The sequence below is a fragment of the Zunongwangia mangrovi genome (assembly GCF_900112105.1).
Classification (GTDB): domain Bacteria; phylum Bacteroidota; class Bacteroidia; order Flavobacteriales; family Flavobacteriaceae; genus Zunongwangia; species Zunongwangia mangrovi.
Genome location: NZ_FOKV01000006.1, coordinates 1 through 57,671 on the forward strand (window position 1 = coordinate 1; position 57,671 = coordinate 57,671).

The window sequence follows — 57,671 nt, forward strand, 5'->3', positions numbered from 1 at the left end:
GAAGATCTTTCCGCAGGAAATTACACACTCACCGTTCGTGATGCAAATAATTGTGCAATTTCAACAAGTATTGAGATTACGCAGCCAGATCAATTAACAATGGCTCCGGCAACTACCGAAAACGTATCTTGTTTTGGTGGGAATGATGGATCGATTTCAGCAGGAACTATTTCTGGAGGAACAGCTCCGTATCAATATTCGATAAATGGAACTGATTTTTTTACCGCTTCAACTTTCGAAGATCTTTCAGCAGGAAATTATACACTGACTGTGCAAGACGCAAATAATTGTTCGATTTCAACCAATATTGAAATTACCCAGCCAGACCAGTTATCAATGACGTCGGCGATTACCGAAAATGTTTCTTGTTTTGGTGGCAATGATGGGTCAATTTCCGCAGGAACGATTTCAGGTGGAACTCCACCCTATCAATATTCGATAAATGGGATTGATTTTGTTTCAAATTCAACTTTTGAAGATCTAAATGCTGGAAGTTACACGATGACGGTGCGTGATCAAAATAACTGCTCGATTTCTACCAATATCGAAATTACCCAGCCAGAGCAATTAGAAATGACGGCGGCAACAACCACCAACGTTTCTTGTTTTGATGGCAATGATGGGTCGATTTCAGCAGGAACTATTTCGGGTGGAACTCCACCATATCAATATTCAATAAACGGAACTGACTTTTTTACTAACTCAACTTTCGAAGATCTTTCCGCAAGAAATTACACACTCACTGTTCGTGATGCTAATAACTGCTCCATTTCAGAAGAAATTGAAATTACGCAGCCAGATCAGTTAACCATGGCTCCGGCAACTACCGAAAATGTTTCTTGTTTTGGTGGCAATGATGGGTCAATTTCCGCAGGAACGATTTCGGGAGGAACCACTCCGTATCAATATTCAATAAACGGAACTGATTTTTTTACAACTTCCACTTTCGAAAGTCTTTCTGCAGGAAATTATACACTAATAGTGCGTGATGCAAATAACTGCTCGATTTCAACAAATATCGAAATTACGCAGCCAGATCAATTAACCATGGCTCCGGCGACTACCGAAAATGTTTCTTGTTTTGGTGGCAATGATGGGACAATTTCAGCAGGAACAATTTCTGGCGGAACGGCTCCTTACAGCTATAGCATTGATGGAACAAACTTTCAATCTGATGGAGATTTCACAAATTTATCTTCAGGAAACTATACGCTAACAGTTTTGGACGCGAATAACTGCCCTACCACAGAAAATATCACAATTATAGAGCCTAATTCGATTTCAGCAACGGCACCTACAATTACCAATGTTTCCTGTTATGGCACTTCTACCGGAGAAATCATAGTTGGAAATATTACCGGCGGAACTGCTCCTTACGAATACTCAATAGACAATATCAATTTCCAATCTGGCAAAACATTCGCAAATTTATCATCTGAAAACTACACGGTCTTTATAAGAGATGCAAATAATTGCTCTTTTCAACAAATTGCCAATGTATCACAGCCAGACAGGCTTAATTCTAGCTACAACACCACCAATGTTGCCTGTTTTGGCGGAACATCTGGAAGCATAGATTTCACTGGTGTTTCTGGCGGCAGTGATGCTTATGAGTATAGCATCGATAATGGAAATACCTGGAAAAGTTCTCCTTACTTCAGCAACCTTTCTACTGGAATCTATATCTTAAAACTTAGAGATCAAAATAATCTAGAGTGTGAAAGAATCATTGCTGAAAATGTAACAATTACGCAACCCACAGCAGCACTTTCAGTTACAGCTTCAACAACCAGGACAACAGTTTTTAATTCTAATACTGGTAGTGCTACGGCCAATGTTACTGGTGGTACAGCAGGTTACACATATCAGTGGCGACTTGCAGGAAACTCGACTATTATTGCCACAACACGAAGAGCTTCAGATCTGGCATCTGGAGACTACACCTTAACTGTTGTGGATAGAAATGGCTGTAGTGAGACTATTGATGTTCGGGTAAATGAAATCTTAAGAGCGCAAGTTTTACCAACTTCGATATGTGAAGGAGAAGACAGTATTAGAACCTCATATTTTGAGGTATTAGACGGAAGTGCCGAAGGTGGAGTTGCTCCTTATACCTACACCTGGGATTTTGATAGCGATGGCACATACTCATCTAATTCAGGGATAGGACCGCATAGAGTGACTTATCCAAATGAAGGAAATAGAACTATCACCCTTACAGTAACTGATGCAGAAGGTGTAAGTAAAGACTTTATTTACTACCAATATGTTGGTGAATGCTATGTAGACAATTGTGGGTCAAACGATTTTAGCCTTGTAGGCTACTATATTGGGGATGCAAATGGGAATAGGGTAAATTCTTCTAACTGTAATGATGGTGGACAAAAATATATTTACGTTCGCCTAGATCAAAACCCTACCAGATATTCTCTTTATGCTGAATTTACCTATAGCGTAACAAGTCTGGAAACAGGAATTACAACGGTTACAAAAGAAAATGGATGTTTTTACGAAGAACAGGCCATACCTTCTGAAGCAAGAGCTATACCTATAAATTACAATTGTGGGGATGAAGTATCGATTGACAATATTTACCTTACTTATTCCAATCAGAAAAAAAGATCCTGTGGGCAAAGTCAAAACCCAAAATGTTTTTCTACAAATAACCAGGAAATAATTTTCACACCATTGTATGCTCAGGCAACACCAAATCAGCTAAATTGTTTTGATTCTGAACTTGGTACTATTACAGTACAGGCTTCTGGTGGTAGAGCTCCATATCAGTACAGCAAATCGAATGCAAATGGAGGTTATCAATCTGATAACGTTTTTAGAATTCTGAAAGCTGGAGATTATGATGTTTGGGTAAAAGACGCTGAAGGAACCGTTTTCCAAATTCCAACAGTAACTATAGCACAACCAGACACGCCGATATCAATGGAATTCGATATTCAGCAACCAGTGTGTTACGGTGATGAAGCAAGTGTCACTGTAAATCCGTCTGGAGGAACTCCATATACTGCAGAAGGAGTTGAACCTTATGAATATTTATGGAATGATGCTGCAGGCTCTACAAGTAAGACTTTAGGTGGTCTTGATCCTGGAGAATATACCGTGACTGTTATAGATAGCAATCAATGCCAGGCGATAGAAACCATTACGATTATCGAACCAGAGCAACTGACACAGGCAATTACCGGAAGTGATCAGGAATTGGGTTGTGGTTATTATGAAACTACTCTAGAAGCAAATACTGTTGAAGTCGGCTCAGGAATCTGGACTGTAGAAAGCGGTCCGGCAAATTACACCTTTAGCGATGCTACAAATCCAAACTCAGATTTTAGCGGTGATGAAGGTGAGTATATATTAAGATGGACCATTTTTAATGAAAATTGTTCTAATTACGACGAACTTAATTTAAAAATGTCTGCTGATTGCAGCACTTTGGATTTTGATGGTGTAGACGATCATATCTTAATGGGCGATTCATTCGACATGAATAATAAAGAATCATTCACAGTAGAAGCCTGGATCAAAGCCGAGAATAGTACTGGCACCAAGACAATATTAGCTAAAAAAGACATTCAAAATTTTAATACTGGTGGATATGATTTTGTGATCAATGGAGGTTCACCAGCATTTCGATGGAATGGCAATTCGATTTCTACTTCCTATCGTATTACCCAGGGAATTTGGCATCATGTTGCCGTTATTTACGAAGATGGAACCATACGCCTTTATGTAGATGGTGTACGACTCTCCAGCCGAAGCGCAAACTTACCTGAAGATAACGCTGCTCCATTTATCATTGGTGCTATTTACAATAGTGCAGATCCAGATGTACCATCTAATTATTTTGACGGATGGATCGAAGAACTAAGAATTTGGAACAAAAGCCTTACTGAAGAGCAGCTTCGATTTTTAATGAACCAAAGAATACAGGTAAATAGTAATCCACTTAGAGGAACCGTGATCCCTTTAGATGTACCTGGTGATCTAAGCTGGAACAACCTTGATGCCTATTATCAGCTTATAGGAAATTCTGAAGCACTTGCTGATGGTGTAACTCCAGATTTTACAGGTAACAATACCAGTGGCCTGATGAGAAATATAAATTCTTCTCAGGAAAATACAGCGCCACTTCCATATGTGTTAAATGAAGAAGGTTTAGATTGGACCAATGACGCCACCTGGAGATTAGCTGCTGTAATCAACCAAAAAGAAGTATCAGAAAGGCAGGTTTGGAAAGCTCCTGGAGCATATGGAATCGACGGAAACACAACGATCGACTGGAATATTGTCGAGATTTCTAAAAATGTTTTCTATCCTTATACCAACAGTACTCAAGCATTACAATTACTTGGCTTGATATCAATTTCAGACACCTTAGATATCAACGGAACCAATCCCCCGGGAGGTAGCGCAGGTAATCCATTGATCGTTACAGATTACTTGAGTTTAGATGGAGTGATTGACCTAAATGGCGAATCTCAACTTATTCAAACCGAAGGTAGTGTGCTCGATCCAAATAGTACGGGAAATATTCTTCGAGATCAACAAGGAACAGCAAATTCCTATAACTACAACTATTGGTCATCACCAGTTAGTACAACTACCGCAAATTCGGGCTATACGATTGCTGAAGTTCTTAAGGACGGTACAGATCCAAATAAAACTCAGAACATCTCTTTTAAGAGACAATATACCTGGGCAGATTCTAGAAGTTATTCCGGAGAAAAAAGAATTAGTACTTACTGGCTGAATACTTTTCATCAAACTGCAACCTACGCTGGATGGAAACAAATAGACCAAAACACTACATTAAGCGCTGGTGAAGGTTATACTATGAAAGGAACCTCTGGTTCAGTAGATATTTCGTCACTCCAAAATTATACATTCACAGGTCTACCTAACAATGGCGATATAACCTTAGCAATTCAACCAGATGAAAATTTCCTTATAGGGAATCCTTATCCTTCAGCAATAGATGCTGAGCAATTTATCTTAGATAATTTGGATAGTGGCTCTGTTAATGGTGCTACAGGAGATAAGAACTTGTTTAACGGCGCTATCTATTTTTGGGATCATTTTGGACAAAGCAATTCTCACTACTTACAGGATTATGTGGGTGGGTATGCTACTCTAAATTTAATAGGAAGTGTACCAGCAGTTGCAACAGACGAAAGAATTAACGCAACAAATGCTCAAAGTGAAAGGATGCCAGGAAGATATATACCGGTTGGGCAGGGCTTCTTTATTAGTAGCTATTTAAATAATTCGAATAGCAATGTTACTATAACTGCAGGAGATATTCTTTTTAGAAACGAACAAAGAGTCTTTAGAAAAGAAGGCGCAGAAGAAGAATCTCAGTTTTTGAGACCGGAGAGTGTTTTTATGAAAAATGCTAGTGTAGAACTGAAGGCTGATGAGCGTCAAAAAATTAGATTGAATTTTAGATCTCCAGGAGGAATTAATCGTCAGATCGTTGTGGGAGCCGATGAGAATACAACTTCTGGCTTCGATCTTGGCTACGATGCCCCGCTTTACGACCGCCAGCGCGAAGACATGTTTTGGCTGTTAGACAACCAGCCCTTGGTAATTCAGGGAGTACCAGATTTTAATAAACATCGTACGCTGGATCTGGGAGTTTTAGTTACTTCTGCAAATGAATTTTATATTGAAATCGACTCCTTGGAGAACATTTCCTCAGAAAAAGAAATCTATCTTCTGGATCGCAGTGATAGCACTTATTTTGACCTAAGGGCCGAAAAATATATTGCTACGATAGATAGTGGATATCACAATAATAGATTTGCCATTACTTTTCAGAAATTAGAAAATCAGGAAGAAGAAGATGATTCCGAAGAAGAGCAAGGTAATGAAGAAGAGGAAGAAAATGACGAGGATAATGGTGATTCCGAAGAAGAGCAAGGTAATGAAGAAGAGGAAGAAAATGACGAGGATAATGGTGATTCCGAAGAAGAGGAAGAAGAAGATGTTGACACAGAAAACCCTGATGATTCTGAGGATGAAGATGACGATAGTGAGGACCCAGATGATAATACGGAAGATCCTCAAAAACCAGAGATACCTGATGAAGATGAAGCTGAAGACGAAGAAGATGAGCTTACCGGGCATTTCAACATAGCTTATCTTTCTGATGAAGAAAGCGTATACCTTGAAAACCCGGAATTCATAAAAATAGACCGAATTCTTATTTACAATATTAATGGAAGTCTGATCAAAGAATTCAATGAAGTACCAGTGATCGAAGAGATTTATATTCCGATGGAAAACAAGATGAGTTCTGCCGTTTATATCCTTAAACTCTTTACAGAAAAAGGAGTCACCAACTTAAAATTTGTAAGGAACTAATTTTTTCTAAGAAGCGAAAAGTAAAAATCACTTCCAAAAATTATCGAAAAACTTCCTATCGATATTAGATAAATTTAGACTATTTTTTGTAGTTCTTGAAGTTATAAAAACAAAAAAGCGGAGTAATTTCTCCGCTTTTTATTAGCCTTTATACTTTAGTGGCAAATGCACCACTTTTTTGGTTTCGAAAAAATCTTCTTCAAAATAATCGGTTAGTTCATAGATCTTGGCGGTTTGATAATCTGCCAGTTCTTCTGAAAGATCTCCTCCTTTTAAATAGAGAATTCCGTTTTTCAATTCATGATTACTTTTTTTAGCAATTTTACCTTTTGTCCATCGCACAAAAGTTGGCATTGCGGCTACTGCTCTACTAATGATAAAATCGTAATGTCCATCGACATTTTCAACACGATCGTTCGTGGTTTTTACGTTCTTTAAACCTAAACCTGCAACGGCTTCTTCTACTACCTTCATTTTTTTACCAATAGAATCTACTAAATGAAAATTTACTTCAGGAAAAAGAATAGCCATAGGTATTCCTGGAAAACCACCTCCAGTCCCAACATCAAGAATGTGCGAATCTGGATTAAATTTTTGCACCTTTGCAATCCCTAAGGAGTGCAAAACGTGACGCAGATACAATTCGTCTATATCCTTTCTACTTACCACATTAATTTTAAGATTCCAATCTTTATAAAGATCTTCTAAGTTTTCGAAGTGAGTTATTTGCTGCGGACTTAGTCCGTCAAAATATTTCCTGATTAATTCCAACTGATCAAATTTTGAACAAAATTAGAAATTTAGTATTAAAGTGGCTATTTAATTCGTTTCGAAAGTATAATATTTTACCTTTGACTATAGTTTAAGTTTAAAAATGGATTTATCACAACCACATATAAGATTCTCTCGCAAGGATTCTGCAAAATTTTTTAGAACCCTAAACAAGCGAGTAAACAGTTATTTTAAAGAAAATAACATCAAAAAAACAGGAAACTGGCAATTACATTTAAAAGCTGCGATCATGTTTTCGCTATTTTTAACGCCATATTTCCTTATTCTCACTCTCAACATTTCCCAATGGTGGATGCTTTTACTTACCATCGTTATGGGGATAGGAATGGCAGGAGTAGGAATGAACATTATGCATGACGGAAATCATGGCTCTTATTCTTCCAAAAAATGGGTAAATAAATTTATGGGAGGCACCATTTACATCCTTGCAGGGAATGTTTATAACTGGCAGGTGCAACACAATGTGCTTCATCATACTTATACCAACATCCATGGACATGATGAGGATTTAGATGCGGGTAGGATCATTCGTTTTTCAAAACATGCCAAATGGCACAGAATTCATAAATTTCAGCATTATTATTCTATCTTTTTATATGGACTTTTAACTTTCAACTGGGCGATTACCACAGATTTCAAGCAAACAAAAAGATACTTAAAAAGAAAACTTTCTTACGGAAAAATGCCTAACCCAATAAAGCAATGGAGCACTGTTGCGATTACTAAATTGATATATGTTTCGGTTTGGATCGTACTACCAATGCTTATTTTATCAATTGCCTGGTGGAAGATTTTGATCGGCTTTTTTATAATGCATTATACAGCAGGTTTAATTTTAAGTGTGGTATTTCAATTAGCCCACGTTGTTGAAGAAACCGATATGCCTTTACCAGATGATACAGGTTCGATGAAAAATACATGGGCGATACATCAATTATTTACCACGGTTAACTTTTCAACCAAAAATAAAATAGTAAACTGGTTTACCGGTGGCCTAAACCATCAGGTAGAACATCATATTTTCCCAAATATTAGCCATATCCATTATTCGAAGATCGCAGAGATCGTAAAAGAAACGGCAAGGGAATGTAATTTACCATACAACGAATACAAAACCACACGCGCAGCGATTATCGCCCATTTTAAATATTTAAAAGAAATGGGAACAAAGCCTGCAATATCGTCTTAATACTTATTTATTAATCATTTTAAAATGCAAGAAAAACTCTCTAACAGGATTAACAATTTAGCAACCTCGCAAACGCTAGCAATGGCAGCGAAAGCGCGTGAATTAAGAGCTGAAGGTAAGGATGTGATCGGGCTTTCACTTGGAGAGCCAGATTTTAATACACCAGATTTCATTAAAGATGCCGCTATTCAAGCTATCAATGACGACTACAACTCGTACACGCCAGTCGATGGATATGTAGAGCTTAAGGATGCTATTATTACTAAATTCAAAAGAGATAATAACTTAACGTACACCTATCCTCAGATCGTGGTTTCTACAGGTGCAAAGCAATCTTTAGCTAACGTAGCTTTAGCTATGCTTAATCCTGGTGACGAAGTTATTTTACCATGCCCTTACTGGGTAAGTTATGCTGAAATCGTAAAACTTGCAGAAGGTATTCCTGTTGAAGTATCTACAACGCTAGAGTCTAATTTTAAAATGACTCCAGAACAACTTGAAGCTGCAATTACTCCTAAAACTAAAATGCTTTGGTATAGCTCTCCATGTAATCCAAGTGGAATGGTATATACTAAAGAAGAGCTTAGAGCTTTAGCCGATGTATTAGCGAAGCACCCTGATATTATCATTGTAAGTGACGAAATTTACGAGCACATTAACTACATTGGTGGTCATGCTTCTATGGCAGAATTTGAAGACATGTACGATCGTACTGTGACCGTAAATGGTGTAGCAAAAGCTTTTGCGATGACGGGTTGGAGAATTGGTTATATTGGAGCTCCTGCATGGATCGCACGTGCTTGTAATAAATTACAGGGACAGGTAACCAGTGGCGCAAACTGTATCGCTCAAAGAGCAGTAATTACTGCTTTAGAAGCTCCAGTTAGCAAGATTAGCTACATGGTAGATACTTTTAAAACCAGAAGAAAGCTAATTATCGATCTATTAAACGAAATCGAAGGTTTTGAAACTACAGAGCCAGAAGGTGCTTTTTATGTATTCCCAAATATTTCTTCTTACTTCGGAAAAACAATTAAAGGGCATACCATAAATAATGCAACAGATTTCTCTATGTTCTTATTAGAAGAAGCCCTTGTAGCAACTGTTACCGGTGATGCTTTTGGTAATCCAGAATGTATTCGAATTTCTTATGCGGCAAGCGAAGCACAGATCGAAGAGGCATTAAAAAGAATAAAATCTGCTTTATCTGAATAGTTTTACTTTCTGAAAAGCAACAATAAAAAAACCGGCTAATGCCGGTTTTTTTATTTCTGTTTTATACTGAATATTAGTATTTTAGACTACTAATTTTTTAATATTCTAAGCATGAAATCGATTTCAAAAAGCATTTCAAAAGCATCGATTCTAAAATATATTTTTGAAATTTTAGTAGTTGCTTTTGGGATTTTCTTAGGAATCATCGTAAGCGAAAATATTTCAAAAAATAAACGGAAAAAGGAACTAAGAACATCGATCGATCTAATGCTTGAAGAACTCAACTTTAACCGACAAAACTTAAAAAATTCAGTTGCATATCATCAAATATTAGAAAAAAACTACCATAAACTTTTCAGCAATGTTACTGAAAACGAATTAAACACTCCTTATCTTAAATCTAAATATGCGCCCATCAATAAAATTGAAAACTGGAAAGGCCCAATGATTCCAAGTATAGAAACAAGCATGTTCCAAAGCATTAGAACGGCTAATATTCTGCAGGATTTAGATATATCTTCTATTCAGAATATTTCAAAAACCTATTCAGCTTTAGAAAATTTCAATCAGTTTAAAAATAAATGGTGGGATCGTTTTATGAGCTTAAACTCTGAAACAAAAACAAGAGATTTTATGCTAAATTTCGATATTTTATTTAGTGACATCGTAGCAAGTGAAACACGAATGATACAACGTATTGATCACGAGGTTGAACTTTTAAAACAGATCGATTTTTAACGATTTCTCCAGAAGAATGGGGTGAGGATAATTAGAACGGTAAATAATTCTAATCTTCCTATAAGCATTAAAAAAGAACACCACCATTTACCAAAATCTGGTAACAGATCAAAGTTATTTACAGGGCTCAAAGCTCCAAATGCAGGACCAATATTTCCTAAAGAAGAAGCCGCGCCACCAATAGCAGTTTCAAAATCTAAACCTAAAGCTGCCAAAACCACCGCACCAATAATAAAAGATAACATATAAAGGATAAAAAATCCCTGAATATTAAATACAATATCACTGTTAATCGACTTTTTATTGAAGCGCACCGGCAAGATCGCATTGGGATGAAGCGTACGTTTAAATTCAATAAATCCGTTACGAATCATAATAATATGCCGCATCACTTTTACGCCACCTGCTGTACTCCCGGCACAACCACCAAGAAAGAACATTCCAAAATAAAAGATCGTTAAGAATGGCGTCCACATCGTAAAATCTGCCGACACGAATCCAGTAGTCGTAATAACCGTTAACACCTGGAATAAAGAATGCCGAAAAGCACTTTCGCCTTCTCCCAAAACCATTGGATGATCGATAGAAGACAATGAAACATCTGCCTGAAAATATACAATTAGCGATGAAATTATAGTAAAAGCTCCTACAAAATAGAAATACCATTTAAACTCATCGTCCTGCAAAACACGTTGCACACGACCTTTAAACGCAAAATAACTCATCACAAAGTTACTACCCGCCAGGAACATAAATAGAATGATAATGTACTGGATCATTGGATTATCGTTCCAATAGGCCATACTGGCATTTTTGGTAGAAAATCCTCCAGTCGACAAGGTACTAAATGCGTGGTTTATAGCATCAAAAAAGTCCATTCCTGCAAGCATTAACAAAAGTGTTTCAGCAGCAGTATAACTTACATAAATTAACCATAAACGCTTTGCCGTATCGGTAATTCTTGGCTTCAGTTTATCTGCACTTGGCCCGGGAGATTCCGCAGCAAATAACTGCATTCCACCTATTCCCAATAATGGTAAAATAGCAATCGCCAAAACGATGATTCCCATCCCTCCTATCCAGTGCGTTAAGCTCCGCCAGAATAAAACTCCCTTGGGAATCGATTCAATATCATTTAAAATAGAGGCTCCTGTAGTGGTGTAACCAGACATAGTTTCGAAAAAAGCATTGGTAAAATCTGGTATCGCTTTGGTCATCACATAAGGTAACGAACCACTTAGCGCCATAAAGATCCAGCCAAAACTTACAATGATATAACCTTCACGTACTTTTAATTCTTTTCTATGGCCACGAGTGGTAAACATGAGTAGCGTACCAATAAGCAAGGTCACCAAAGCTGCGGCAGACATCCCGAGAGTTACGCCATCTTTATAAATAAAACTAATAAGTACCGATAGCAACATAAAACCACCGTTACAAATTAACAGCAGCCCCATGACATGCAAAATGACCTTAAAGTTTAATTTTGGCATTACAGGAATAATTTTTCAACCTTCTTAATAGATCTTGGAAGACAGCAAACCACAATTCGGTCGCCGGGTTTTATTAAAAATTCACCTAAAGCGATAATCCCTTCACCATGACGAATAATCCCACCAATAATTGCTGAACGAGGAAAATCAAGGTTTTTAATTTTTTTATCAGCTACCTGAGATCCCGGCTTCACAATAAATTCCAAAAGCTCGGCATTCATATTGTTCAGCTTGGTCATGGCAACTACTTCTCCTTTTCGTATATATCTAAAGATATTATTTGCTGCAAGAAGTTTTTTATTGATCAGTGTATCGATTCCTATAGAATGACTTAACTGAAAATAATCCATATTTTCAACTAAACTTATCGTTTTCTTTACACTTTTAGATTTTGCTACCAGGCAGGACATGATGTTGGTTTCAGAATTACCGGTAACAGCGATAAAAGCATCCATATCGTGAATGTTTTCTTCTTCCAGCAATTCTACATTACGACCATCGCCATGAATAATCAAAGTATTAGGCAACTCGTCTGCAAGATCGTAGGCTTTATCTTTATTGGTTTCAACAAGTTTTACGTTGAAGTTATTTCGGCCAAGATCTCGGGCTGTTTTTCGCCCAATTTTACTACCGCCCAGAATCATTACACTTTTAATTTCCTGTTTGGTTTTTCCGGTAAGTTTATATAATTCTTCTACCCCACTTTTAAGCGTAATAAAATATACCTGATCTCCTTCTTTAAATTGCGTATCTCCACGCGGAATTAAGGTATACTGCGTACCAAAACGCTGAATCGCAATAGGAACAAAATTAAGCTGCGGAAATATCCTGGCTGCTTCCTTCACTGTTTTCCCTACAAATCGCGCCGTTCTTGATAAACTTAAACCAATCATAGTTAGCGCTCCTTCTTCAAATTCGTAAGAATCGTTAAAGGCCGACTGGTTCAGCAATAATCCAATCTCTCGCGCCGCCAGGGCTTCCGGAGAAATTAACTCGTCTATCCCAAATTGGGTAAAACCAATCTCTTCTTTTTTCTCTAAAAATTCGGTATTCGAAATTCGGGCGATCGTTCGCATTGCACCAAGCTGTTTCGCTAAAACACAAACCGTAATATTAGTCGCTTCGCTAGAAGTTACACTAATTAGCATATCGGTATATTTTACCTGTGCTTCCTTTAAAATCGCGATCGAACTGGCATCTCCTTTTATAGTACGAATATCCAGATGCGTATCTGCATACTGCAACCTATCCCGATTAGGATCGATTAGGGTAATGTCCTGTGATTCAAAAGAAAGTAATTTAGCTAAATGAAAGCCCACTTCACCCGCGCCGGCGATAATTATCTTCATATAACAGCTTAAAATTGTAAAGAAGTAGCAAATGTAAGTTATTTTTGAATAAACCTAAAACTGAGGAGATAAGAACAATTCAGAAATGTTTATCTACAAATTATTCTATAAAACTTATCTTTGACCCAAAATTGCAAAAATGGGCAAAAAAGTTACTCCGTATCAAGGTTCTTCGCAAAGCAAAAAGCAACAGGTAGAGAAAATGTTTGATAACATCTCTGGGAATTACGATGGCTTAAACCGCGTAATTTCGATGGGAACAGATGTTAGCTGGAGAAAAAAGGTGGTACAAATGGTTAAAGACCACCGGCCAGAAACTGTTTTGGATATTGCAACCGGAACCGGAGATCTTGCCATCCAGATCGCTGAAGCTGCCGATGCTAAAAAGATCGTTGGTTTAGATCTTTCTGAAGGAATGCTTAAGGTTGGTCGTAAAAAAATTATGTCCAAAAACCTGCAAACTCAGATTGAAATGATCCAGGGAGACTCTGAAGCTTTACCTTTCGAGGATAATTCTTTTGATGTGATCACTGTTGCTTTTGGAGTTAGAAACTTTGAGACCTTAGAACTTGGCCTATCAGAAATTTACCGTGTGCTTAAAAAAGGTGGATTGTTTATTGTTTTAGAAACCTCGGTTCCTACTAAATTTCCGTTTAAACAGGGCTACAAGTTTTACAGCAGTTTGATCTTGCCTACTATTGGAAAATTGTTTTCTAAAGACAAGGAAGCCTATACGTATTTAAGTAAAAGTGCGGCAGAATTCCCATACGGAGAAAAATTCAACAATATTTTAAAGAAAATTGGGTTTACAAATGTAGCAAGTGATCCACAAACTTTAGGAGTTGCTACCATTTATAACGCATCCAAGTAATTATCAAGGTAATTGTATGAAACGATATTTCTTACTATTCATCATTTTATTTTCATTTACACAAGCGCAGGCACAGCTTTTCTCGAAAGAAAAAGTGCAGCAAAGTGTAGATATCGATAATAAACGATGGTCGTGGGGTTATTTTTTGGGTTTCAATTCGTACGATTTCAATTTTAAATATAACGAGTACGATAGCAGTCCGCGTACCGGTCGCGAAGTAGCCGTACAAAGAAATATTGGTTTTAATGTTGGTCTTTTAGGAAACTTAAAACTTCATAAAAATCTTGATCTACGATTGCAACCGGGTGTTAATTTTGCTTCCCGAGGATTTTATTTTCCTTTAGGTAACGGTGTAAACGAAGAAAACAGGTATCGCGAAATCAATTCTACCTATATTCATGTTCCGCTATTGCTAAAAATAAACACCAATCGCTTAAATAACTTTAGGCCATTTTTGATTGGCGGCGTTTCATATTCAGCCAACCTTTCCAGTAATGAAGATAAAACCGACGATAATTATGCTGGGCAATTTAGAATGACCACCAATAATTACAATTGGGAAATTGGCTTTGGTATCGATTTTTACCTGTATTACTTCAAATTTACGCCTTCTATTCGTGGGGTATTTGGATTTAATGACGAGTTAATTCGCGATGATGCTCCTAATGATGGAAGATTCACTGGAAATATCGATAAAATGGAGACCAGGGCGATATTTTTAAACTTTACTTTTCAGTAAATTATCGCTGAAGATTTTTTTAACTTTTCACATCAGTAATTCTAGACTACCAGGCAAGATTCGATAAAATTCAAGCCTTTTTCTGAAAACCTAAAGTTTATTTTCTTCGGAATTCACTAAGGAAAATTGCTGTTGCCGTCGCCACATTTAAACTTTCGGTTTCCTGAGATTGGCCAAATTGAGGAATACTTATTTTTTCTGAAATCAATTGTTCTATTTCTGAAGTAATTCCGTTCGCTTCATTTCCCATCACCAACACAGCTTTTTGCTGAAGTGTTTTTTGATATACATTTTCACCTTCCATAAAGGTTCCGTAGCTCACCAGATCCTGAGATTGCAAGAATTCAGACAGATTTTTATAAACCACATTTACCCTGGTGATCGATCCCATGGTAGATTGGATCACTTTGGGATTAAAACAATCTACCGTGTCCTGGCTACACACCAGGTTTTTCACGCCAAACCAATCACAAAGCCTAATAATAGTTCCCAAATTTCCGGGATCACGAACGCCATCTAAAGCGAGTGTTAGATCGTCTAAAACTTCTAATTTTTGCTGCGGAATTTTAAAAAGTGCCAAAGCAGTTTGCGGCGTTTTAAGAAAACTGATCTTCTTAAGCTCGCGTTCTTCAGCCAAGATAAATTGATCCTCAGAAACATCGAAAATCGCCTCTGAAGCAAATAATTTTTCCAGCTGAAAATCAGAATTTAAAAGCTCCCGAATCACTTTGATCCCTTCAGCAACAAAAAGTCCGTTTTTTTGTCGGTACTTTTTTTGAGCAAGGCTCGTTATTAATTTAATTTGGCTTTTACTAACCATCCAAAAAATGTATTTTTGATCACTTTAAAAACTACTGTTTGAAAAGGCTTTTCGCAAAAATATCATTATTTTTTTTAGTATCTCTTATTCTGTTTTCGTGCGACGCAGTAAAACGCCTTGACGATAACCAGCAACTATTAGAGAGGAACGAAATTTATGTAAATGGTGATAAAATTAGCCAGGCGAGCATCTATAATCAATTAGATAAAGAGCCCAATACGCGGTTGCTAGGTATTCCATTACGATTGCATTTTTATAATCTAGCCCGCCCAAATATCGATTCTATTTTAGATCGAAAATATATTCAGGACTCGGTTAAATTCAGAAGATTAGTAAACCGTCTTTCCAGAAAACAGTTTGATCAGTTAATTCAGAATAAAAAAGATTTTAACGCCTGGATTAAGCGCACCGGTGAAGCTCCGGTAACAGTGCGCAATGAAGATATAGAAGATTCTGAAGAAGAATTACAAGCCTATTATTGGAATAATGGTTGGTTTAATGTAGAAACTTCTTCTGAGGTTATTCCGCTTAGGAAAGAAAAAAGAGCGCGAGTAGAATATTTTGTAGAGACCGGGACACCTTACGATATCGATTCTATTAAAACCAGAATCAGCTCACCGGTATTGGATTCAATTTATAATGAACATGACCAGAATTCGATCATAAAATCTGGCGTGCAGTATAAAACATTAGATTTTAATGCAGAAAGGGATCGTCTAACCTCACTTTTCAGAAACAACGGAGTTTATAATTTTGAACAGGAATATATAAGTTTCGACGCCGATACGATCAATACTAATAACAATGTAAACACGAGTGTGATTATTAGTGATTTACCAACTAACGAAGAAGATACGGTAAAAAACACCTTTAAAATTCACAAAATTAGCCGTGTAAATATTATTACCGACTATAAATTCCTTAATAAGAATAAACCGCTTTTAGATAGCGCTCAGGTTAAAGGAGACTTTTATCTCTACTCTTATGATGAGTTAGATTTTAAACCAGAAGCAATTACAGATGCTGTATTTATTAGACCGGGGCGAATTTACCGTGATATCGATCGTACCCGAACCTATAGCCGATTAAATTCTTATCGCGTTTTTAAATATCCAAACATCCAGTACATGCCAGATCCGGCAGATAGTACCGGAACAGATTTGATCACGAATATATTTTTAACGCCGCAGCAAAAATATTCTCTTGGATTCGATTTTGATGTTTCCCAATCTAATATTCAACAATTTGGGATAGGATTTGGTGGTTCTCTTTTAATTAGAAATGTTTTTGGTGGAGCTGAAAATTTTGAAATCTCTGCACGCGGAAGCATAGGTTCTTCTAAAGATGCAGTAACGACCAGCGACCAGGATCGCTTTTTTGATATTACCGAAATTGGAGCTGATGTAAGCCTTAGTTTCCCAAGAATATTCCTGCCTTTTAATACTGAAAAATTTATCCCTAAATATATGTCTCCATTTACTTCATTAAGTCTTGGGGTAAGTACACAAACTAATATTGGGCTAGATAAACAAAATATTACAGGAGCATTAAATTATAAATGGACGCCGTCGAGAAGATTGTCGAACAGTTTCGATCTGTTAGATATTCAATATGTAAGAAACCTGAATGCAGCAAATTATTTTAATGTATATCGTAGCTCTTATCAGGATCTAAATGAAGTGGTAAATTCGGTTAATGTGGTTACAGATCCGGCCTATCTAAACGGAAGCGGAAATCTTACCATCCCAAACGGTGCCGATGCATTTATTGATGATGTTCAGAATAACAGAAGTGTCACGACGGGATTAACAGATAATCAATCCCAGATTGTTAGAAATATTGGCGAAAGAAAACAGCGACTGACAGAAAACAACCTGATTTTTGCCTCTAATTTCACCTATCTGTGGAATACAAAAGACAATCTTTACGATCGTGAATTTACCAGATTCAGATTCAAAATTGAGACCGCCGGAAACTTTTTATCTGCTGTTGCCAGTGTTGCAGATCTCGATAAAAATGAAAATGGAAATTATGATGTTCTAGGAGTAAACTTCTCACAATACATCAAACCAGAGATCGATTTTATAAAACATTGGGATCTGGGTCACGATAATATTTTTGCCGTTAGAGCATTTGGTGGTGTAGCAATTCCCTACGGAAATGCCAATAGTATCCCATTTACGAGAAGTTTCTTTGCAGGTGGACCCAACGATAATCGTGCATGGCAAGCTTATGATCTTGGCCCTGGAAGCAGCGGTGGACGTAACGAGTTTAATGAAGCAAACATGAAACTTGCTTTTAACATTGAACATCGCTACAATCTATTTGGATCTTTGAACAGTGCATTTTTTGTAGATATTGGTAATATTTGGAACGTTTTGGATATTGTAGAAGATGAAGCTTCTACTTTTACATCCTTCTCAGATCTGCAAGACCTCGCTGTAGGTTCTGGTTTTGGCTTACGATACGACTTTAATTTCTTTATCCTTCGTTTTGATATAGGATTTAAAACCTACAATCCTGCCAGATCATTAGGCGACAGATGGTTTAAAGAGTATAATTTTGGTAGTGCCGTGTACAATGTTGGTATCAATTATCCTTTCTAAGCCAGTTTATTTTATTATTTTTGTAAACCTAATTCAACTTAAATTATGAGTCACAACATTAAACCTGGTGTAGCAACCGGAAAGGAAGTACAAGAAATATTCAATTACGCTAAAGAGAAAGGCTTTGCCCTTCCTGCTGTAAACGTAATTAGTTCAAGCAGTATTAATGCTGTATTAGAAACTGCTGCTGAATTAAATTCTCCTGTTATTATTCAATTTTCTAACGGAGGTGCACAATTTAACGCTGGTAAAGGTCTTTCTAACGAAGATCAAAAAGCTGCCATCGCTGGTGGTGTTGCTGGTGCTAAGCATGTACAAACATTAGCTGAAGCTTATGGAGCTACAGTTATTATGCACACAGACCACTGTGCCAAGAAACTTTTACCTTGGATAGACGGATTATTAGATGCCAGTGAAGCGCATTTCGAAAAAACCGGAAAACCTCTTTACAGTTCTCACATGATCGATTTAAGTGAGGAGCCAATTGAAGAAAACCTTGAGATTTGTAAAAAATATCTTGAGCGTATGAGCAAAATGGGAATGACTCTTGAAATTGAATTGGGTATTACCGGTGGTGAAGAAGACGGAGTTGACAATAGCGATGTTGATGCTTCTAAACTTTACACTCAGCCAGAAGAAGTAGCTTATGCTTACGAAGAATTAAGCAAAGTTAGTGACCAGTTTACTATTGCTGCTGCTTTTGGTAACGTTCACGGTGTTTATAAGCCAGGAAACGTAAAACTTACTCCAACGATCCTTAAAGACTCTCAGGAATATATCACTAAAAAATACAATGTTGAAGAAAACCACATCGACTTTGTATTCCACGGTGGTAGTGGATCTACTGTAGAAGAAATTCGTGAGGCTATTGGATACGGAGTTATTAAAATGAACATCGATACAGATCTTCAATACGCATACCTAGAAGGAATTAGAGACTACATGAGCGAAAACAAAGATTATCTTGCTGCGCAAATTGGTAATCCTGAAGGTGAAGATTCTCCAAACAAAAAGTACTACGATCCTAGAAAATGGGTTCGTGAAGGAGAACTTACTTTTAAAGCTCGTTTAAAGAAAGCTTTCGAAGATCTTAACAACGTAAATACTTTATAAGAATAAGCTTAATAAACAGCTGAGATTATTAAATTTCAGCTGTTTTTATTTTTTGATATTAATTGCTCTTTTGTAAATGACGTTGACTGAACAAAAGAGATAAAAACTTGAAATACTATGGCTGCTGCTTGGTTTAAAAGAACACAAAAAGGTATCCAAACCCCTACTGAGGAGAAAAAAGATGTTCCAAAAGGCTTATGGTATAAGTCCCCAACAGGAAAAATCGTTGATGCAGAACAACTAGAAAGCAATTTCTATGTAAGTCCAGAGGATGGTTATCACGTAAGAATAGGAAGTAATGAATATTTCCAGATCCTTTTTGATGATAATAAATATAAAGAACTGGATAAAGGACTTTCTGCCAAAGACCCTCTTAGCTTTAAGGACACCAAAAAATATACTGATCGCTTAAAAACCGCCCAGGATAAAACTGGACTTAAAGACGCTGTAAGAACAGCAGTAGGAAAATCTAAAGGTAAAGAACTGGTTATTGCCTGTATGGACTTTAAATTTATTGGAGGTTCTATGGGATCTGTAGTTGGTGAGAAAATCGCTCGCGCAGCAGATTATGCAATTCAGAATAACCTGCCTTTTATGATCATTTCTAAATCTGGTGGAGCCAGAATGCAGGAAGCAGCACTTTCTTTAATGCAGTTAGCTAAAACTTCAGTAAAATTAGCGCAATTGGCTGAAGCTAAACTTCCTTATATTTCTTTATGTACAGATCCTACTACAGGAGGAACAACCGCTTCCTTTGCAATGTTAGGAGACATTAATATTTCTGAACCTGGAGCACTTATTGGATTTGCCGGCCCTCGTGTGGTTAAAGACACTACTGGTAAAGATCTTCCTAAAGACTTCCAGACTTCAGAATTTTTAAAGGAACACGGCTTTTTAGATTTTATCACCAAAAGATCTGAACTTAAGAACAAGGTAAATCTTTACCTGGATCTTATTCAAAATCAACCGGTAAGAGCTTAATTATCGGTAAAATAATATTTAAAAAATAAATAGTATTTGTACAAAAAAGTAGTACATTTGCGGCCTGACAGAAAAGCTGTCAATACATAAAAATCATTTAAATAATATTGGAATGTATTTAACTAAAGAAAAGAAGGAAGAAATCTTCGAAAAGTACGGAAACGGTAAAAACGATTCTGGTTCAGCTGAAGGACAAATTGCATTATTCACTTACAGAATTTCTCATTTGTCTGAGCATTTAAAAAGCAATCGTAAAGACTTCAACACAGAGCGTTCTCTTGTTGGTCTTGTAGGAAAAAGAAGAAGACTTCTTGATTACTTAATGAAAAAGGATATCATGAGATATCGTGCGATCATTAAGGAATTAGGATTAAGAAAATAATTTTCAGGGGGCTTTTTGCCCCCTTTTTTTATACAGCCCGGGTAGCTGTAAATACCCAAAAATAAGTTCTTTACAATATAGGATCACTCCTATTTTAGAAATTGTCACCCAAGTAAGGGTAGTTTTTCATTGGTCTGCCTGCAACGACAACAACACAACTCCTGGCCGTCCAGATAAAGACGGAAAGACCATATGTTTAACTAATATAGATCTGGTGAAGTTATTCAGATCAAGAATTCGAAATTATTATGATTCCAAAAACATTTAAGGAGGTTATCGATTTAGGAGATGGTAGAACCATTTCTCTCGAGACCGGTAAATTGGCAAAACAGGCTCATGGTTCTGTTGTTGTACAAATGGGTAACGCAATGTTACTTTGTACTGTAGTGTCTTCGTACACGCCAACTACAATGGATTTCTTTCCATTAACATTAGATTACCGTGAAAAATTTGCTGCTGCAGGACTTTTCCCTGGAGGGTACTTTAAAAGAGAAGCAAGACCAAGTAGCGAAGAAATTTTAGTAATGCGTTTAGTAGACCGTGTACTGCGTCCACTTTTCCCTAAAGACTATAAATTTGAAACTCAGGTAATGATCCAGTTAATGTCTCATGACGACGAAGTTATGCCAGACGCATTAGCAGGACTTGCCGCATCTGCCGCTATTCAATTATCAGACATTCCTTTTGAAACTCCAATTTCAGAAGCAAGAGTTGCAAGAATTAATGGCGAATTTGTTCTTAACCCAAGTAGAGAGAAACTGGATGAAGCAGACATGGATATCATGGTTGGTGCTTCTGCAGACTCTGTAATGATGGTTGAAGGACAAATGGACGAATGTTCAGAAGAAGAAATGGCAGAGGCTATTAAATTCGCACATGAAGCTATTAAAGTTCAGTGTGAAGCTCAAACCAAACTTGCTGAAGCATTTGGCAAAAAAGAAACTCGTGAGTATGAAGTAGCCGAAACAGATGAAGATCTTGAAAAGAAAATTCATGAAGCTACTTACCAGAAAGCATACGATATCGCTAAAGGCGGAACTAGCAAAAAAGAAAGAAGTCAGGCTTTTTCAGATCTAAAAGACGAAGTATTGGCTATGTTCTCTGAAGAAGAATTAGAAGAGAAAGGTAAAATGATCTCTGGTTATTTTGCTGCTGCTCATAAAAATGCTGTTCGTGATCTTACACTAAAAGAAGGAATTAGACTTGACGGTAGAAAAACCGACGAAATTCGTCCAATTTGGTGTGAAGTTGATTATTTACCTTCTCCACATGGTTCTTCTGTATTTACCAGAGGAGAAACTCAGGCGCTTGCTACTGTAACTTTAGGTACGTCTCGTGAGGCTAACCAGGTAGATCTTCCAACTTATCAGGGTGAAGAGAATTTCTACTTACATTATAACTTCCCTCCTTTCTCTACCGGTGAAGCATATCCTATTAGAGGAACTTCAAGAAGAGAGATTGGTCACGGTAACTTAGCGCAAAGAGCATTAAAAGGAATGATTCCTGCAGATTGCCCTTATACCGTGCGTGTTGTTTCTGAAGTTTTAGAATCTAACGGTTCTTCTTCTATGGCAACTGTTTGTGCTGGCACAATGGCTTTAATGGATGCAGGGGTTCAGCTTAAAAAACCAGTTTCTGGTATCGCTATGGGATTAATTTCTGATGGTGAAGATTATGCTGTACTTTCTGATATTCTTGGTGATGAAGATCACTTAGGAGATATGGACTTTAAAGTGACTGGTACTGCAGATGGTATTACTGCCTGCCAGATGGATATTAAAATTAAAGGACTTTCTTACGAAATCTTAGTTAAAGCACTTAAGCAAGCACGTGACGGTAGATTACATATTCTTGGTAAACTAACCGATACGATTGCAGAGCCTAATACGAACGTAAAAGGTCATGCTCCAAAGATCATCACCAGAAGAATTCCTGGAGATTATATTGGTGCATTAATTGGACCTGGTGGAAAAGTGATCCAGGAACTACAAAAAGAAACAAAAACAGAGATCGTTATTAACGAAGATCCTGTTACTGAAGAAGGTATAGTTGAAATTCTTGGTACAAACCAGGATGGTATCGATAAGGTTCTTGCTAAAATCGATTCTATTACCTTCAAACCAGAAAAAGGAAGCGTTTACGAAGTAAAAGTGATTAAACTTCTTGATTTTGGTGCTGTAGTAGAATACGTTGAGGCTCCAGGAAACGAAGTATTACTTCATATTTCTGAACTTGCCTGGGAACGTACTAATAATGTTACCGATGTTGTAAATCTTGGTGATGTTATCGACGTTAAATACTTTGGTGTAGATCCAAAGACCAGAAAAGAGAAAGTTTCGAGAAAAGCTTTACTTCCTAGACCAGAGCGTCCGGAACGCAAAGAAGGTGGAGATCGTAATCACAACAAACGTGATGATCGCAAACCAAGAGGAGATAAAAAATAATCCTTTAGATTATATATTCTTAGAAAAAGGCATCGAAATTCGATGCCTTTTTTATTGTTAATTGCATATCTGCAATAGATCATAATGAGGTGTAGTCATTCTGAACCTGCCTTGCCGGCAGGCAGATCTGATTCAGGGTCTCATCATAATAGTTCATTGTTCAATACAGTAAGAGATTCCGGATCAAGCCCGCCTGCCGAACGGGCAAGTCCGGAATGACGAAAACAATGAATTATTACAAATTAAGGATATTCAGATTATTTTTTATTTTCTTTTTTCTGAATAAAATCGCAATCTTCTTTTCGCGTTAGGGATTGGAGCGAAAAGCCCGTAGTTGCTGCAAGCAACGCGGACTTGCAGCAGAAAGCCCGACCCAAAATAAGTATTTTGGGTAACGCCCAAATAAAAATTAAATAAACATTTTGTAACATTTTTTGATCTTCTTACGTATAAACATATACAAGAGCTATTCACAATTAAAACCCAAGGAGAAGATAGATGAGACAACTTAAAATTACGAAGCAGGTAACTAACCGTGAAACTGCTTCGCTAGATAAGTATTTGCAAGAAATTGGTAAAGTAGATTTAATTACCGCAGACGAAGAGGTAGAATTAGCACAAAGAATTAAAGCGGGTGATAACCGTGCTTTAGAGAAATTAACCAAAGCGAACTTACGTTTTGTGGTTTCTGTAGCAAAACAATATCAAAACCAGGGATTAACACTTCCCGATCTTATAAACGAAGGTAACTTAGGGCTTATAAAAGCTGCGAAACGTTTTGATGAAACTCGTGGTTTTAAATTTATATCTTATGCCGTTTGGTGGATTAGACAATCTATCTTACAGGCATTGGCAGAGCAATCTCGTATTGTACGTTTGCCACTTAACAAAATTGGATCTATTAACAAGATCAATAAAACTTTTGCTTTCTTAGAGCAATCTCACGAGCGCCCACCAAGCGCCGAGGAAATTGCAAAAGAGCTTGATATGACGATTAATGACGTTAAGGAGTCTATGAAAAACTCTGGTCGTCACGTATCGATGGATGCTCCTTTGGTAGAAGGTGAAGATTCTAACCTATATGATGTATTACGATCTGGTGAATCTCCAAACCCAGATAAAGATCTTTTACATGAATCGCTAAGAACAGAGATTGAGCGTGCTTTAGAAACGCTTACTCCTCGTGAAGCTGATGTTATTCGCTTATATTTTGGATTAGGAGATCAACACCCTATGACGCTTGAAGAAATTGGCGAAACTTTTGATCTTACTCGTGAGCGTGTAAGACAGATCAAAGAAAAAGCGATTAGAAGATTAAAACATACATCTCGCAGTAAGATTTTAAAAACCTATTTAGGTTAAAAATATTTAAGATGACAACAGTTTAGTGGTGGGAGTGATGACCCAACCATGAAAATAACTGTTCGTTTTTTGATTGATGAATGACCCCGGAGTGATGACCCGGGGTCGCTTCATTTATAAGCTTTTGTAATTTTAAATAAACTCAAGATTTAGCCTCAAAAATTGAGCTGTTCACAAGTCTGATTTACTTTCTACATTCAAAATCATCAAAATCGAAATTTAGATTTTAATATTTTTTTATACTTGCTAAATTCTATTTTTATTAAAATTGTATAGAGACGAAACGTTTCTAAATATTTAAAAAGATTAAAGTTAAATTAAAATTTATTGTTTCTAAATGAAACTTATTAAATTTGAAACTGATTTACGCTGAAGTCTTTTAAGCCAAAAAAATGGCCAGACTTTTGCTTAAATTAAATTATTGAGATTGAAAATTTAGAATTAAAGATATTTAAGATGACAACAGTTTAGTGGCGGGAGTGATGACCCGACCATGAAAATAACTGTTCGTTTTTTGATTGATGAATGACCCCGGAGTGATGACCCGGGGTCGCTTCATTTATAAGCTTTTGTTAATCCTGGGTTTCTAAGGCTTAAAGTGAAGCCTTTTGAATACATTTATAATTAACCAATAAATCCAATAATATGAAACGATGGGCGATTTGCTATGTGAGCTCAGCTTCTCCTGCTATTGAAGAAACAGATATTAATGAAGTACTATCATGGACACAATCCTGGAATACAGATCACAACATAACAGGATTTCTGTTATATTCAGAAGGTAATTTTTTCCAGGTTTTAGAAGGTGATGAGCTAAAGGTAAAAGATGTGTTTCAAAAGATAGAGAAAGACCGCAGGCATCGTAACTTATTCAAAATCTTTAATCGCGAGATCAAACAAGATCAATACGATGAGTATTCCTGCGAATTTTTATCTAAATACAACGAATCTGAAGAGCTTAACGAAAACTATTATCTACAGTATCTAAAAAATCTGGATCACTCTTCGCAAACTGCTGTAAAGAATATTTTAAAAGCTTTTGTAGATTAATATTAAAGTTCACACTTTTCTGAGGATTTATTCCTCATCTTCTCCATAAATTAGATCGATAAAATCTTCTTTTGGTAAATCTCCAAAATAAAATTTGGTATCAATATCGGCCAAAAGCGATTCTATTTCTGGTTTATCGTAACGTGCGCCAATCAATCTATTTTCAATGTTAGTAACAGGTTCTTTACCAAAGAAATCACCAAAGATCTTAAACTCTTCAATTCGGCCTTTATCTACAAAAATTCGCAGATCGATCTCGCCAATTTTGAATCGTTTGGTTCGCTGAATATTAAATTTTGGTGATCGCCCATAATTCCAATCCCAGGAATCGTACTTTTCAGCCTTCAATTTATGCACTCCTTCCCATTCTTCTTGAGTTAAATGGTAGGTTTCAAATTCCTCTCGTTCTTCGTAAAGTCCTTTCAGAATAATGCTTCTGAAGCTTTCAATGTCTAAAGATTCCTCCAAAAACTCACTAATATTAGCGACACGGCTACGAACAGATTTATGTCCTTTAGACTGAATTTTACTCATTTTTACCTGTAACGCCCTGGTGACTTCATCTAAATTTGAATCTAGCAGGAGCGTACCATGACTAAACATTCTTTTTACGCTACTAAACTGTGCATTTCCCGAGATCTTTCGATCGTTAACTACGATATCATTACGTCCTTTTAATTCGGCCGGCACACCCATTTTATTCAGCACTTTAATTACAGGTTCTGTAAATTTTCTAAAATTATTCAGGCTCTTCACATCATAATCTGTAATAAAACTGAAATTCAAATTACCAAAATCGTGATAAACGGCACCACCTCCGGAAATTCGGCGGACTACCTTGATATTGTTTTCTTCAACATAAGAATGGTTGATCTCTTCTAGCGTGTTTTGATTTCTACCTATAATAATCGAAGGTTCATTGATATAAAACAACAAATAATCCTGACCTTGTTTAAAATTCCGAAGTATATATTCTTCTAAGGCTAGGTTTAAAAAAGGATCGTTATTTCCTTCATTTTCGATAAAAATCATGGTCTTTTTTCTTTAGGTTATTCAAAGATATTCAATTAAAAATCGATAAAGAAGCCGCTTAAGCTTTTCCTCATAATCTTTACACGTCAAACATATTCTTAGTATTTTTGTTAGAGAAACATTCTGTAACAATGAAAGAAAAGATAATTGCCCCTTCCCTACTCGCTGCAGATTTTGCTAACCTGCAACGCGATATCGAAACAGTTAATAATAGCGAAGCACAATGGTTTCACATCGATATAATGGATGGTGTTTTTGTTCCCAATATTTCATTTGGAATGCCAGTCTTAAAAGCGATTCAAAAACATGCCAAAAAGCCTTTGGATGTACACCTTATGATCGTAGATCCAGATCGATACATCAAAGATTTTGCAGCGCTTGGCGCAGATCATCTTACCGTACACTTTGAAGCCTGTACACATCTACACCGAACATTACAGGCAATAAAAGCCGAAGGAATGAAAGCCGGCGTTGCTATAAATCCGCATACTAATGTAGATTTATTGAAAGATGTGATAAAAGATATCGACATAGTACTTATAATGAGCGTTAATCCCGGTTTTGGCGGACAATCTTTTATTGAGCATACCTACAATAAAGTACGCCGATTAAAAGAAATGATCCTTAATCAAAATGCTGAAACTTTGATTGAGATCGATGGTGGGGTAACCAATAAAAATGCTTTAGAATTAACAAAAGCTGGTGCAGATGTTCTGGTTGCCGGTAGTTTTGTTTTTAAGGCTGAAAATCAATTAGAAACTATTAAAGATCTTAAGAATCTTGCAAACTCATAACGATACTTACGACATTGTAATTATAGGTGGTGGCCCCATAGGAATTGCATGCGGTCTAGAAGCTGAAAAACATGGCTTATCCTACGTAATCCTGGAAAAAGGTTGTTTGGTGAATAGCCTTTACTATTACCCCACGAATATGACTTTCTTTTCTACTTCTGAAAAATTGGAGTTAGACGGAATTCCTTTTATAAGCACCAATCCTAAGCCAAGAAAAGCTGAAGCATTAGAATATTATCGCAGAATTGCTACTTCTAACGAAATGAACATTCGCCTGTTCGAAAAGGTTACTGAAGTAAAATCAGACTCGGCAGTAAAAGAAGTAATCACCACAAAAGGTTCGTATAAAGCTAAAAATGTTGTAGTAGCTACTGGTTTTTACGATATCCCAAATTATATTGGCGTGCAAGGAGAAGAACTCCCTAAAGTAGCACATTATTACAATGACCCTCATTATTACGCTACGCAAAAAACCATTGTTGTAGGTGCTAGCAACTCGGCTGTAGATGCTGCTTTAGAAATTTATCGAAAAGGCGGAAATGTTACCATGATTGTTAGAGCTGAAGATATTGGGCCACGAGTAAAATATTGGGTTAGGCCAGATATCGTAAACAGGATTGAAGAAGGAAGCATTAAAGCATATTTTAATTCGAGCATCACAGAGATTAAAGAGAACGAAGTTATCGTACAAACCCAAGACGGCGAAGTGCATATCGAAAATGATTTTGTGCTGCTTCTAACCGGATATCGACCTAATTTCGAGTTTTTAAATAAAATAGGGATCTCTCTAAAAGATGAAAGTAAGCGCATCCCGATGTACGACGAAAATACGATGGAAACCAATATTCCCGGGATCTATCTTGCCGGTGTTATTTGCGGCGGAATGGAAACTCACAAATGGTTTATAGAAAATTCACGTATTCACGCGAAACTTATCGTAGCCAACATTGTTGGGTAAAATCAAGAACCTTGGGACAAGCGAAGTGAAATCACCCCCTTAGTGAGGGGTAAAAAATAGAATCTCAAATTTTGCAATTTCAAGACTGATTTTTGCTGAATTTGGGATTTCTTTTTTTGCGTTAAAATGAACTATCTTTAGGTATTCGATTTCTTATTATGCCAGCTGAATATCACATTTTAAACGGCGATGCCTTGAAACATCAATTTCCCGCCGCAATTAAAGGCGATTTAATCATTGCACGTGAATGTTTGATTGAAGGCCCAACCCAGGAAACAGATTTTGACCGATTTTTCAAGAAAAGAGCTGAATTTATTGCTAAAACTTATGCTGAAACTGAAGAAAATCACCTTAAAAAGGTAAAATTTGAGTTTCAGAAGATCTTAGATATTAAAGAAAACTGCGAAATTAATCTATGGTTTGAGCATGATCTTTTTTGCCAGGTTAATTTTTGGTTTGTAAGCACCTTAATTGCTGAAAATCCACATTTGAACAAGGTTTTTTTAGTGATGCCAAATAAACTTAGCCAATTTGGTTTTGGTGGATTAAGTAAAACCGAATTAATCGAAGCCTACAAACATCGAAAATCGATAAATAACATTCAGTATTTTGCAGCACTCTGGCGATATTATCAAAATAATGATCTGGAAGAATTAAAACTAGCGGCTAGAAATCTTCAAAAAGAATTTCCTTTTTTGCTTCCAGCTGTTGAAGCTCATATTGCAAGAATTCCGCATAAAAATGATCCTGCCCGCCCGGTAAAAGTAATTTTAGAGATCATGAATGAGCTGAAAACTGAAGAATTTATTCCTGTTTTTAAAGAATTCGGTAAAAGAGAAAGCATCTACGGTTTTGGTGATCTTCAGGTGAAAACACTTGTTGAAAAAGCACGAAAACTTCGATAAGTAAAACACCTAGGGCAAGTATAGAAGGCATTCGTTGGGAATAAATATTTAATTTCGAGGCAAACCTCGAGGTATCATACCCTTTGGCGGTGCCGACAAAACAAAACCCCGAAAGAAACTTCCGGGGCATGTATCACAACATTTAAGTATTTATTAGATCAACACTAATTCTGATGAGCTAATAATTTCATTTCTATTTAATAGTTTTCCGTAGAATTCAAGGTCGTTCTTTTCACTTTTAAATGATTCGTCCAACCATTCTGTAGCTTTATGCACAGGGAAACTAAATACTTTAATATTTGGATATCCTTGTGGCGATGATCCCTGATTAATGCCAATTTCTATAGTCTTATCATTCTTGTTATAAAAAACAAACTTTGCTAAAAAATTATGACGTAGCAAATCGATAAAGTCCTGCGGAATTTTTTCACAATCCGTGCACTCCTCGATATACTGATTTACCAATACCCTCAATGATGTTTTAATCTCCTCCGTTCTTAAATAAGATGCCATAGTTTTTAGTTTTTTTGTTGTTAATACTCAGCGAAAATAGTTTCAATCCATAGACTTAAAAAAGCATTTATGTAAGGTTTAACTCGAAGATATAAAATCTTCACAATATCGTTTTCGTAGGTGTCTCAATTTTACCCCGCCTAAAATCAGAATCAAATAATTGCGTATTTTCACTAATCTCCTGAAATACAAATTCCTGAAATTTTAAAGCTTAAATTATCATTTCAATAAAAATGGCTATATTCTAAAAAAATTTAAATTTTATTTTAACAAAATGAATAAAATCGTACTCTGGTCACTTTGCGCCGCATTTGCAGGATTTCTATTTGGTTTCGATACTGTAGTGATATCGGGAGCTGAGAAGCAATTACAACAAATCTGGCAAAGTTCAGATGCCTTTCATGGCACCTTTGTAATTGGTATGGCATTATGGGGTACGGTTGCCGGAGCACTCTTTGGAAGTTTCCCAACAAATTTCCTCGGAAGAAAAAAGAGTTTATTTTTTATAGGAATTTTATACGTGATTTCAGCTTTGGGATCTGCCCTGGTAGACGATCCTTATACCTTTGGGATATTTCGTTTTACTGGTGGATTAGGAGTTGGAGCTTCAACGATTGCTGCGCCCGCTTATATTTCTGAAATTGCTCCTGAAAAAGATCGGGGAAGATTAGTAGCCTTTTATCAATTCAATATTGTTTTAGGAATGCTAGCGGCTTATGCTTCAAATTATCTTTTACGAGAAACCGGAAGCGAACCCTGGCGCTGGATGATTGGTATGGAAGCTTTACCTGCTTTAATTTATACATTTTTGGTACTCGTTATTCCGCAGAGTCCGCGTTGGTTAATTTCGCAGGACAAAATAGAAAAAGCACGTTCTATTTTAGCGAAAATCGACACCTCTAAAGATTTAGACAGCAAGATCGCAGAAATTAAAAGGCAATCAGATCACGGTAAATCTTCCAAAGAAAATATCTTGATGAAGAAATATCGAAAACCTTTGATCTTAGCTTTTCTTATTGCTTTTTTCAATCAGTTTTCGGGAATTAACGCCCTACTCTATTACGCACCAAGAATTTTTGAAGAAGCCGGTTTAGAAGAAAGTGCTTCGTTATTAAGTAGTATTGGCGTTGGCGTGACCAACATTATTTTCACCTTCCTTGCCTTATTTTTAATCGACCGGTTAGGACGAAGAACTTTGATGTTTATAGGATCTATTGGTTATATTGTTTCTTTAGCAATGGTTTCAGCTGCCTTCTTTTTAGATTGGGGTGGGATGAGTGTCCCTATCTTTATCTTTATTTTTATCGCAGCTCATGCAATTGGGCAGGGTTCTGTAATTTGGGTTTTTATTTCTGAAATTTTCCCCAATCATTTACGCGCCGGCGGGCAGGCATTTGGATCTTCAACACACTGGGTACTTGCAGCGATTATTCCGTCACTAGTACCAGTTTTATTTGGAAGTATTGGTGCAGGCTGGGTATTTGCCTGTTTTGCATTTATGATGGTTTTACAACTATTGTTTGTGAAATTTATGATGCCCGAAACCAAAGGAAAATCTCTAGAAGACCTCGGCCTCGGACTATCAGATAGAGAATAATTTATTGGCAGAGCCAAAGAGTATAACCCCCGAGGCTTGCCTCGAAATTCAAAATTTATTTCCAACGAATGCCATGTAGGCTTTGCCCTAAGGTAATTTACTCTTCTTCATAAATTCCTTTAGTCGTCATAACGATAGGCTTGATAGTACCATCTTCGTTGTATTCCATTTTTTCGATACAAACAGATCTACTATAGCTGGAACCATCGGTTTGGATTCCTCCATTGTGGTAAATAAAATACCACTCGTTATTAAAATCTACGATCGCCTGGTGGTTGGTATTACTGTTTCCGGCAATCTCGTTTAAGATGCCTTTGTATTCATAAGGACCTTCGATATTATCTGCCATAGCATAAGCGATCTTCTCTGGGAAACCTGTAGCATAGGTTAGGTAATATTTCCCGTCTTTTTTGTGAACCCATGGAGCTTCAGTAAATTCTAAACCTTCAAAGTCTATTTTCTTGATCTCCCCATCGATCTCTATCATATTATCTTTAAGCTTGGCGTAATAGCAAACTCCATTTCCCCAAAATATCCAGGGCTGGTCGTCGTTATCAATAAAAATTGCAGGATCTATACACGTCCAGGAATGTGTAGATGCAAAACAATCTTCATTAGTCAATAATGGTTTTCCCAGTGCATCTTTGTAAGGACCTTCTGGTTTATCTGCAACAGCAACGCCTATACCATTCCAGTTTGTGCTGATGTACCAATAATATTTATCATTTCTTTTCATTACGTGGCCCGCATAAGCATCTCCACTTGTTGCCCATTTAAAATCTGTAATCTTTAAAGGAATAGGATGTTCTTCCCAGGTTTTCATGTCTTTCGTAGAAAACACCAGCCAATCCTTCATTTTATATCCTTTTTGGCCACCTTCGTAATCGTGCCCGGTAAACAACCACAGTACATCATCGTCTACAAAAGCAGCAGGGTCTGCAGTGTATTTATGCGTAAAGATTGGGTTTTGTGTAGGTTTAAAAACCATAGATGAATCTTTTTGCGCATAAATGCCCACTCCAAACAGTGAACATATCATCACTAAAATAACTTTTCTCATTTTCATTAATCTTAATTTATTCTTTTGCGGGTGCACCACCCCATTTATCATTAAGCCGTTTTATTTCTTCTTTGGTTATACCAATTACACTTCCATGCCGCGGAAAAAAATCTTTGGTAAAACTTTCTCTAAGTTCGCCTTTTCCTGTGCCTTCAAAATAGGCAAAAAGATACGCGTCCATTTTTTTTTTGGGCAATCGATAACTGCGAAAGAAATAGCAAGACTAACAATCCAAATTTCACTTTTATACCTCAGGTTTTAAAAGTCAAAATTCCAATGATCGGCTAATTTTTCAGCTTCTTTTTGACTAAGATGAATAACCGCACCATGCTTTGGTGAAGAAAAATTTGTGGCCTTCATCACTCCTTCATTAAAATGTCCCAGATTTTTAAAATTCTCAAAATCTGTGGTTTCCAAAAATCCAAAGTTATGCGGCTGAATTCCGTAGATATCATACATCAAGATCCATTTATCTTCACCGATGATCTTCCATACATTTGGCGCTTCACTAGCTTGTGGTTCTTCATCGATCCATTTTTCCTGATATTGGTATCCTTTATTTATTTCTGAAGAAACTGCCTGCTTAATTCCAGGCGTACCATCATGCGGTGTGTAAAACATATGAAACTTATCTCCAATTTCACTAATATCGGCATCGATATAAGAGACTTCTTTTGGATAATCGAAGATCAATTGTGGCGGCGAAAGTAAACTATCAAACTCTTTGTTTACATACGAATAATACATCTGATTACGCTCATTACCCGTTCGCATGGTGTAATACAGCATAAATTTACCCGCTTTTTTATCGAATATCGTCTCTGGCGCCCAAGCTGCTCCAACTTCATCAAAACCATCAAAAGATTGATCTAAACGAACATTTGCTTTACTCCAGTGAATTAGATCCTTAGATTTCATTAGTACAAATCCGCGATTATTTCCCCAGCCATATTTCTCACCCTCACGTTGCCATTCGGTTTCCCGAAGTCCGTCAAGTTTTGCGAAAATATGAAGATCTGTCATTGCCAGGTAAAAATTCCCTTCTGGCCCGCGATAGATATGAGGATCGCGAATTCCTTTTTGTTCAGCAATGGTATCGCCGGCAATTACGGCTTTACCCTCATTAATATCGGTAAAACTCTTACCGTCTTTACTTAAAGCCATGTGCAGGCTATGGTCGTTATCCTTAAAATAGACCATTAAATAAGCGGCCATTTTATCCTGAACCTGCTTTTTTGTGTCTGAATTTTCTTCGGAATTTATTTCAGCTTTATTTTCAGAAGCAGTTTGTTTACAAGAAACAATTCCAAAAATAAACATCAAAAACATACAAAATCGTATCCAATTTCTCATGGTCTTATTGTAAAGGTGCGATGCCTTCTAAAGTCGGCTTAACTTCAATGATCGAACCATCTTCGTTAAATTTAAGACTGTCGATAGAAACTTCTCTATGGTATCCTGCAGCTCTTCCTATCGCCTCTCCTTTAGGACGGGTAAAACGATGATATACCAAATACCATTCGTCTTTTCCAGGCACTTGGATAACCGAATTATGACCTGTAGCTAAAATTTCTTTTTCTACATCCTTTTGGATCACGATATTATCTTCAGGAATATTAAGCGGGCCAAGCGGACTATCTGCTGTGGCATATCTCACTTTATAGTTAGGGCTTCTGGTATCATCTTCAGCCCACATGAAATAATATTTCCCATTTCTAAAAAATACTTCAGCGCCTTCTCTAAATGTACCATCTGGAGTGATCACTTTAGGTTTTTTACTTTTTATAGTCGTCATATCATCATTAAGCTCTACAACACCCAAAAATCCATTGCCCCAGTACAAATAATTTTTTCCTGTTTGTGGATCTTCAAAAATATCTGGATCGATATTTTGCCCACCACGAATACCTTCTGGTTTTTCCGAAATTAGTGGCGCTCCAGAATCTTTAAATGGTCCTTTTGGACTATCTGAAACCGCAACACCTACCTGCTGCGCAGCGGTGAAATAATAGAAATATTTGTAGGCTCCGTCTATTTCTTTTTCGATCATGGTTGGTGCCCATGCGTTTCTGCTGGTCCATTCAACGTCTTTTTCCAAATCTAAAATTACTCCTTCATCCGTCCAGTTTACCAGATCTTCAGAAGAAAATGTTTTAAAATAAGTTCCAGACCAACCGGTAAAACCATCGCTGGTTGGGTATAAATAGTATTTTTTATCTTTTTCAGAATAAATAATTTCAGGATCTGCATAATAACCTTCTACCACTGGATTATTGGCAACTGCTGCGGTAACCTCAAAACTTGTTACCTCATCACCAGTTGAAATTTCGTAAGAAACCGGCCCATTAGAAAAATCCTGAGCACCTTCAGGAGAAACCGCAACCCCAGGAAGTGTTTTAAGCTCAGGATCAAAATTGGTTAAATCTGTCCCATATTTTACAGGAAGATAAATAGTATTTTCATCGCTTTTAATTACAATATTGTTGGTTTTTATAGCCGAATTTGAAGCTCCTGTTACGCCAACAAGATCATCTGAAGGAAAGGCTTTTAGTAAACGCTGCATTTCTTCAGTAGTAATTGGCATTACAGTACCATGCCTTGGATGAAAATTCATAGAAATATCTTCATCTACGATCTCAAAATTCTTTAAATCTGAACTTTTAGTAAACTGGTAACTCCCGTCGATATACACATCGTACATCAAGATATAATCTTCAGAATTAATTAATTTGAAAACTCCAGATCCTTCTACGGCTTTATCGGTTTGGTCTACATTACCAGGTTCTGCTTTATATCCTGAAGTTAAAGAATCTGAAATCGCAACTTTAATTCCTTTATCGCGATCACCTTCGGTTTTATAGAACAAATAAAATTTGTCGTCTTTTTTAATAATATCGCCATCTATAGAAGCTTTTTCATTTGGATTAAAAAACAACTGTTTTGGCGCACTTTCTAATCCTGTAAAATCTTCGTTTACATAAGCATAATAGATCTTATCATAACTTCCCGGCTCTAACATCGAGAAGTAAACCATATATTTTTTTGCTGAAGGATCATAAATGGTTTGTGGTGCCCAAACCCGCATCACTTCAGAAAATTCTGGATAAGTTTGTGGAATATCGATAATCGTACTGGACCAGCTTAGCATATCATCAGACTTTAATAGCGTCATCGCCGTGTTTGTCCAGCCTTTCTGTGCTAAAAGATCTGTAACCACCATGTAGTAACCGCTGCCATCCTCTTTTCTTAAAATATGAGGATCACGAACACCACCGCTTCGGCTTATAGAATCTGAATCTATTATTGGTTCGTTGTTGTTTAAAGCATGGAAGTTATAGCCATCTTCACTTATCGCATATCTAATTGCTTCTTCGCCATCGCCATTACCGGTAAAATACGTAAATAAGTAAGCGGTGTATTCATTATCCTTCTTGCTATCAGAACAGGAAAACAGCACTAAAGAGCATAATAACAAAACAAGAATACTCGGCTTAAATAAGAATTTGACATTCATTTTGGTTAGATTTTCAGATTTTATTAGTTAAGTGTTAAATATACACTTTTTTAATCAATTTAATGCGTTTCAACTTTGAGCCTTAGCATTATAAGGTCCAATTTTCTTTCCATCGAATTATCGGTTTATCGTTTTCCCACTCGATAGGTAACCAGATATAACGGCCATCGATATGATTTTCAGGCTTCCAGCGATCTGCCATAAAAATAAAACTATCCTCTTTTCCCTGCACCGGTAAAATAAAAGTACTCTGAGAGAAGAAAGTTTTATCGGCATGTTTTCCTCTGGCCGGGTTTCCTAATTTTTCCCAGGGCCCCATGATAGATTTAGCTCTGAAGGATCTTGCAGCATTTGGTGCCCAACCGGTTAATCCAGAAGTGATCATATAATAATAGCCATCTTTTTGAAAAATAGCCGGGGCTTCATTTTGCCCGCCAGGCTGCATACGTATCCATTCTCCAGTAAAATCAAGGTAATTATCGGTTAATTTTGAAATATGCAGGGTTTGATTCTCTTCTGAGGAAGTAATGTGATACGCCGTACCATCGGTATCAATATAAATCGTCATATCACGAGACATTTGCCCCTTTTCAAAATCTCGTCTAACAAACATTCCTTCATTTAATGCTTTTCTCCATTTTGGCGTCCACCATTCTTTTGGCTCACCATCTTTTGGAGTTTCTTTCCATTCTTCTTTAAAATTTTGTGGCCATTTCTTCGAATTTGGGCGGTAAGATTTTATATAAGTAAACGGCCCAGTTGGAGAATCACTGGTTGCTACTCCTGTTCTGGCAGCGGCATAGCCCTGACCTTTTAATTCTAAATGAAACCACATTACGTATTTATCGGTTTTTTCGTTATAAACCACTTTTGGACGTTCCATTACACTGCCCGAAGTAATTTCTGAATCTGGATCTTTAGCTACGGAAAGCGCTACGCCTTCATTCTTCCAATTATATAGATCTTCAGAAGAATATACGGTAATCCCAACTCGGGCCAAACTAGATTTTCCTTTGTGTTCGCCGTACCAGTAATAGGTTCCGTCTTTAAACATAATCCCACCACCATGTGCATTAATATGGTTTCCTTCAGAATCTTTCCAGATTTTGCCTGGATAAAAAGCGGTGTAATTTGGTGCGGTAGATTGTGCGCTTAGACTAACAGTCGTAAAAAACAACACAAATAAAATGAGGTATTTGAATTTCGGATTTTTCATTTTCTGTGGGGAGAATTAGTGTGCATGATCTATTGGAATGGTTTTTCCACCCCAAATTTTCTTTTGAGTCCATGGTTTTGCCGGTGCCGTCCAGAATTCATCTTCAGGAGAAAGTCCTAAAACAAGAAAAGCTTCTGTACTTAAATAAAGGCTTCCGGTAGAAATATAACCTTCACCTATATTATTTTGATGCCCAACAAGACCAACTTGAAGCCAACCTTCTTTATCGAAAGTCCCTTCAGCTTCAATTTGTCTTTTTATTACAGCGTAAAGTGCTGATCGAACCTGAGATGGTTTTAATTCCTTGCTTAGATTTTTCCATAGCGCCACTTGTGAAAGTGATTGAAATGCTCCAAAACGATAGGCTAAAGATCTACCAATTGGCGGATAGGTTCCGCCGGGAGAAATTAATCGTTCCTGGATACTGGCGTAACGTTGCGCGCGCTGTTGCACTTTTTTAAAATCTTCTTTTCGGCCAACTCCGGCTTCATCCATTGCTTTTAAAATATCCAGTAACATTGGCTGAATTACAAAACTATTGTAGTAATCCCAGTGAAAATCTGGCCCATCACCATACATTCCGTCGCCCAGATACCATTCCATGTGTTTGTTGATTGGATAGGAAAGCCTAACCATATCGGCACTTTTATCAAACTTCAGTAAAGCAGCTTCTACCATTCCCGTAAACAACAACCAATTGCTGTAGTAAGGTTCGATATCTCTAGACGATTTTAGCGCTTTTATGACATTCTTTTTTGTGGTTTCTGAAAGTGGTTCCCATAACTGTTTTGGTGCTCTAAGTAATCCCTGGGCAAGAAAAGCAGCATCTACCAGAGGCTGGCGATCTTTGTTGAAGTTCATAAAATCTGCAGATTCTGGATCTGTTGCTTTATCGATCGCTTTTTGCGCTAATTCGATATATTTTTTTCTAATTTTACCTTCCTTGGTATCATCTGGCCCAAGTTCTAACCAGGGAGCAATTCCAGATAATGTTCTACCAAAAGCTTCCAGATAAGTGACATGAGTACGATCGTCCCAGGCACCCGGGGAACGCTCTATTGGCATGTTTTCTTTTAGTTTTCCTTTAGCCAGATTGCTTAAAACAGGATCTGCTATTTTCACTAAAGAGTTCACGTAAAATTCACGCACTTCCTTAGGCGCAGGTTGATCTACTTCCTGAGCATTTACATTGAAACTTAAAAAAAGTAAACTTAGCAGAAAGCTGATATTCGATAATTTAAACATAATTTATTTTTTCTGATATACTCTTACATAATCTACTTCGTACTTTCTAGGGAAACTTGTACTCGAAGGATCACCGCCATTGCCTCCAATGGCTAGGTTGAGCAAAATATAATGTGGTTGATGAAAAGGATTAAATCCGTCTGGATTTTTAGTTGTAGTGAGATCTATCGTATTTAATAATTGGTTATCAAGGTAGATTTTAATAGAATCTGCCGTCCAATCCATTTTCCAAATATGATATTTATCTGCCCATTTTGGATCTTTTTGAAGGAATTCTGAAAACGGAATTTTCTCGCTATCCCAAGATACATATGATGTTTTTCCTTTCCAGGCGGCATTGGCTAAAATTGCAGGTTTTTGATCGACTAAATAATATTCCATCACATCGATCTCTCCATTAGAAGGCCATCCTTTTTCGATGCCAAGCGTCCAGATCGCCGGCCACATCCCCATAGAAGTATCGATCTTTGCTTTAACTTCTAAAATACCAAATTGAAAATCGAATTTTCCGTTAGTATTTATACTTGCTGAAGTATATTCAGCAAACTCCCTGTTTTCTTTCCAATTTCGACTTTCCGGCTGATATTGTAGATTTTTAATTGATTCTTTTTTTCCTGAAATAACCAGTTTTCCATCCTGAATATTAGCATTTTCAACTTGATACCATTGCAATTCTTCATTCCGCACAAAACCATTTTCATAAGACCAAAACTCAGGATTTGGCTTGGTTCCGTCTTCAAATTCATCTGCCCAAATGAGTTTATATCCTTCAGGAACGCTACTTTTTTGCTGAGCAGCACAAGACTGAAAAAACAGCGCTAAAATGACTAAAATTGATATTTTTTGAAACATATTAATGTATTCAGCTTAAAAAAATGCAATTCAAGAGGTATCGAAATAGCTTTTTGGCTTCGATTTCAACTTAGAATAGACTCTCCAAAACTTGTCCCAAAAGACATTTAATGTTTTGAAATATCTTAGTGATCAAGTAAACTATCCCCAGAGGAAATACATCCATTTAGGGGATAGTTCTCAACTCACACTGTAAATATTTTAGACTCTTTTTTAGAATCTAACTCTTAGAATTAAGGTTTTATAAGTTTTATGCTAGTTTTATACAATTTCGACATTCTATTTCAGCAAAGAAATAGTGTACGAATAGCTGTATTTATTGTCTTCTAAACGATATTGTCTATGCGGGTAGCGTCCCCAGGAATCATCACCACCAAGACCACGTTGCTTAAAATCTACATGTAAAAACACCTTGTCCTGAACAGGAATATCGGTTGGGTGACGTTGTGCTTTCCATTCTCCCGGATCTAAATCTTCTGTAGCAACATTTAAAGCGCTAAATCCTAATGGCTGCTCACCAACAATCTTTAAGCCACCACCCATTTTATTTTCAAGCTGAATCCATCTTGCATCGGTTTTATAACCGGCCTCCTGCGGACGGATATATTCCCAAACAAACTGGTTTTCTACCTTATCCTTGTAGATTCCCATAAAGGCTGAAGTATTTCTATCGGAATAATTTTCCCACGGACCTCTACCATAATATTCAAGGTTTTTATAGTCCCCCGGAAGGATCATTCGCATTCCAAAACGTGGAAGCTCAGGAAGGTCTTTTTCACTATCTAAAGTAGCAGTGACTTTAATATTCCCGTTATTTTCTATAAAATATTCCACAGTATAAGGCACGTCTACACCAGCAAGCTGATACGTCACGGTAATTAACTGACCTTCTTTCGATTTTTTAGCAACATCAACATTAGTCACTTCAGCATTATTGGTCGCCTCTTTCCATGCTTTTAAGCGTTGTGGCATGCCGTTTCCAAAGTCATTATCGGTTGGCGCTCTCCAAAAATAAGGCTCTGGAAACACCGATATTGGTGATGCTTCAGCTCCTTTTAAATGATAAGCTTCAAAACTTCCGGTTTCCGTATTAAAAACACCTTCGATCATGTCATTTGAAAACTGAAGCGTATTTCCTTGCTTTTTCACCTTAAGTTTTCCTGAAATTTCCCCTTCAGCAGTAGCAAAAAATGTGTTTTCTCCTAGTTTAAATTGTGCTCTGGCAATCTCGTGATTAGCAGGAACCATCGCCTTGGCTTTTTTAGTGTAGCCATAAAGGCTTAAGAAATATTCTTTATCTCCTAATTCTGGCAACGAAATACTCACCGTTTTTGTTGCATTTGGTGCTACGTCTACTGTAAATTTTCCGGTTTTTACAACTTCACCATCGCCAAGTAATTCCCATTTAAAATCGAAAGCATCAAGATTCGTAAAATCGAATTTATTGGTGACTACAATAGAATTTCCATCAAGCTCAAATTTGATGTTTTGATATACTTTTTTTACTTCCTCTAAAGCTGGGTGTACCGTACGATCTGCGCTTACCAACCCATTAGCATTAAAGTTTTGATCGTTTTGCAGATGGCCAGCGCCTAGATCACCACCATAAGCCCAAAATTCTTTACCGTCTTCGGTTTTAGCACGTAATCCCTGGTCTACCCAATCCCAGATAAAACCACCTTGCATATGATCGCTATTATCAATGATATCCCAGTACTCCTGGAAGTTTCCGTTACTATTCCCCATTGCATGAGAATATTCACACATGATAAATGGACGTTCTTTGCTATCATCCTCGGCATATTCTTTCATGTAATTCATGCCAGGATACATTGGGCAAACGATATCTGTATTGCGATTCTCACCCGCCTGCTCAAACTGAACTTTACGCGTGGTATCACGTTCTTTGATCCAATTGTAAGCATCGTAGAAAACAGGTCCGTTTCCACTTTCGTTCCCTAAAGACCATACAATAATTGAAGGATGATTTTTGTGGAATTCGACCATTCTTTTAATACGATCTAAATGTGCTGGCGCCCAATCTTCAAGATAGGCCGGGTGCTTTGATTTATCGAAATTCCCCTGCCATTCGGCGCCCATTGCATGAGTTTCGATATTAGCCTCATCGACCACGTACATTCCGTATTCATCGGCAAGTTCGTAGATATAAGAATCGTGAGGATAATGACTCATACGTATCGCGTTGATGTTGTTCTTTTGCATCACCTCGATATCCTTACGCATCATTTCACGATCTGGCGTGTGCCCTTTATCTGGATGATGTTCGTGTAAGTTCACACCATTAACAGTAATTGGCTCTCCATTTACCATTAATTGCGCATTTTTGATCTCGACTTCACGGAAACCTGTTCTTCCTGCAATAGCAGCAATCTCGTTATCTTTTTTGTCTAACAGACTAATGCTGTAGTTGTACAAATTTGGAAATTCATTGCTCCATTGTTCTACTTCAGCAAGCGTTTTAATGAAGTTTACTTCTGTCGCTTTTTTATCTAAAGCCTTCGTTTCAGTATATACTTCTTTTCCTGAAGGATCCATTAAAGCAAATTTCACTTTTGGTTTTTTGATGCTTCCTTTATCAAATTCCTTCAGCTTAACATTCACGTTTAATTCTCCATCCTGGTAATCCTCGCTTAAACCACTGGTCACAAAATAATCCCAGATCGTTGTTTTAGGAACCGCCTGTAAATACACATCACGTTCTAAACCACTTAAGCGCCAAAAATCCTGATCTTCTAAATAACTACCATCGTGCCATCTAAAGATCTGAACGGCCAAAAGGTTGTCGCCTTCCTTCAGTAAATTGGTAATATCAAATTCAGCCGGAGTTTTAGAAGCTTTGGTCATTCCTGCTTCCTGGCCATTTACAAAGATTCTTGCATAACCCGAAATGGAACCAAAACGAAGGATAATTTCATGATCTTCCCAAGCTTCTGGAACGCTAAATGTTCTGCGGTAAGAACCTACCGGATTGTAAATTTCTTCATCGCCATCTTTAGCGTTTTTATTGATGGTTTCTCCACTTGCTGTTTTTTCTTCGGAAGGAAATCCGATATACGGAGGATTTTTAGGATGCGGATAGGTAACATTGGTATAAATTGGAAGGTCGAAACCTTCTAATTCCCAATTGGAAGGCACTTTAATATCATCCCAATTACTGTCGTTTAAGGATTCTGAATAGAAATCTTTTGGACGCTCACTGGGATGTTGCACGACATTGAACTTCCAGGTACCATTAAGACTTTGGTAAAGATTGGATGATGTTGGATCGTTTTGTAATGCTTTTTTTGCTGAAGTGTACAATACAAAATCACTGTGCCCTTCAAGCTTATTACGATCTATTGTAGTTGGGTCTTCCCACTCGTTCTGCTGTGCGTATGTTACGGTAAAAAACAGCAAACTAAGAAGGCTAAAAAAGGTCTTTTTCATAGTATAATATAATCGATTTACGGTTTTAAATTTCCTGGTATCTTTTTAAAGCTTCAACAAAATAGTAGTCACCATAAGTTAAAGGCACATCTACTTCAGTTTTGTTTGGCATATTTCCAACTCCATGTTTCAGTAAAAATCCTCCTAACTCATCCTGATCTGCTAAATACTCTGGGCTGGATAAAGATTCCAACATTTCTTCAGCAACAGTAAAATATTCAGCATCATCTGTATATTTATACAATTCTAACAAAGCCGAAGCCATCACTGCCGCTGCCGAACTATCCTTTAAATCATTAGGGATCTTATCGGTATCAAAATCCCAAAAAGGTATCTTGTCTTCTGGCATGTTTGGATCATTTAGTACTACCTCAGCAATATTTTTTGCCATTTCTAAATACTTATCGTCTTTAGTTGCACGATACATCACTACATATCCATACAATCCCCAAGCCTGTCCTCTTGCCCAGTTAGAATCGTCTGCAAACCCCTGATTGGTAATTTGCTTTTTTACATCACCAGTAGCTTCATCATAAATCACTTCGTGGTACGAACTATAGTCTTCTCTAAAATGATTTTTCATTGTGGTGTTGGCATGATTCACTGCAATATTATAATAAGTGCTATCGCCACTATGTTCTGTTGCCCAAAACAACAGTTCAAGATTCATCATATTATCGATAATGACTACCAAATCATCTTCACCGGCCTTGTTCCAGGAAGCACTATCCCACGATCTAATGGCTTTTACCGTATCGTTATAACGAGTAGCAAGCGATTTAGCACTATTCATTAAAATTTCCTGGTATTCTGGTTTTGGATCAATACGATTGGCATTTCCAAAACTGCAAAACATCATAAATCCAAGATCGTGTGTAGAGGTATTCGATTCTTCACGTTTTAAATCTTTCAAAATCCTTTCAGCTTCGATCTTTAAACTATCCTCGCCGGTTTCTTCGTAAAGGTATAACAGCGTACCAGGATAGAATCCGCTTGTCCACCAACCAGAATTACTGGTTTCAAATTTGTTATTTTCAGGATAAAATGTTTTTGGATATCTACTTTCTTCCAGGTTTTTGGCCATCGATAAATATTGATTTGCTGCCAACCGGTTTACTGAATCTATTTTTTCTTCGGAAATGCTCTTAGTTATTTTTTCTTCTGAAGTTTGATTCGTTGTATTTTCTTCGGTCTCTTTGTTCTCTTTACACGAAAGAATGCTAAGAAAAACAACAAAACTGAATATTTTAAGCGTATTTAATTTCATTAGGATTTTGAACTATAAGATTATTTAATTTTTCGGCAAATTTGAAACTTCCAAAATCCTCACCATTGTAGGTTTAGCTCTAGCAAGTCCTTCACCATCAACCTGAGTAACTTTTTGAACAAAAACATGTAATTTTTCTTCGTTTTCCCAAAGCTGCAAATCATAATTTGGTTCCCACTCTCCAACAGATTCTTCTGTGAGATCGATCACCTTCCAAGGCTCGTCGCTATGTAATTTGTGATATGCCACAGACACTTTATTTTCCCTTTCGGCGTCTCTAAACAAAAGATAAATGATTGGATTATTTTTAGTTTCTTTAATTAAAATATCTGGTCTGGAAATTGGAATTTTCTTGGTACCGCCACCGCCTAATTGAAATGATGATTTTCTAAAATTGGTGTTTTCATGCTTCCATTTTCCATCTTCAGCATAAATAATTTGATAATCTGTTTTATTATTTTCTGTCCAATAGGTTACGATAAAAGGATTTCCATTTTTATCGGCCGTCATAGAGGTTTGATTGATCAATTCACTTTTCTGCGGAATCTTCCAGGCGTATTCAGCTGTATCTGCGGTGATAGGTAGCTCATATTTTTCTCCGTTTGATCTTTCCCAGGTTTTTCCACCGTCTTTAGATCTAGCATACGCCATATCGTGATTGGTAGAAACATCCCAGCTTTCTCGCCAAACCCAGGATAAATGAATTGTTCCCTGCTTATCTACACTAGCTTGCCAGTAAGCATTGCGCTCTCCTTCGCCATCTATAAGATTTTCATGCAAATCTGTCCAATCTTGAGTTTTAGTATTATAAAGTTTTGAAACTAGTTTGCCTTTGCCAGATTGCCCAGAACGATATAAGAACAAAAGATCACCATTCTTAAGATTATAAAATTGCGGATAAGAAAGCTTATTTTCATCCTTACCTGTCATCCTTTGTTTTTCTCCCAATTGCGCACTTAAAGCTGAACTTCCTACAGCATAATTTAATGGATTGTCATGATGATCCCAACTTACATGTAGTTTCTGATCTCCATCTACAGCAAGACTAATAGAATTATGGGCGTCTTTTGCATTGCCTTTAAAATTAGATTTATTTAAATGGAAATTCGATGATTTAAGCTCCCTTTTCGCAATAATCATTTGCCCATTATTATCATAGTACCCTAGAAACTGAAAGTCGCCAGTAGATGCCACTGCATTCTTTCTAAAAATGGTTGTATTTACTGAATTATTTGCCCAGCCTTCTCCTACTTCTATATCTTTTATTTTGATCGAGGAGCAGGATGTGATAAACAAAATTATCACTAAGTAGAAAATAGGAAAAGGCTTGAGCATTATTTATCAATTATTTATAGGTTGTGCACCTTCGTTAGCTGTTAACGGCCATCCCGGATTTTGATAAATAGGAGATGACTCTAAATTATTATTCTCCGAAGTTATTAAAAAGTGCTGAATTGCAATCGGATCAAGATAATGAGCCATTGTCCAGCTGTAACCATCATATACAAGTTCATCTCCTGTTTGCTCGTAAGGTCTTAAATATTCACTTCTTGTAGGAGAAGAAACGGTAGCACTTCCAGAATCATAGACTAAGATTCCATCATCGTACCATTCCTGCATAGGTCCCCAAAGTTTAAATCCTTCAATATGATAATTATTATCAATTAACTGATCTAAAGATCTCCATCTTTTAAGATCCATCCATCTAAGACCTTCCGCAAATAATTCATTTCTACGTTCTCTTCTAATATTATAAAGAGTAGGATCGATAAGCTGCCCTGCAGAATAAGCACCCCAATCACCTTCTGATTCAATTTGCATGTTGGTAGCCGCAATTGTATTTTCAAAATTAGGATTAACGCCAGCACGGTCTCTAATTGCTCTCCAATAACCGGCTGCAGTAGCATTTACGTTTCCTGTTAGAAGATAGGAAGCTTCTATATAGTTTAAATATGCTTCTGTTGCTCTAAATACCAAACTACCTGTGTATCCCTGCCCGTTGTTTCCTTGTATTCCGTCGTAATTTAAACCTTTTCTAATGGTATAACCTGTAGAGTAAGCTTGTTCCCAAGCACTTTCAGTTATTCTAGGAACAGGCTCTACTGGAGTTATCTCATTACCTTCCTCTTCATTATATAAGATATTAATCTGCCCTGGTTGTTTTAAAAACAGCCATAATCTACCATCTCTATTTTCTCTTACATCTTCAATATAATCATCACCAGCGTACCCAGAACCATTAGCATAAATTGGTAATCCATTATCCATAAGAAAAGATTCTACTAAGCCTTTCGTCAAACCTACACCGTAATTACCACGCATCGCATGTACAGGTACATTATGAACAATTCCCAAGCCCTGGTCATAATCTCTCCATAAGATTACTTCAGAAAAATCAGACATATCTTCTGCACCAAATAAATTAAAGTATGGGTTTTCAGCATCCACAGTAGATTGCTGAAGAACTCCGTTATTTGGAGTTAGTGAAAATGCTCCTGCAACTTCTTCTGCGGCGGTCATTGCTTCACCTAACAACCATTCAATCTCAGCATCAATGCTTCCTGCTTCATATTGCCAACCCTGATTATAAGCTTTATCGGCACCTGGCCAACCTGATCCGTTTGGAACAAAAGCCGTTCCTCTAAAGTTATCTAACCAGGTAGCTTCATATAATGCTACTCGAGATTTTACTAAAAGTGCTGCATATCTTGATAATCTGTTCTTATTTCCATCTGGAGATGAAGACATCATCATATTCGCAGCGTTGTCTAAGTCTGAAAGAATAAAACGAATAACTTCAGAACGTGGATCTCTCTCACTAGCTGCCGTTAAAAGTTCACTATCATCTGGTATCGGTTCGGTTACTATAGGAAAATCTCCTAAGGCCTGAACTTTATTAAAATATTCAAATGCTCTAAAGAAATAGGCTTCTCCTATAAAATGTTCTATACCTTCTTCGCTACCGGTAATTTCTCCGTTTTCGTACCTTGGGACTACAGTGCTAAGGAAATAATTAATATTTCTAATATTCGTAAAACTCCAGCTTCCACCTGTTTGTCCTACTCGCCATTGACCCGGTACATATTTATTATCATAATCCATATTTGCCATGTTATCAGTATCAGAATCGATACCAAATGTTCCAAAGCTCCAGTTCCCATGTGTTGGTAAAATTCCGTATAACTCTATAGTGTATGATGCTAATTGAGATTCTTCAAAAAGATAATCTTCAGGTATGATCTCTGACTCTGGTGGTCTTTCTAAAAAGTCATCACTACAACTAAATAGAATACTTGCAATTGATAAAATCAATATTGGTTTTATATATTTTCTCATCATTATTTTTTTAGAAATTGACATTTAAGCCTAATGCAAATGTTCTTGAAAGTGGATAAACATTACCTCCAGATCCACCTCCAATGGTTTCAGGATCGAATATCTCGGATAGAGAAGTTCCTGTCCATAAGTTTTCTCCAGCAACATATACTCTAAATCTATTTACACCCCAATTTTCAAAAACCGTTGAAGGTATAGTATATCCTAATTGCACGTTTTTAAGCCTTATATAAGAGGCGTCCTGAAGATACCTTGATTGTTCTCTTTGATTTTTCAGGTTAAATACAGGTCTTGGATAATAAGAATTAAGGTTTTGACCAAGAGGATGATCCGCATTAGGTCTAAAATAATCCTCATGCTGAACAAAGCCGGTAGACCACCATTGCCCTGAACTTGAAGCGCCCCAGAAGTAGTAACTACCCTGAAAATAATCTCGCTCTAAAATACCCTGGAAAAATGCTCTAAAATCAAAGCCTTTCCAATCAGCATTAAGCGTAATTGCAAACGGATATCTAGACGTACTGTTTCCTATAACGGTACGATCTCCTGGATCATCTGAAGTCCAGGCACCAGAATCAATTCGTCCATCTCCATTAAGATCTCTGTACATGATATCTCCTGCAGCCCACTGGTTCCCTAGAGCATCTTGTCCTCCATTTGGAAGCGAATTTAAATGCTCCTGCATTTGTTCATCGCTTTGTGCGATACCTATAGTTTCGTATCCCCATATTTCTCCTACTTTCTGTCCTTCCCTGTAAAGGTCTTCGTCAAGACTATTTGTAACATTAGGAAACTTAAGTATTTCTGCCTGTGAGTCAGATAACAAAATATCGATTCCATATCCTAAACCATTATCGAGTCGATCCTTCCAAGATAAGCTTAGTTCAAAACCATAAGTTTTTAAATCTGTATTATTTGTTCTGGGCACATCAGCACCTAAAACAACAGGAAGTTCTGGTGCAGGACCTACCATATCAAATGTATTTCTGGTAAAATAATCAAAGGTTCCTGTAAAACGATTATTAAACATCGCAAAGTCTAAACCAACATTCCAACTTTGAACCCGTTCCCATGTTAGAGATTGACTTACCAGTCCTGGAGCACTACTTGTGTTTGGACGTTGTCCATTTACTAACCACCCACCATCAGCAGTTCCTACAGGCATAGTTAAATAAGTAGGATACCAATTATCTGTATTTTGATTTCCTAATTCTCCCCAGGATCCTCGAATTTTAAGTGTACTAATATTCCTTGAAAAATCATCCCAAAATTCTTCTTGAGCTAAATTCCATCCAGCAGATACTGAAGGAAACCATTGCCAACGTTGATCACTTTGATACCTTGATGTTCCATCGTATCGAATATTAGCTTCTATTAAATAACGCTCTTTGAAATTGTAGTTTAGTCTGGCAAAATATCCGGCCGTTGCCCAATTTTGGTACTGTCCATCTACGCTAGGAGCTACAGTTTCTCCATTTACATCAACTCCAGATGTTAAGTTAATTACAGGGTTAGAAGGAAGGATTATTCCTTCTCTTTGAACATTAAAGTCTCTGTATTTATTTAACTCAGATTGAAAACCGGCAGTTACGCTAAAATTATGAGCTTCGTTAATGTCAAAATTATAAGTAGAATACAAATTGGTATTAAAATAATTTTCTCTAAAAGCGTATTCGTACACATGTGAACTTCTGGAATATAAGTAAGGATCGCCGGATACATCGTGATTATATGTTTGTAGTACGTGCCAATGTCTAAAGTCATTTCTAATCCTATAGTTAAATTCAGCAAAAATTTCCCAACCATCTAAAGGTTTAATTACTGCCTGTGCTTGTTGGTATAACCAATCTTTTTGACTTTCATCTCTACCACCCTCTGCTAGACCTAAAGCAGGTGAAGGTGAAGAGTATAAATAGCCATTAGGATCATGCAAAGGTAATATTGGCCAGCCCTGTCTCGCAAGATCCTGAAATAAACCACTAGACAATCTGGATGGCCTACCAAAATCTTCTCTAACAAATCGCATGGTTGCATTAATATTAAGCCACTCAGTTACATTAGCATTTATTTTTGCAGTTGTTGCATATCTTTGGAAATCGTCACGGTTAAATTCCATTAACCCATCCTGATCTAGATAATTCCCAGATACATAATAATTGATATTATCACCACCTCCTCTTAGACTAAAATTGTGTTCTTGAGAGAAGGATTGATCTCTATATATGGCATCGTACCAATCTGTATTTGCATTCCCTTCGGCATATCCATCTGCCCAACGAGAAGGGTTATTGGGATTAGGAATTATAGGATCTGGAAATGTGCCATTTTGATAATCTTGAATTCTTTGTAATCTCTCCTGACTAAAGATTGGACCATTACCTCCATTCATATTTGCATCATTAAAAAAGAGAGCGAATGTGTAGCTATCCATCATCTCTGGTGTGTTGATAGGAGAACTTAATCTGATATTCGTACTATACTGTACAGAAGGAGCCCCTTTTTTTCCGTCTTTGGTTGTAACTAATATTACTCCAAAAGCTGCTCTTGATCCATATATTGAAGCAGCTGCTGCATCTTTTAATACAGAAACACTTTCTATATCCTGTGGATTAATGGCATTGATATCACCCTGCATACCATCTATTAAAACGAGAGGACTACCTGTAGATCCATTTCCGATTGTAGTAGTTCCCCGAATATTAATAGATGGTCTATCTTCCAAACTACCTCCACTGCTTTGGTTAATATTTAAACCACCAACAGTACCCTGCAACATTTGCGTTGCATTTTGAACCGGTCTGGATTCAAAAGTTTCAGAATCTACAGATGCAACCGCACCAGTAAGATTTACTTTTTTCTTTTTACCAAATCCGACTACGACCACCTCTTCAAGTTCTGCGGTATCTTCTTTTAGCGTTACGTCTATTGTAGATTGTTCACCAACCATGACCTCTTTTGTAGCAAAGCCTAGAAAAGAAAACACCAATGTATTTCCTTTATTCGCTTGGATAGTATACAATCCATCAAAATCGGTGACTGTACCTGTAGAAGGATCACTTTTAATACTTACGGTAACTCCCGGCAAAGGAATTCCATCTTCATCTATAACTGTACCCGATACAGAAACCTCCTGGGCAAAAATGTTTAAAGATGAAAACAGCATTAATGCAGATAACAAAAACTTGTAATTGTAAAATTTCATTTGCTGTATTTGATTGAATTATTAGAAATTATGAAAACGATTTAGTTGCGATTTAAACCGTATAACAATATTCCTTAAATTCTATATAAAACATGAGGTAGCAAATGATATTTATAGAGGTATAAAATGTTCAAGTATTAATAATAACCTAAAGATCAGATATGTATATATTTAATTTTTACATTCCATTAATAAAAAAGAAGCCTGTTTATTTCGCTCTGACTTCTTCATCTCCATCGTTTTATCATTGAACATAAAAAACCAAGATTTTTGGTTCTAATTCTTTAAAGAATTAGAAGTGAACGTATATCATAGTAGAATCAGCAGTATAAAAATCTAATAATATGCGTATGTTTTACATTTATTTTATAATTTTATTTGCTGCCTTTAGGTATTTGCTATTTTTAAAATACTATATCGTTTTCATATAAGAAGAGTTCAAGCGCTTTACTTAAATGAAATGACTAATAAAGTGTTTATTTTAAGTATATCTATATTAAGCTTTACAATCATAAGTCTTAACAATAGTAAGCCACAAAAGATTAAATATGAAGCTATTCTTTTTCTCATTTCTGCTATACTTTATTATTACTTGCTTTCCACTAGAAAATCTATTCGCACAAGATGAACACCATAGTAACTTAGTTTTTAATAAAGAACTTAAATTCTACCATTATGACACTTCAAATGGATTGTCTAATAATATGGTAAGTTCTATTACAGAGGATGATCTAGGTTTTATATGGATAGGAACAAATTCTGGATTAAACAGATTTGATGGAAGCGAGTTCGAAAAATTTGATAAAGAGAATTCAGGTCTGGCTAATAATTACATTCAGCAAATTGTACCTGTAAACAATGGCGATCTATACCTTGCAACTAACAGAGGCATTCATACCTATAATATCAATACGCATTTACTTCAGCAAAAACCTTTAGAGAACTCTTATTTATCAGATGGGATTACTAGTATTCTGGAATTCACGAAAGATATGCTGGTGGTGGGGGATTATTCTTATGGTGTTCATTTTATAAAAGGAAACAGGCATATTGCACTTCAGCATAAAAATAACATGCAACCTGTTTTACTCAGAGAATATCGCATTAGCTCTTTGGGCAAAAAGGATGATAATTCTATTCTGGTGGGCACTTATAACAATGGTCTTTACAGCATTTCTATAGAAGATACCGTAGTTGTCAAACTGGAAAAGTTATTTAGCGGAAGAATAAATACGATCTATACAGATTCTAAAAACAATAATTGGGTTGGCACAGATGAAGGCTTAAAACTTATTACAGAAACGAATGAAATAGTACAAATCAATAAGGAAAATAGTAAACTTACAGATGATGCTATTCGTAGTCTTGTTGAAGATAACCAGGGTTTATTATGGATAGGTACACGAAATGGCGGATTGCATGTACTTGATCCTAATTCAATAGGGAGTAAAGAAATCAAAATTCAATCATTTTCACCAAAAACAGATGGTAGTAGTGTTTTTAACCGCAATATTTTAAATCTATTTAAAGATTCCAATGGTAATATCTGGATAGGTACAGAAGCCGGTTTCGATTTTGTGGACCCTAAAGGAGAATCTATTCAATTAATCGATCATTCTGCGAATAAAGAAACACAAATTGCACACGACAGGGTAAAAGCAATAACTAACGGAAAGAACGACAACATCTGGATTGGCACTGATGGTGGTGGGATAAATACCTATTCTTCAGAAACTAAACAATTCTCTAAATTAGATATTCCCCTTGTTTCAGACCTGGTACTTTCCTTACTGGAAGATTCTAAAGACAATCTTTGGATTGGAACGTATCGCAAAGGAATTTCAAAATTCGATCTAAAAACGAAGAAACTTACTACCTATTTAGACCAAAAAGTATCTGAAGGCAGTGATGTACGATCGATATTCGAAGATTTAGAAGGTAATATTTGGGTAGGGACTAACCGGGGAGGTTTGTATAAATACCATCCTAAAAAAGATACCTTTATATATATAGACGATCTTAGTAAGCTGGATATTCGCGATATCACCCAAAAGGACTCTGATGAAATTTGGCTTGCCACCTATGGAAATGGTATTATAAACTATAATTATAAAACTGGAGAGGCTTCAGGATATCATACATCAAATTCTGATTTTCCAACGAACGTAATCTTTAATATTCAGTTTGTAGATGATAATACGCTTCTTGTTGGTACGATGAACGAGGGATTATTGAATTTGGATATTGAAAACAACACAGTACAGCGATTTACTACCAATGATGGATTAAGCAACAATACCATCAATTCTATCACAAGAGATCTATCTGGTAATTTTTGGATTGGTACTAACGATGGCATAAGTCTGTACGAAATAGCTTCAAATAGTATCAGGAATCTTAATAATTTCAACAATATTCAGCAAAGTGAATTTAATATTGGGGCAAGCCTTCTAACCAAAAACGGAACATTACTGATAGGGGGAAATAAAGGTCTCAATATTTTTGCAACACAGGAACTATCAAATCCCAAAAAGACAGTTTTCCCTACCGTTTTTAAAAATCTTGAAATTTACGGTAAGAGTATAAGTCTAAACGATAGCACACAAACGGTGTTAGACAGATCTATTTCACTTACAGATACACTTCGTATTAATCATAATCAGGCGTTATTTTCATTAGATTTTGCTTCCTTAAAATATCCAAAATCAGATAATATTGAATATTCCTACATATTAGAGGATTACAGCGATCACTGGATCAATATAAAAAATGCTAATCGTATAAACTTTAGTCAGCTGCCGCCGGGCGATTATAATTTAAAGCTGAAAACGAACAATAATGATTACCTGGAATCCTCAAATCAATTATTCATTCAGGTCATTCCGCCAATTTGGAGAACATTGCCGGCCTATGCCTTTTATTTAATTACCGCGCTACTTCTCATTTGGTTTGGATTAAGATATTATACTGAAAAAATTAAACTGAAACAATCATTGGTTTTTGAGAAAAATCAACGCCAGTTAGAACAGGATCTTAATGAAGAAAGATTACGCTTTTACACAGGCTTTTCGCACGAACTAAAAACACCACTTACCATGATCCTGGCACCGGTAGAAAGTTTACTGACCGAAATTCGTAAAAAAGAGCACGCCAATAGTTTAAGGATCATCGAAAAAAATGCAAAAACCTTATTAGGCCGAATAAATAAGCTACTTGATTTTAGGCAAACCGAAGATGGATTAAATAAGCTGAAAATCACAAAACATAACCTATCTGAATCTTTATCGAAGTGGATTGAGATGTACGAGCCAGTCGCTAATAAAAAAGGCATCGAAATAATTAAGAATATAGACTTAGAAGAAGCAATAATTTACTGCGATTTAGATAAGGTGCATATCGTCTTCAATAACTTAATGTCTAATGCAATAAAGTATACTTCAAAAGGAGACCAGATCAAGATCAAACTCAAAACTAAAGGAAAAGGTTACCAATTTTCGATAAAAGATAATGGTGCGGGCATTTCAGCACAAATCTTACCACATATTTTCGATTGGTATTATCATTCTGACGAAAAAGTGAAGAAAGATGGCAGCGGAATAGGCCTCGCGCTTTCCAAGCGGTTTATAGAACTACACGGCGGAAAAATTAATGCTAAAAGTATCGAAAATCAGCATACTGTTTTTAAAGTATTTTTGCCCCAAGGGCAACCAGAGCATCTAGAAAACACCGATACTATTGAAGCACACGATTTTGAAAAAGTAACTGCTGAAATTCTTAACGAAAATAAAGAACTAGAAACACGTGCCTTGCTTAATCCAAACGCCGATAGAGAGTTGGTGCTTTTAATCGATGATAATCCAGACATTCATCACTATTTATCATCGATCCTAAAAGAAAAATACGATCTTTTGCATGCTTTAAATGGACAGGAAGGGATAAATATGGCTATAAAACATGTGCCAGATCTTATAGTTTCAGATATTATGATGCCAGAAAAAAGTGGTATCGATCTTACAAACACTTTAAAATCACGAAAGGAAACTACGCATATTCCAATAATTTTGCTTTCTGCAAAAGATGCTCAGGAATCTATTATCACCGGCTATAACGAAGGTGCAGACGATTATATCACCAAACCTTTTAGTACCGCCATTCTTCAAGCCCGAATTAGAAATCTTTTAGACCGAAAATTCAGTTTACAGAAAACTTTGCTGAAAAAAGAAGAAAATGAGGAAACTGCAAATACTGCCGAAAGCCAGCAGGTTAAAATTGAAAAGAAATTCCTTAAAAAATTCGAAAAGAAGGTACACGAACACATACAGGTTCAAGGTAAAATGGTCGAGTTAATTTCTGAAGAAATGGGCATGAGCCGTGCATCTTTATACCGAAAAATAAAAGCGCTTACCGGCAAGAGTATTAATGAATATATTCGTGATATAAAACTGGATAAATCCTTATATTTAATAGAAAAAGAAGGATTAAATGTATCTATGGCCGCTTTTGAAGTTGGCTTTAATAACATGAAATATTTCAGAAAGATTTTTAAAGAGAAATTTGGCCAGTTACCCTCTGAATTTTCTCTAAATAGAGACCTCACCTAAAAACAAAAAAGATAATCTAACCTCAACAAAAAATGAAAAGAATAATTACCACTTCTATTCTGGGGCTTTTGCTTGCTACAGGATGTAAAACTGAAAAAGCTGAAGAACCCGGTATTTCACTTTCAGTAAGTAACGACCTGGATTTTGATAGAAGTGAAATTGTAAGTTTTGAAGCTGAAAAATTATTAGCCAAATTCGAAGAAACTCAGATAGATTATATCCACATCAAAGATTCAGCCGGTAAAATGTTAAGGCATCAATGGGTAGATTATGATGAAGATGGTACACCTGAAGAATTCCTGTTTATGGCAAAAGTTGGCGCAAATGCCTCTTCTTCCTATAAAATAGTTAGTGACAGTTCCTTTTCTATGCCAGAGAAAGAAGCGGTAGCCTATTCTAGATTTGTACCGGAACGAACAGATGATTACGCCTGGGAAAACGACAAAATTGCTTTTAGAACTTACGGTCCAACCGGCCAGAAAGAAGCTTTAGAAGGTGTTGCAGGTAGCACTCTTTCCAGCGGAATAGACATTTGGTTAAAAAGAACTAATAAATCGATCATCAATAAATGGTATGCTGAACATGTAAAAAGTCCCGGATATTATCATACAGATCATGGTGAAGGTTACGATCCTTATCATGTTGGGAGCAGTCGAGGCTTAGGCGGTATAGGTATTTTTAAAGACGATAGCCTTTATGTTTCTCAAAACTTTATGGAATACAAAACCATCGCAAGCGGACCATTAAAAACTATTTTTGAACTAAGCTACGATCCCTGGGGGCCTTACAACGTAAAAGAAACAAAAAAAATAAGTTTAGCCGTTGGGTCTAATTTCTCTAAATTCGAGATCAGCCTTGAAGCTGAAGACGGAATCCCAAATTATGCAACAGGAATTACATTACACAATAACCAGGGGGAATATGAAATTAATGAAGAAGAAGGCTGGATTATGCATTGGGAAACTATCGACGATGCTAAAGTTGGTGAAGGAATTTTAATAGCACCAGCTGCTATTGATTCAGCTTTTGCTTACGTAAGTAAGGTTCCAGATCAAAGTAACCTTTTAATTACTACTGAACCTAAAAGTGAATTCACCTATTATGCAGGATTTGCCTGGGAGAAAAGTGGCGATGTAAGCAGCAAAGAAGACTGGATAGAAATGCTAAAAAAACAAGCTAAAATTATCGAATCTCCCCTCAAGATAAGTTTAGATTAAGTTTTAAAAAGAGTCTATAAAATAAAAAAGTTCGCCAGCAATTGCTGGCGAACTTTTTTATATGAAATATTATTCAATTTTATGATCCCATAAGTGTGAGTACTAATTTCCTGGAGCCGCCATGATTACGGTGTTCACATAAATAGATTCCCTGCCAGGTTCCCAGGTTTAATCTACCATTTGTTACTGGGATTTGAACCGAAGTACCCATAAGTGACGCTTTAATATGCGCCGGCATATCGTCTGAACCTTCAAAGGTATGACGGTAATATGGCTGATTTTCAGGAACCATTTTATTAATATGACTTTCAAAATCATCTCTTACTGTAGGATCTGCATTTTCATTTATCGTTAATCCTGCAGAAGTATGTTTTATAAACGCCTGAAAAATTCCCTGCTGAATTTCACCAATCTCAGGAAACTGATCTTCAATTTCGCCGGTTACTAAATGAAATCCTCGGGATCTAGGTTTTAATGCTATTTGTTTCTGAAATGTCTTCATCTTACCAATCTTTCTTTTTATAATTTAAATACGCCAAAACCAAACTTAAAACACCAATAACTATCATTAAAAAACCATTCAGGATGACATCTAACACAATAGTGTTAGATAAATACAGTACTTCTATAAGAATTAAAACCACCATAAATACTGTAAGTATTCTAAGTATAAAAAGTTTAGTTTTCATGTTTTTTTCTTTTTCTTTTTAGCTGCAGGAAATAAAACATTATTCAGTATTAATCGATATCCGGGAGAATTTGGATGTAATTCTAGCTCGGTTTTTGGATCTCCTACCCTATGCTGATAATCTTCTGGATCGTGCCCGCCATAAAACGTAAAAAAACCTTTGCCTTTTACACCATGAATATATCGTGCTTCCCCATTTACTTTATTCTCTCCCATTACCAGCACATTGGCTTTTATATTTTCTGGATTATAGGCTGTAGTTTGCCCCATAAATCCCTTTACTAATCTTGTATGGTTTTGAGTTAGCATGGTAGGAATTACATCCCATTTAGCCGAATAATCCATAAGCGTAAAATAATCTTTCTCCATAGGCACGGCACGTTTAGACGTCATATCTATAGACGAAAACTCGTAAACCATAGGACTTCTTTCCAGGATAAAATCTGTAAAAGCGAATGTATTATCAAATTCTAACTTAGATTGATATCCAGGATCGCTAGGGTCGCCATCAAACATTGGCTCTGCAATATCTGTGTATTCTGCAGCCAACGCAATATCAAAACTATCTGTAGCGCTGCACATGGCGAACATAAATCCGCCGCCAACTACATAATCTCTAATCTTTAAGGCAACAGCAAGTTTTTCGTTTGAAACTTTATCATAACCAAGATTTGAAGCCAAAGTTTCAGCATTTTTTTTATCCTCAAT

At 36.6% G+C, this 57,671-nt stretch carries 40 protein-coding genes (1 of these 40 running past the window's edge); 19 read left to right on the forward strand and 21 right to left on the reverse strand.

The features are described 5' to 3' along the window. The coding region (locus BM201_RS18135; RefSeq protein WP_245758638.1) for a LamG-like jellyroll fold domain-containing protein at positions 1–6,375 on the forward strand (6,375 nt) is incomplete at its 5' end. A 141-nt stretch (positions 6,376–6,516) separates the two neighbouring features. On the opposite strand, the gene rsmG is transcribed toward BM201_RS18135, so the two are convergent. After that, positions 6,517–7,146 (reverse strand): 16S rRNA (guanine(527)-N(7))-methyltransferase RsmG, encoded by a 630-nt coding sequence (rsmG, locus tag BM201_RS12970; protein ID WP_092543319.1) that lies wholly within the window; start codon positions 7,144–7,146, stop codon positions 6,517–6,519. Between the two features lie 103 nt (positions 7,147–7,249). Between rsmG and BM201_RS12975 the strand changes: the two genes are divergently transcribed. From BM201_RS12975 to BM201_RS12985, 3 genes are all read left to right on the forward strand, one after another. Next, positions 7,250–8,356, forward strand: a complete 1,107-nt coding sequence (locus tag BM201_RS12975) for a fatty acid desaturase family protein (protein WP_092543321.1) — start codon at positions 7,250–7,252, stop codon at positions 8,354–8,356. Positions 8,357–8,380: 24 nt separating this feature from the next. Continuing rightward, on the forward strand, positions 8,381–9,571 hold the full coding sequence (locus tag BM201_RS12980) for a pyridoxal phosphate-dependent aminotransferase (RefSeq protein ID WP_092543323.1): 1,191 nt from the start codon (positions 8,381–8,383) through the stop codon (positions 9,569–9,571). Positions 9,572–9,682: 111 nt separating this feature from the next. After that, positions 9,683–10,309, forward strand: a complete 627-nt coding sequence (locus BM201_RS12985; protein WP_092543325.1) for a hypothetical protein — start codon at positions 9,683–9,685, stop codon at positions 10,307–10,309. Here BM201_RS12985 and BM201_RS12990 read toward each other — a convergent pair. Then, positions 10,306–11,802: a TrkH family potassium uptake protein gene (locus BM201_RS12990; RefSeq protein ID WP_092543327.1), complete on the reverse strand. Its 1,497-nt coding sequence runs from the start codon at positions 11,800–11,802 to the stop codon at positions 10,306–10,308. The two genes, BM201_RS12985 and BM201_RS12990, sit on opposite strands and share 4 nt — an antisense overlap. Beyond that, entirely contained in the window at positions 11,802–13,151 is a 1,350-nt protein-coding gene (trkA, locus tag BM201_RS12995) for a Trk system potassium transporter TrkA (protein ID WP_092543329.1), read from the reverse strand. The genes BM201_RS12990 and trkA overlap by 1 nt, the downstream gene beginning before the upstream one ends. 139 nt (positions 13,152–13,290) lie before the next feature. Here trkA and ubiE point away from each other — a divergent pair, with 139 nt between their 5' ends. After that, complete coding sequence (gene ubiE, locus BM201_RS13000) at positions 13,291–14,022, forward strand: bifunctional demethylmenaquinone methyltransferase/2-methoxy-6-polyprenyl-1,4-benzoquinol methylase UbiE (RefSeq protein WP_092543331.1); 732 nt, start codon at positions 13,291–13,293, stop codon at positions 14,020–14,022. A 16-nt stretch (positions 14,023–14,038) separates the two neighbouring features. Continuing rightward, positions 14,039–14,761 carry a type IX secretion/gliding motility protein PorT/SprT gene (gene porT / locus BM201_RS13005; protein ID WP_092543333.1) on the forward strand — a complete coding sequence of 241 codons (723 nt, stop codon included), beginning with the start codon at positions 14,039–14,041 and terminating at the stop codon, positions 14,759–14,761. A gap of 97 nt (positions 14,762–14,858) precedes the next feature. Here porT and BM201_RS13010 read toward each other — a convergent pair whose 3' ends face one another. After that, positions 14,859–15,581 (reverse strand): TrmH family RNA methyltransferase, encoded by a 723-nt coding sequence (locus BM201_RS13010; protein ID WP_092543335.1) that lies wholly within the window; start codon positions 15,579–15,581, stop codon positions 14,859–14,861. A 38-nt stretch (positions 15,582–15,619) separates the two neighbouring features. Here BM201_RS13010 and tamL point away from each other — a divergent pair, with 38 nt between their 5' ends. From tamL to BM201_RS13045, 7 genes are all read left to right on the forward strand, one after another. Further along, a complete protein-coding gene (gene tamL, locus BM201_RS13015; RefSeq protein ID WP_092543337.1) occupies positions 15,620–18,187 on the forward strand; it encodes a translocation and assembly module lipoprotein TamL in 2,568 nt (855 codons plus the stop codon). A 45-nt stretch (positions 18,188–18,232) separates the two neighbouring features. Next, the gene (fbaA, locus tag BM201_RS13020) at positions 18,233–19,300 is read left to right on the forward strand and encodes a class II fructose-bisphosphate aldolase (RefSeq protein ID WP_092543339.1); all 1,068 of its coding nucleotides are present in this window, start codon (positions 18,233–18,235) and stop codon (positions 19,298–19,300) included. Between the two features lie 117 nt (positions 19,301–19,417). Further along, positions 19,418–20,281 (forward strand): acetyl-CoA carboxylase, carboxyltransferase subunit beta, encoded by an 864-nt coding sequence (accD, locus tag BM201_RS13025; RefSeq protein WP_092543341.1) that lies wholly within the window; start codon positions 19,418–19,420, stop codon positions 20,279–20,281. 112 nt (positions 20,282–20,393) lie between these two features. Then, the gene (rpsO, locus tag BM201_RS13030; protein ID WP_084840898.1) at positions 20,394–20,663 is read left to right on the forward strand and encodes a 30S ribosomal protein S15; all 270 of its coding nucleotides are present in this window, start codon (positions 20,394–20,396) and stop codon (positions 20,661–20,663) included. 248 nt (positions 20,664–20,911) lie between these two features. Then, on the forward strand, positions 20,912–23,107 hold the full coding sequence (locus BM201_RS13035; protein ID WP_092543343.1) for a polyribonucleotide nucleotidyltransferase: 2,196 nt from the start codon (positions 20,912–20,914) through the stop codon (positions 23,105–23,107). A 498-nt stretch (positions 23,108–23,605) separates the two neighbouring features. After that, positions 23,606–24,469, forward strand: coding sequence for a sigma-70 family RNA polymerase sigma factor (locus BM201_RS13040; RefSeq protein WP_013070425.1), 864 nt, complete (start codon positions 23,606–23,608; stop codon positions 24,467–24,469). Between the two features lie 645 nt (positions 24,470–25,114). Then, on the forward strand, positions 25,115–25,519 hold the full coding sequence (locus BM201_RS13045) for a BLUF domain-containing protein (protein ID WP_092543345.1): 405 nt from the start codon (positions 25,115–25,117) through the stop codon (positions 25,517–25,519). Between the two features lie 27 nt (positions 25,520–25,546). On the opposite strand, the gene BM201_RS13050 is transcribed toward BM201_RS13045, so the two are convergent. Continuing rightward, positions 25,547–26,551: a lipoate--protein ligase gene (locus BM201_RS13050; RefSeq protein ID WP_092543347.1), complete on the reverse strand. Its 1,005-nt coding sequence runs from the start codon at positions 26,549–26,551 to the stop codon at positions 25,547–25,549. A gap of 131 nt (positions 26,552–26,682) precedes the next feature. On the opposite strand from BM201_RS13050, the gene rpe reads away from it, so the two are divergent. The 3 genes from rpe (at position 26,683) to BM201_RS13065 (ending at position 29,208) form a co-directional block, all read left to right on the forward strand. Then, on the forward strand, positions 26,683–27,345 hold the full coding sequence (rpe, locus tag BM201_RS13055) for a ribulose-phosphate 3-epimerase (protein WP_084840903.1): 663 nt from the start codon (positions 26,683–26,685) through the stop codon (positions 27,343–27,345). After that, positions 27,332–28,303, forward strand: a complete 972-nt coding sequence (locus tag BM201_RS13060) for a YpdA family putative bacillithiol disulfide reductase (RefSeq protein WP_092543349.1) — start codon at positions 27,332–27,334, stop codon at positions 28,301–28,303. The genes rpe and BM201_RS13060 overlap by 14 nt, the downstream gene beginning before the upstream one ends. Before the next feature lie 194 nt (positions 28,304–28,497). Beyond that, complete coding sequence (locus BM201_RS13065) at positions 28,498–29,208, forward strand: DUF1835 domain-containing protein (protein WP_245758639.1); 711 nt, start codon at positions 28,498–28,500, stop codon at positions 29,206–29,208. A 153-nt stretch (positions 29,209–29,361) separates the two neighbouring features. Here the strand turns inward: BM201_RS13065 and BM201_RS13070 are convergent, their stop codons facing one another. Next, complete coding sequence (locus BM201_RS13070) at positions 29,362–29,721, reverse strand: hypothetical protein (protein ID WP_092543353.1); 360 nt, start codon at positions 29,719–29,721, stop codon at positions 29,362–29,364. A 274-nt stretch (positions 29,722–29,995) separates the two neighbouring features. On the opposite strand from BM201_RS13070, the gene BM201_RS13075 reads away from it, so the two are divergent. Then, positions 29,996–31,318: a sugar porter family MFS transporter gene (locus BM201_RS13075; protein WP_092543355.1), complete on the forward strand. Its 1,323-nt coding sequence runs from the start codon at positions 29,996–29,998 to the stop codon at positions 31,316–31,318. A 97-nt stretch (positions 31,319–31,415) separates the two neighbouring features. Here BM201_RS13075 and BM201_RS13080 read toward each other — a convergent pair whose 3' ends face one another. The 12 genes from BM201_RS13080 to BM201_RS13130 form a co-directional block, all read right to left on the reverse strand. Then, positions 31,416–32,378 (reverse strand): glycoside hydrolase family 43 protein, encoded by a 963-nt coding sequence (locus tag BM201_RS13080; RefSeq protein ID WP_092543640.1) that lies wholly within the window; start codon positions 32,376–32,378, stop codon positions 31,416–31,418. Between the two features lie 16 nt (positions 32,379–32,394). After that, the gene (locus BM201_RS18055; RefSeq protein WP_217643064.1) at positions 32,395–32,559 is read right to left on the reverse strand and encodes a hypothetical protein; all 165 of its coding nucleotides are present in this window, start codon (positions 32,557–32,559) and stop codon (positions 32,395–32,397) included. Between the two features lie 77 nt (positions 32,560–32,636). After that, on the reverse strand, positions 32,637–33,731 hold the full coding sequence (locus BM201_RS13085; protein ID WP_092543357.1) for a glycoside hydrolase family 43 protein: 1,095 nt from the start codon (positions 33,729–33,731) through the stop codon (positions 32,637–32,639). A 4-nt stretch (positions 33,732–33,735) separates the two neighbouring features. Beyond that, positions 33,736–35,892: a glycoside hydrolase family 43 protein gene (locus tag BM201_RS13090; protein ID WP_092543359.1), complete on the reverse strand. Its 2,157-nt coding sequence runs from the start codon at positions 35,890–35,892 to the stop codon at positions 33,736–33,738. 88 nt (positions 35,893–35,980) lie between these two features. Then, complete coding sequence (locus tag BM201_RS13095; protein WP_092543361.1) at positions 35,981–37,108, reverse strand: glycoside hydrolase family 43 protein; 1,128 nt, start codon at positions 37,106–37,108, stop codon at positions 35,981–35,983. A gap of 15 nt (positions 37,109–37,123) precedes the next feature. Then, positions 37,124–38,353: a DUF2264 domain-containing protein gene (locus BM201_RS13100; RefSeq protein WP_092543363.1), complete on the reverse strand. Its 1,230-nt coding sequence runs from the start codon at positions 38,351–38,353 to the stop codon at positions 37,124–37,126. Positions 38,354–38,356: 3 nt separating this feature from the next. Continuing rightward, a complete protein-coding gene (locus tag BM201_RS13105) occupies positions 38,357–39,205 on the reverse strand; it encodes a glycoside hydrolase family 16 protein (RefSeq protein WP_092543365.1) in 849 nt (282 codons plus the stop codon). Positions 39,206–39,484: 279 nt separating this feature from the next. Beyond that, complete coding sequence (locus tag BM201_RS13110; RefSeq protein WP_092543367.1) at positions 39,485–42,652, reverse strand: beta-galactosidase, LacZ type; 3,168 nt, start codon at positions 42,650–42,652, stop codon at positions 39,485–39,487. Positions 42,653–42,677: 25 nt separating this feature from the next. After that, positions 42,678–43,919, reverse strand: coding sequence for a YyaL domain-containing protein (locus BM201_RS13115; RefSeq protein ID WP_092543369.1), 1,242 nt, complete (start codon positions 43,917–43,919; stop codon positions 42,678–42,680). A 24-nt stretch (positions 43,920–43,943) separates the two neighbouring features. After that, positions 43,944–45,254, reverse strand: coding sequence for a BNR repeat-containing protein (locus BM201_RS13120; protein ID WP_092543371.1), 1,311 nt, complete (start codon positions 45,252–45,254; stop codon positions 43,944–43,946). Between the two features lie 6 nt (positions 45,255–45,260). Further along, positions 45,261–47,255, reverse strand: coding sequence for a RagB/SusD family nutrient uptake outer membrane protein (locus tag BM201_RS13125; RefSeq protein WP_092543642.1), 1,995 nt, complete (start codon positions 47,253–47,255; stop codon positions 45,261–45,263). Positions 47,256–47,265: 10 nt separating this feature from the next. Next, complete coding sequence (locus BM201_RS13130; protein ID WP_175487039.1) at positions 47,266–50,457, reverse strand: SusC/RagA family TonB-linked outer membrane protein; 3,192 nt, start codon at positions 50,455–50,457, stop codon at positions 47,266–47,268. A 548-nt stretch (positions 50,458–51,005) separates the two neighbouring features. Between BM201_RS13130 and BM201_RS13135 the strand changes: the two genes are divergently transcribed. Together BM201_RS13135 and BM201_RS13140 are read left to right on the forward strand one after the other, a co-directional pair. Beyond that, positions 51,006–55,058 carry a hybrid sensor histidine kinase/response regulator transcription factor gene (locus BM201_RS13135; RefSeq protein WP_092543373.1) on the forward strand — a complete coding sequence of 1,351 codons (4,053 nt, stop codon included), beginning with the start codon at positions 51,006–51,008 and terminating at the stop codon, positions 55,056–55,058. Positions 55,059–55,090: 32 nt separating this feature from the next. Next, on the forward strand, positions 55,091–56,275 hold the full coding sequence (locus BM201_RS13140) for a DUF4861 family protein (protein WP_092543375.1): 1,185 nt from the start codon (positions 55,091–55,093) through the stop codon (positions 56,273–56,275). 79 nt (positions 56,276–56,354) lie between these two features. On the opposite strand, the gene BM201_RS13145 is transcribed toward BM201_RS13140, so the two are convergent. The 3 genes in view from BM201_RS13145 to BM201_RS13155 are tightly spaced (at most 1 nt apart) and all read right to left on the reverse strand, a layout consistent with a single transcriptional unit that may run on beyond the window. Continuing rightward, positions 56,355–56,777 (reverse strand): secondary thiamine-phosphate synthase enzyme YjbQ, encoded by a 423-nt coding sequence (locus tag BM201_RS13145; protein WP_092543377.1) that lies wholly within the window; start codon positions 56,775–56,777, stop codon positions 56,355–56,357. Position 56,778: 1 nt separating this feature from the next. Beyond that, the gene (locus BM201_RS13150; protein ID WP_092543379.1) at positions 56,779–56,964 is read right to left on the reverse strand and encodes a hypothetical protein; all 186 of its coding nucleotides are present in this window, start codon (positions 56,962–56,964) and stop codon (positions 56,779–56,781) included. Then, positions 56,961–57,671, reverse strand: the 3' portion of a protein-coding gene (locus tag BM201_RS13155) for an asparagine synthetase B (RefSeq protein WP_394333748.1). Its footprint extends 606 nt past the window's final position; 711 of the gene's 1,317 nt are visible here — the last part of the coding sequence; its start codon lies off the right edge, out of view; the stop codon is at positions 56,961–56,963. Before BM201_RS13155 ends, BM201_RS13150 begins: the two co-directional genes overlap by 4 nt.

Bases quoted from the DNA above. Each gene is read 5' to 3' on its own strand.
- accD (WP_092543341.1), top strand. From the start codon at position 19,418: ATGGCTGCTGCTTGGTTTAAAAGAACACAAAAAGGTATCCAAACCCCT.
- BM201_RS13130 (WP_175487039.1), bottom strand. From the start codon at position 50,457: ATGAAATTTTACAATTACAAGTTTTTGTTATCTGCATTAATGCTGTTT.
- BM201_RS12985 (WP_092543325.1), top strand. From the start codon at position 9,683: ATGAAATCGATTTCAAAAAGCATTTCAAAAGCATCGATTCTAAAATAT.
- ubiE (WP_092543331.1), top strand. From the start codon at position 13,291: ATGGGCAAAAAAGTTACTCCGTATCAAGGTTCTTCGCAAAGCAAAAAG.
- BM201_RS13125 (WP_092543642.1), bottom strand. From the start codon at position 47,255: ATGAGAAAATATATAAAACCAATATTGATTTTATCAATTGCAAGTATT.
- BM201_RS18055 (WP_217643064.1), bottom strand. From the start codon at position 32,559: ATGGACGCGTATCTTTTTGCCTATTTTGAAGGCACAGGAAAAGGCGAA.
- BM201_RS13045 (WP_092543345.1), top strand. From the start codon at position 25,115: ATGAAACGATGGGCGATTTGCTATGTGAGCTCAGCTTCTCCTGCTATT.
- BM201_RS13145 (WP_092543377.1), bottom strand. From the start codon at position 56,777: ATGAAGACATTTCAGAAACAAATAGCATTAAAACCTAGATCCCGAGGA.
- BM201_RS13035 (WP_092543343.1), top strand. From the start codon at position 20,912: ATGATTCCAAAAACATTTAAGGAGGTTATCGATTTAGGAGATGGTAGA.
- BM201_RS12980 (WP_092543323.1), top strand. From the start codon at position 8,381: ATGCAAGAAAAACTCTCTAACAGGATTAACAATTTAGCAACCTCGCAA.
- BM201_RS12990 (WP_092543327.1), bottom strand. From the start codon at position 11,802: ATGCCAAAATTAAACTTTAAGGTCATTTTGCATGTCATGGGGCTGCTG.
- BM201_RS13110 (WP_092543367.1), bottom strand. From the start codon at position 42,652: ATGAAAAAGACCTTTTTTAGCCTTCTTAGTTTGCTGTTTTTTACCGTA.
- BM201_RS13140 (WP_092543375.1), top strand. From the start codon at position 55,091: ATGAAAAGAATAATTACCACTTCTATTCTGGGGCTTTTGCTTGCTACA.
- BM201_RS13085 (WP_092543357.1), bottom strand. From the start codon at position 33,731: ATGAGAAATTGGATACGATTTTGTATGTTTTTGATGTTTATTTTTGGA.
- trkA (WP_092543329.1), bottom strand. From the start codon at position 13,151: ATGAAGATAATTATCGCCGGCGCGGGTGAAGTGGGCTTTCATTTAGCT.
- BM201_RS13070 (WP_092543353.1), bottom strand. From the start codon at position 29,721: ATGGCATCTTATTTAAGAACGGAGGAGATTAAAACATCATTGAGGGTA.
- BM201_RS13150 (WP_092543379.1), bottom strand. From the start codon at position 56,964: ATGAAAACTAAACTTTTTATACTTAGAATACTTACAGTATTTATGGTG.
- BM201_RS13080 (WP_092543640.1), bottom strand. From the start codon at position 32,378: ATGAGAAAAGTTATTTTAGTGATGATATGTTCACTGTTTGGAGTGGGC.
- BM201_RS13105 (WP_092543365.1), bottom strand. From the start codon at position 39,205: ATGTTTCAAAAAATATCAATTTTAGTCATTTTAGCGCTGTTTTTTCAG.
- BM201_RS13040 (WP_013070425.1), top strand. From the start codon at position 23,606: ATGAGACAACTTAAAATTACGAAGCAGGTAACTAACCGTGAAACTGCT.
- BM201_RS13090 (WP_092543359.1), bottom strand. From the start codon at position 35,892: ATGAATGTCAAATTCTTATTTAAGCCGAGTATTCTTGTTTTGTTATTA.
- BM201_RS13050 (WP_092543347.1), bottom strand. From the start codon at position 26,551: ATGATTTTTATCGAAAATGAAGGAAATAACGATCCTTTTTTAAACCTA.
- BM201_RS13120 (WP_092543371.1), bottom strand. From the start codon at position 45,254: ATGCTCAAGCCTTTTCCTATTTTCTACTTAGTGATAATTTTGTTTATC.
- BM201_RS13135 (WP_092543373.1), top strand. From the start codon at position 51,006: ATGAAGCTATTCTTTTTCTCATTTCTGCTATACTTTATTATTACTTGC.
- BM201_RS13075 (WP_092543355.1), top strand. From the start codon at position 29,996: ATGAATAAAATCGTACTCTGGTCACTTTGCGCCGCATTTGCAGGATTT.
- BM201_RS12975 (WP_092543321.1), top strand. From the start codon at position 7,250: ATGGATTTATCACAACCACATATAAGATTCTCTCGCAAGGATTCTGCA.
- fbaA (WP_092543339.1), top strand. From the start codon at position 18,233: ATGAGTCACAACATTAAACCTGGTGTAGCAACCGGAAAGGAAGTACAA.
- BM201_RS13100 (WP_092543363.1), bottom strand. From the start codon at position 38,353: ATGTTTAAATTATCGAATATCAGCTTTCTGCTAAGTTTACTTTTTTTA.
- rpsO (WP_084840898.1), top strand. From the start codon at position 20,394: ATGTATTTAACTAAAGAAAAGAAGGAAGAAATCTTCGAAAAGTACGGA.
- BM201_RS13115 (WP_092543369.1), bottom strand. From the start codon at position 43,919: ATGAAATTAAATACGCTTAAAATATTCAGTTTTGTTGTTTTTCTTAGC.
- porT (WP_092543333.1), top strand. From the start codon at position 14,039: ATGAAACGATATTTCTTACTATTCATCATTTTATTTTCATTTACACAA.
- BM201_RS13095 (WP_092543361.1), bottom strand. From the start codon at position 37,108: ATGAAAAATCCGAAATTCAAATACCTCATTTTATTTGTGTTGTTTTTT.
- BM201_RS13010 (WP_092543335.1), bottom strand. From the start codon at position 15,581: ATGGTTAGTAAAAGCCAAATTAAATTAATAACGAGCCTTGCTCAAAAA.
- rpe (WP_084840903.1), top strand. From the start codon at position 26,683: ATGAAAGAAAAGATAATTGCCCCTTCCCTACTCGCTGCAGATTTTGCT.